We start from the raw sequence: 57671 nt of genomic DNA on the forward strand, positions 1-57671 counted from the left end.
ATTCGCGCGACTGACTTAAAGGTCAAACCTTTCGGAGTCCCCCGGCAAAGCCGGGGGTTTACCGGACTTAATTAATATCCTTATGATGTCAAATTCTGAGCAGACAGCATAGGAATTGTAAATTGTTTGTACTAGCATAACCCGAATTCATCTTTCATTCGTCCGGACTCGGTTCCCGACGGTTCAGGAGTCGGCGGACTAAGCGGTAATGAAGAAACAACACCAGCGAGTTTTGATTACCACTCCATACCCTCTGCTACGTCTCATCAGCCTGGGGCTGCTGTCGTTCATCTTTACCTTATTCTCCCTTGAGCTGACTCGATTCGGAACTGTCCTCGCGCCGCTGTGGTTCCCGACCGCCCTGATGATGGTGGCTTTCTATCGTCATGCAGGACGAATGTGGCCAGGTATTGCCGCCGTATGCTCGGCAGGCAGCCTGATTGCCTGGGGATTTTTGTTCTCCTTTGCCAGCATCAACCTGTGGTATACCCTGATTAATATTGTTGAGGCAGTAACAGGCGCGATACTGCTGCGCAAACTGCTTCCCTGGTATAACCCGCTGCAAAACCTCAATGACTGGGTCAAACTGGCCATAGGGAGTGCGTTAATTCCGCCTCTGCTGGGAGGCGTACTGGTCTGTCTGCTAGTTGGATCAGATAATATTGTGCGCACTTTCCTGGTCTGGGTGCTCTCTGAATCCATCGGTGCGCTGGCGCTGGTCCCAATCGGTCTGCTGTTTAAACCGCACTACCTGTTGCGCCATCGTAAACCGCAGCTGTTATTTGAAACGCTGGTGACGCTGGCGATTACCTTAGCGCTGAGCTGGCTGGCGATGATCTACCTGCCGTGGCCATTTACCGCGGTGATTGTTTTGCTGATGTGGAGCGCTATTCGCCTGCCGCGAATGGAAGCCTTTCTGATTTTCCTGGTGACGGTCATGATGGTATCGCTGGTTATGGCGACAAACCCGTCGGTTAGCGCCATCCCGAAAACCGGCGCCATGCTCAACGCTCCCTGGCTCCCCTTCTTAATGATTTTGCTGCCCGCCAATATCATGACGATGGTGATGTATGCATTTCGTTCTGAGCGCAAACACATCACTGAAAGCGAAGAGCGCTTTCGCAATGCAATGGAATATTCCGCTATCGGTATGGCGCTGGTCGGTACCGAGGGCCAGTGGTTACAGGCCAATAAAGCGCTGTGTAATTTCCTCGGTTACAGCCAGGATGAGCTGCGCTTAATGACCTTCCAGCAGCTCACCTGGCCGGAAGATTTGCACAAAGATCTCGATCAGCTGGAGCAACTGGTTCGCGGCGAGATCAACAGTTACTCCATGGAAAAACGCTATTACACCCGTAATGGCGACCTGGTATGGGCCTTGCTCGCCGTTTCGGTGGTCCGTCATGCCGACGGCACTCCACGCTATTTTATTGCCCAGGTGGAGGACATTAACGACCTCAAACAGACTGAATGGGTCAATAAACGCCTGATGGAACGCATCACCCTGGCAAACGAAGCCGGCGGTATTGGCATCTGGGAGTGGGAACTGGAGCCGGATATCATCAGTTGGGACAAACGCATGTTCGAACTGTACGAAGTCCCCTCGCACATTAAGCCCACCTGGCAGATGTGGTATGACCGCATTCTGCCGGAAGACCGGGCAGAAACAGAGCGTATCATCCGTGATTCCCTGGTCTCACGGATTGCGTTTAAGCTGGAATTTCGTATTAACGTCCAGGACGGCGTGCGCCATATTCGCACCCTGGCCAACCGAGTGTTAAATCGCTATGGGGAAGTTGAGCGCCTGCTCGGCGTCAACATGGACATGACCGAAGTGAAACAGCTGAACGAAGCGCTGTTTCAGGAAAAAGAGCGTCTGCATATTACCCTCGACTCCATCGGGGAAGCGGTACTCTGTACCGACGTCAATATGAACGTCAGTTTTATGAACCCGGTGGCGGAGAAAATGAGCGGCTGGTCGCAGGAGCAGGCCATTGGACAGGCCCTGCTGACGGTGCTGCGCATTACCTTCGGTGATAACGGCCCGGCGATGGAAAACATCCATAGCGGCGATATGTCGCGCTCTGCCATCGAGCAGGATGTGGTCCTGCACTGCCGCACTGGCGGCAGCTACGATATCCATTACAGCATTACCCCGCTGAGCACCCTTGACGGGCAGAATATCGGTTCAGTACTGGTCATTCAGGATGTGACCGAATCGCGGAAAATGCTGCGTCAGCTAAGCTACAGCGCCTCGCACGATGCCCTGACGCATCTGGCCAACCGGGTGAGTTTCGAAACCCATCTCAAGCGCCTGCTGCAAACCGTGCAGGAGCTGCACCAGCGCCATGCCCTGATCTTTATTGACCTTGATCGCTTTAAAGCGGTGAACGATACCGCCGGGCATGCTGCCGGGGACTCGCTGCTAAGGGAAATATCATCCCTGATGCTAAGTATGCTGCGCTCCACCGACATTCTCGCCCGTCTGGGCGGTGACGAATTCGGTCTGTTACTGCCGGACTGTAACGTCGAAAGCGCGCGCTATATTTCCGGACGCATTATCCAGGCCATCAACGATCATCACTTTATGTGGGAAGGCCGTTTGCACCGCATAGGCGCCAGCGCCGGGATCACGATTATAGATGAGACCAACCACCAGGGATCGGAAGTCATGTCCCAGGCGGATATCGCCTGTTATGCCTCCAAGAACAACGGTCGTGGCATGGTCACCGTGTACGAGCCGCAGCAGGGTACGATGCACCATGAACGCAGCATGATGTCGCAGGAAGAGCAGCGGCACATGATTCAAGACAACCACCTGCTGATGATTGCCCGTGGCGTCGCCTCTCCACGCGTACCCGAGGCCTGCAATTTCTGGTTGCTCAACCTGCGTCTGTGGACCAGCGAAGGGGAGGTCATGGAAGAAAACGCGTTTCGTGCCAGCCTCAATGAGCCTGAGCTTATCCGCGCCCTCGATCATCGCGTGTTCCATGAATTCTTCCGGAATCATGCCACCGCGGTCGCTGGTAAAGGACTGGGCATTGCGCTCCCCCTTTCCTCCGCAGGGCTTGCCAGTACGTCGCTGGTGGCTGAAATCCTCGATTTACTTGAACATGGCCCGCTGCCGGGTCGCCTGTTGCATCTTATTATCCAGTCTGACGCGTTGCAGCGCGAAGGCAAAACCATCAGCGATAACCTGAAAAAACTGCGCCATGCCGGCTGCCGCATCATTCTGAGCCATGTCGGTCACGACCTGGATCTCTTTAACCAGCTGACGCCTCACACCGCTGACTATATTTTGCTGGCGCCTGAGCTGGTCACCAATGTCCATGGCAGTCTGATGGATGAAATGATGGTGACCATTATTCAGGGCCATGCCCAGCGTCTGGGGCTTAAGAGTATTGCCGGGCCAACCAACCAGCCATTGATGATGGATACCCTGTCAGGTATTGGCATCGATTTAATCTACGGCGACACCATCTCCCAGCCGCAGCCGCTGGATATGATGCTGAGCACCAGCTATTTCGCCATCAACTAAACGACGTTGCTCTTCAGACGTCATCAGCGGGCTGCCAGCCTTCGGTATACCAGATATGCAGCAATGCATAGGAACGCCAGGGCTGCCAGCGCTCAGCATAGCGCCGGGTCTGCGCGGGGGTCATCCCGGCAAAACGCTGCTTAATCAGATAATCGTCCGGCAGGAAAACATCCTTCGCCTGCCAGCCGCGCAGGGCAAAGTAATTTGCCGTCCAGCGACCAATCCCCGCAAAGGTCATTAATGTCTTCACCCCTGCCGCAATGTCCGCTGGTAATGTGAGCGGAAAACGCCCGTCCAGAACCGAACGCGCAACAAGAATCAGTGATTCAGCCCGTTTAAGCGGCATGCCCAGCGCTTTTAGCGCCATGGGGTCAGCCTGTGCCAGCTGTTCAGGTTGCGGGAACAGTACAAACTGCGCATCCAGCCGTTCGCCGCAGAGTTCCGCCACCCGCGAGGTCAGTTTCGCCGCCATCGCCACGCTCACCAGCTGGCCTAATATCGCCCGGACGGCCTGCTCAAAAGGCGACATACAGCCAGGCAAGCGCAGACCAGGGCGAGCAGCCCCCAAATCGCCCAGCGCCTGACTCAAAACCTGCGGGTTACAGTTCAGATCAAACAGACCACTCAACAGGCGTAAGCAATCGTCAGCCACCGGTTGCAGCCCCTCGCTCAGCGTGACGTTCAGCGTACCCGTGGCTTCCATGGGTTCGGCGCGCAGTATGCCCCGGTGTTCGCCGAGGGCAAACGAGCGGGTATAGCTGGTATCAGTAATGATCTCGACGCCGTCTACCGCACGCGCGCGTAAAAAACCCAGCATCCAGGGCCAGTCATAGGGCGGCTGCCAGCGCAGTGTGTACATATTAACTCCTGTTGTTTTCGCCCCTCAGCATATCGTGGTTTGTGTATTTCCGCTTTGCTTTGATATTCCGGTTGTTCTGTCTGGCGCATTCCGTTAAAGTCGCCCCCCTTCTTCACTGGCATGGGGATTACACGTGTTTGTAGGCTTTGATTATGGTACCGCCAACTGTTCAGTCGCGGTGATGCAGGACGGTAAACCGTCGCTGCTGAAAATGGAAAATAACAGCACTTTGCTGCCATCAATGCTCTGCGCGCCGACGCGCGAAGCGGTCAGTGAATGGCTCTATCGCCACCACGAAGTCCCGGCGACGGGCGCTGAAACCCAGGCTCTGCTGCGCCGGGCGGTCAGTTTTAATCGCGAAGAAGATATCGATGTTCAGGCCAGCAGCATCCAGTTCGGGCTGAACTCACTGCGTCAGTACGTCGAAGATCCTCAGGAGGTCTACTTCGTTAAATCGCCCAAGTCGTTCCTCGGCGCCAGCGGCCTGAAACCCCAGCAAATTGCCCTTTTTGAAGACCTGGTGTGCGCCATGATGCTGCATATCCGTAAGCAGGCAGAGTCACAGTTGCCGGACGTGATTGATCAGGCGGTTATTGGTCGCCCGATTAACTTCCAGGGCCTCGGCGGCAATGATGCTAACGCTCAGGCGCAAGGGATCCTTGAACGTGCGGCCAGACGCGCCGGTTTTCGTGACGTAGTCTTTCAGTATGAGCCGGTTGCCGCAGGTCTCGATTTTGAAGCCACCCTCTCAGAAGAAAAACGCGTGCTGGTGGTGGATATCGGCGGCGGGACTACCGACTGCTCGCTCCTGCTGATGGGGCCAAAATGGCATGACAGGCAGGATCGCGAAAGCAGCCTGCTCGGACACAGTGGTTGCCGCGTGGGCGGTAACGATCTTGATATCGCTCTGGCTTTTAAAAACCTGATGCCGCTGCTGGGCATGGGCGGGCAGACGGAAAAAGGGATTGCCCTGCCGGTGCTGCCATGGTGGAACGCGATCGCCATTAACGACGTGCCCGCGCAGACTGATTTTTACAGTACCGCCAATGGCCGCCAGCTTAACGATATGCTGCGCGACGCCCGCGATGCAGACAAAGTGGCCTTGCTGCTGAAGGTCTGGAAACAGCGTCTTGGCTACCGTCTGGTACGCAGTGCCGAAGAGAGCAAAATCGCCCTCTCCGACCAGTTGCAGACCCAGGCGCAACTGCCGTTTATCAGTGAATCTCTGACAACCGCCATCGATCAGCAAGGCCTCGAAACGGCGCTGGATCAACCGCTGCGCCGTATTCTTGAGCAAGTGCAGCTGGCGCTGGAGAACAGCGAAACAACGCCGGAAGTGATTTACCTTACCGGGGGCAGCGCGCGTTCACCGATCATTAAAAAAGCGCTGGCTCAGGCATTACCGGGCATTCCGATTGCCGGTGGCGATGATTTCGGCTCGGTCACCGCAGGTCTGGCACGCTGGGCGCAGGTAGTATTTCGTTAACAGTTGTAACCTCACTGGCAGAAGAATTTGCGTTAAGTGACATTTAAGGCGATTAATTTTGAAGAAAATATTACTGCGACCCGCGCTCAATGGCGGGATACCGACAATTGACTTCGCCTGTTTTTCGACCTATGTTGAGGGACAAGGGTAAGGGAGGATTTCTCCCCCCTCTGGCGTCTTAGTAAGCCGGTAAGCTAATAACTAAGAGTATCACCAGTATGATGACTAACTTCATCATAACCCTTTCCTTCTACAAAGCCCCATCGTCAGGTGGGGCTTTCCTGTGTTTAACCCCTTGCTAAACGCCCCGACGTTAACACTTCTGATGGTTTTGCCGATGGTCAGTGATTTGCTTTACGAGCCGCCTCGTGAAACCATTTAAACGCCAGACGTTTCCCGACAGTACTTCATATTCTCTCCATTTTTCTGACGCCTGCGCTCACTAAACTAGTATTATTCAGGCAATTGTTTCAGGACGAGATACGAAGAACGATGAAAGGCAGAAAGAGTTCCCGCCTGGTGATAGCGGTAGCAGCAGTCGTAATTGTGGGTATTGCCGCTGTCTGGTACGGATTTCGCCAGAAGACTGACACCACCACATCCACTCATGGACAAAATCAACGCCCAGGCCCCGGCGGCCCGGGTGGCGGTCGTCATGGTATGCGCGGCGCATTGCCCCCCGTGCAGGCAGCAACGGCCACCCAGGAATCGGTTCCTCGCTATCTTTCCGGGTTGGGCACGGTGACGGCCGCCAATACCGTCACCGTCCGTAGCCGCGTCGATGGTCAATTGCTGGCGATTCATTTCAAAGAGGGTCAGCAGGTGAAAGCCGGTGACCTGCTGGCTGAGATTGACCCCAGCCAGTTTAAAGTGACCCTCGCCCAGGCGCAGGGACAACTGGCGAAAGACAAAGCGACGCTGGCCAATGCCCGACGCGATCTGGGCCGTTATCAGCAACTGGTTAAAACCAATCTCGTCTCGCGCCAGGAAATGGATGCCCAGCAGGCGCTGGTCAATGAGACGGAAGGCACAATCAAAGCTGATGAAGCCTCGGTCGCCAGCGCTCAACTCCAGCTGGACTGGAGCCGCATCACCGCCCCTGTTGACGGTCGGGTTGGCTTAAAACAGGTGGATGTGGGTAATCAAATCTCCAGCGGCGACACCACCGGCATTGTCGTGCTGACGCAAACGCATCCGATTGACCTCGTCTTCACCCTGCCGGAAAGCGACATCGCCACCGTGGTGCAGGCACAAAAATCCGGGCAACCGCTGAATGTCGAGGCCTGGGATCGCACCAACAAGCAGAAGCTCAGCACCGGCACATTGTTGAGCCTCGATAACCAGATTGATGCCACCACCAGCACCATCAAGCTTAAAGCGCGGTTTGAAAACCAGGACGACGGTCTGTTCCCGAACCAGTTCGTCAATGCGCGTATGCTGGTCTCCACCCAGCAGGACGCCGTGGTTATCCCTTCTGCTGCGCTGCAAATGGGCAATGAAGGCAACTTCGTCTGGGTGCTGAATGAGAAAAGTCAGGTCAGCAAACATAAGGTGACAACGGGGATCCAGGACAGCCAGAAAGTGGTGATTGCAGCCGGACTCTCCGCCGGTGACCGGGTGATTACAGACGGGATCGATCGTCTGACCGATGGCGCGAAAGTGGAAGTGGTGGACGCGAAAAGCGCAGACCAGATGCCAGCCAAACGTGAACATCCGGCAAAAGGAGCGCAGTCCTGATGCAGTTGCTACCGCCAGGCAGGACCGGCGGGCCATCGCGCCTGTTTATCATGCGTCCGGTCGCCACCACGTTAATGATGGTGGCGATTTTACTTGCCGGGATCATCGGCTACCGCTTCCTGCCGGTATCGGCCCTGCCGGAAGTGGACTATCCGACCATTCAGGTGGTAACACTCCATCCCGGCGCCAGCCCGGATGTCGTGACATCGGCGATCACCGCTCCCCTTGAGCGTCAGTTTGGCCAGATGTCAGGCCTGAAGCAGATGTCTTCCCAAAGCTCCGGCGGCGCATCGGTGGTCACGCTGCAATTCCAGTTGACCCTGCCGCTGGATGTTGCCGAGCAGGAGGTCCAGGCGGCGATCAATGCCGCCAACAGCCTGTTGCCCACCGATCTGCCTAACCCACCGGTTTACAGCAAAGTGAACCCGGCGGATCCGCCTATTATGACCCTCGCCGTCACCTCCACCGCCATGCCGATGACCCAGGTGGAAGATATGGTGGAAACCCGTGTGGCGCAAAAAATCTCCCAGGTGTCAGGGGTCGGTCTGGTGACCCTCGCCGGTGGGCAACGCCCGGCGGTGCGCGTCAAACTCAATGCGCAGGCGATTGCCGCCCTTGGGCTGACCAGCGAAACCATTCGTACTGCCATCAGCAGCGCTAACGTGAACTCTGCCAAAGGCAGCCTTGACGGCCCGACCCGGGCAGTAACGCTCTCAGCCAATGATCAAATGCAGTCGGTCGATGAGTATCGCCAGTTGATTGTGGCCTATCAGAACGGCGCGCCCATCCGTCTGGGGGATGTCGCCACCATTGAGCAAGGCGCTGAAAACAGCTGGCTGGGTGCCTGGGCCAATCAGCAGCAGGCGATTGTGATGAACGTCCAGCGCCAGCCTGGCGCCAATATCATCGACACCGCCGACAGCATCCGTAATATGTTGCCCCAGTTGACCGAGAGCCTGCCAAAATCCGTTGAGGTGAAGGTCCTGTCCGACCGCACCACCAATATTCGCGCTTCCGTCACCGATACCCAGTATGAACTGATGCTGGCTATCGCGCTGGTGGTGATGATCATCTATCTGTTCTTGCGTAATATCCCGGCGACCATCATTCCTGGCGTCGCGGTACCGCTGTCGCTGGTGGGCACCTTCGCGGTGATGGTGTTTCTTGATTTCTCGGTCAATAACCTGACCCTGATGGCGCTGACCATTGCCACCGGTTTTGTGGTGGATGATGCGATTGTGGTTATCGAAAACATCTCCCGTTACATCGAAAAAGGCGAAAAACCCCTCGCTGCGGCGCTGAAAGGGGCCGGGGAAATCGGTTTTACCATTATCTCCCTGACGTTCTCGCTGATTGCCGTGCTGATCCCGCTGCTGTTTATGGGCGATATCGTCGGTCGCCTGTTCCGGGAGTTTGCCGTCACCCTGGCGGTAGCGATTTTGATTTCGGCAGTCGTCTCCCTGACGCTCACGCCAATGATGTGCGCGCGGATGCTCAGCGCCGAGTTCCTGCGTAAGCAGAACCGATTCTCACGCGCCTCTGAACGGTTTATTGAACGGGTGATTGCCGCCTATGGCCGCCTGCTCGCCAGAGTGCTCAATCATCCGTGGCTGACGCTGAGCGTCGCCATCGGTACGCTCCTGCTGTCAGTCATGCTGTGGGTGTTTATTCCCAAAGGCTTCTTCCCGGTGCAGGACAACGGCATCATTCAGGGCACCTTGCAGGCTCCGCAATCGGCCTCGTTTGCCAGCATGGCCCAGCGCCAGCAACAGATAGCCGGCATTATTATGCAGGACCCTGCGGTGCAGAGTCTGACCACCTTTGTCGGTGTGGACGGCACCAATCCGGCGCTGAACAGCGCGCGCCTGCAAATCAATCTCAAGCCCCTTGCCCAGCGTGACGATCGGGTACAGGCCATCGTTGAACGTTTGCAACAGGCGGCCGGGAAAGTCCCAGGCGCGGCGCTCTATTTACAGCCGACTCAGGATCTGACCATTGATACCACCGTCAGCCGCACCCAGTACCAGTTCACGTTGCAGGCCACCTCACTTGATGCTCTCAGCACCTGGGTGCCGCAGTTAATGACGGAGCTCCAGACCCTGCCGCAGCTCTCCGACGTCAGCAGCGACTGGCAGGACAAAGGGCTGACAGCGTACGTGAAGGTTGACCGGGACAGCGCCAGCCGTCTTGGGATCAGCATGTCTGATGTCGACAACGCGCTGTACAACGCATTTGGCCAGCGCCTGATCTCGACCATTTATACCCAGGCGAATCAGTATCGGGTGGTACTGGAGCACGACACCACCAACGCCGCAGGCCTTGACGCATTGAACACCATTCGCCTGACCAGCAGCGACGGCGGCATTGTGCCGTTAAGCGCGATTGCAAGCGTTGAACAGCGCTTCTCGCCGCTGTCGATTAACCACCTGGATCAGTTCCCCTCCACCACCATCTCTTTTAACGTGGCCAGTGGCTACTCCCTCGGTGAAGCGGTGCAGTCCATTCTCGACAGTGAGAAAAACCTCAATCTGCCGACCGATATCACCACCCAGTTCCAGGGGAGCACCCTCGCCTTCCAGGCGGCGCTGGGGAGCACCTTCTGGCTGATCGTGGCCGCCGTGGTGGCGATGTATATCGTGCTCGGCGTGCTGTATGAGAGCTTTATTCACCCGATAACCATTCTGTCCACCCTGCCTACCGCAGGCGTGGGGGCCTTAATGGCGTTACTGCTGGCGGGCAGTGAACTGGATGTTATTGCCATTATCGGCATCATTTTGCTAATCGGGATCGTCAAGAAAAACGCCATCATGATGATCGACTTTGCTCTTGCCGCCGAGCGCGAAGAGGGAATGTCGCCGCGTGATGCCATTTATCAGGCCTGTCTGCTGCGTTTTCGCCCGATTCTGATGACCACCCTCGCCGCCCTGTTAGGCGCGCTGCCGTTAATGCTCAGCACCGGGGTGGGCGCCGAGTTGCGTCGTCCGTTGGGTATAGGGATGGTTGGCGGCTTACTGGTAAGCCAGGTGTTGACCCTGTTTACCACGCCGGTTATCTACCTGCTCTTCGATCGCCTTGGGCTGTACATCCGCAGCCGTTTTCCAAAGCGTGAAGAGGAGGCGTAAGTGAAGTTTTTCGCTCTCTTCATTTACCGCCCGGTGGCAACGATCCTGATCTCCATTGCCATCACCCTCTGCGGTATCCTGGGCTTCCGCTTGCTGCCGGTCGCCCCGCTGCCGCAGGTGGACTTCCCGGTGATTATGATCAGCGCCTCGCTGCCAGGGGCATCGCCGGAAACGATGGCATCATCCGTTGCCACCCCGCTGGAGCGCTCGCTGGGGCGTATTGCCGCGGTCAACGAAATGACCTCCACCAGCTCTCTGGGCAGCACCCGGATTATTCTTGAGTTCAGTTTTGACCGGGACATCAATGGTGCCGCCCGTGACGTGCAGGCCGCACTGAATGCCGCCCAAAGCCTGTTGCCCAGCGGCATGCCAAGCCGACCAACCTATCGCAAGGCCAACCCGTCAGATTCGCCGATAATGATCCTGACGCTCACCTCAGACACCTATTCTCAGGGGCAACTGTACGATTTTGCCTCAACCCAACTGGCGCAGACCATCGCCCAGATTGATGGCGTGGGTGATGTGAGTATTGGCGGGAGTTCACTGCCTGCCGTTCGCGTAGGGCTGAACCCGCAGGCCCTGTTTAACCAGGGCGTTTCGCTCGATGCGGTGCGCACCGCCATCAGCAATGCCAACGTCCGGCGTCCGCAGGGAGCCGTTGAAGATGATGCCCATCGCTGGCAGGTGCAGACCAACGACGAACTGAAAACCGCCGCTGAATATCAGCCGCTGATAGTCCACTATAAGAACGGTGCCGCGGTGCGCCTGAGCGATGTCGCAAGCGTGACCGACTCAGTCCAGGATGTACGTAACGCCGGGATGACCAATGCCAGACCGGCGATTTTGCTGATGATCCGCAAACTGCCGGAAGCCAACATTATTCAGACTGTGGACAGCATTCGCGCCCGCCTGCCCGAGCTGCAAAAGAGCATTCCTGCCGCCATAGATTTGCAAATTGCTCAGGATCGCTCCCCGACCATACGCGCCTCTCTGGAAGAGGTAGAGCAGACGCTGATTATCTCCGTCGCGCTGGTGATTCTGGTGGTGTTCCTGTTTTTACGCTCCGGGCGCGCAACCCTCATCCCGGCGGTGGCCGTCCCGGTTTCGCTGATCGGTACGTTCGCCGCCATGTACCTGTGTGGCTTCAGCCTTAATAATCTGTCGCTGATGGCGCTGACCATCGCCACCGGCTTTGTGGTCGATGACGCCATTGTGGTGCTGGAGAACATTTCCCGCCATCTGGAAGCAGGCATGAAGCCCCTGCAGGCGGCGCTGCAAGGCACGCGCGAAGTCGGTTTCACGGTGCTGTCCATGAGCCTGTCGCTGGTGGCCGTCTTCCTGCCATTGCTGCTGATGGCCGGTCTGCCGGGGCGTCTGCTGCGGGAGTTTGCGGTCACCCTCTCGGTGGCTATTGGCATTTCGCTGGTCATTTCGTTAACCCTGACCCCGATGATGTGCGGCTGGATGCTCAAGCGGCAAAAAGCCCATCAACCAACGCGCAACAGAGGTATTGGACGGCTGCTGGTCGGCTTACAGCAATCCTATGCACGGTCGCTAAAATGGGCGCTGAAACACGCCCGACTGGTGGGACTGGTGCTGATTGCCACTATTGCGCTCAACGTCTGGATGTACATCACCATCCCCAAAACCTTTTTCCCGGAGCAGGATACCGGGGTGCTGATGGGCGGAATTCAGGCCGACCAGAGCATTTCATTCCAGGCGATGCGGGTGAAACTGCAAGATTTTATGAAGATTATCCGCGACGATCCGGCGGTGGATAACGTCACCGGCTTTACCGGCGGTTCACGGGTTAACAGCGGCATGATGTTTATCACCCTCAAACCACGGGATGTGCGCCATGAAACCGCCCAGCAGATTATTGACCGCCTGCGCGGCAAGCTGGCAAAAGAGCCGGGGGCCAACCTGTTCTTAATGGCGGTGCAGGATATTCGCGTCGGCGGCAGACAAGCCAACGCCAGCTACCAGTTTGCGCTGCTGTCAGACTCCCTTAGCGATCTGCGCGAATGGGAGCCGAAAATCCGTAAAGCGCTGGCTTCCCTGCCGGAGCTGGCGGACGTCAACTCCGACAGCCAGGACAATGGCGCAGAAATGAACCTGGTTTACGATCGTGAGACGATGTCGCGGCTGGGGATCAGCGTGCAGGACGCAAACAGTTTACTGAATAACGCCTTTGGCCAACGGCAGATTTCCACCATCTATCAGCCGCTTAATCAGTACAAAGTGGTGATGGAAGTGGATCCACGCTACACCCAGGACATCAGCGCGCTGGACAAGATGTTTGTCATTAACAGCGACGACAAACCCATTCCGCTCTCCGGGTTCGCCCACTGGCTACCGGCTAACGCGCCGCTGTCGGTTAACCATCAGGGGTTGTCTGCGGCATCGACCATCGCCTTTAACCTGCCCACCGGGGTATCGCTCTCCGAGGTCAGTGACGCCATTAACCGTACCATGACCCAGCTTGGCGTCCCGTCGTCGGTCCGCGGCAGCTTTGCCGGTACCGCACAGGTGTTCCAGGAGACCATGAACTCGCAGGTCATCCTGATTCTGGCGGCCATCGCGACGGTCTACATCGTGCTGGGGATCCTCTACGAAAGCTATGTTCACCCGCTGACCATTCTCTCCACACTGCCCTCGGCCGGTGTGGGCGCGTTGCTGGCGCTGGAGATTTTTGGCGCGCCATTTAGTCTGATTGCGCTGATTGGCATTATGCTACTGATAGGCATCGTCAAGAAGAACGCCATAATGATGGTGGATTTCGCCATCGACGCCCAGCGCAAAGGCAATCTGCCCGCAGAAGAAGCCATCTTCCAGGCCTGCCTGTTGCGATTCAGACCGATAATGATGACCACCCTGGCCGCACTGTTTGGCGCGTTGCCGTTGGTGATTTCCGGCGGTGACGGTTCTGAACTGCGCCAGCCGCTTGGTATAACCATCGTCGGTGGACTGGTGATGAGTCAGTTACTGACGCTCTACACCACGCCGGTGGTATATCTGTTCTTCGATCGTCTGCGCAGTCGATTTGCGCGTAACAGCAGAGAGCCTTTAACAGAGTGACAGAACTCCCTGACAAAGTGCGCTGGCAATTGTGGATCGTTGCTTTCGGCTTCTTTATGCAGTCGCTGGACACCACTATCGTCAACACCGCCCTGCCCTCAATGGCAAGGAGCCTCGGCGAAAGCCCATTGCATATGCATATGGTGGTCGTCTCTTACGTGTTGACTGTCGCCGTCATGCTCCCCGCCAGCGGCTGGCTGGCGGACAGAGTGGGCGTGCGCAATATCTTCTTCACCGCGATAGTGCTTTTTACCCTGGGTTCACTGTTTTGCGCCCGGGCGAATACCCTTGATGAACTGATCATGGCGCGCGTGCTGCAGGGCGTTGGCGGCGCCATGATGGTGCCGGTTGGCCGCCTGACGGTGATGAAAATCGTCCCGCGCGCGCAGTATATGGCGGCCATGACCTTCGTGACCCTGCCAGGCCAGGTCGGGCCGCTGCTGGGTCCGGCGCTGGGCGGCATTCTGGTGGAATACGCCTCCTGGCACTGGATTTTCCTGATAAACCTCCCCGTCGGTATCGTCGGCGCTATCACCACGCTGTGGCTGATGCCGAACTACAAGCTGCAAACCCGACGTTTCGATATCCCCGGATTCGTGCTTCTGGCCGTGGGCATGGCAACCCTGACGCTGGCCCTCGATGGACACAAAGGCCTGGGTATTTCGCCCCTGATGTTAAGCGCGCTGGTGGGGATCGGCGTACTGGCGCTTGTCGGTTATCTCCTGCATGCGAAGGGGAACAGCGGCGCGCTGTTTAATCTGCACCTGTTCCGGACATCCTCCTTTTCGCTGGGCCTGTTCGGCAGTTTTGCCGGACGCATTGGCAGCGGTATGCTGCCCTTTATGACGCCGGTGTTCCTGCAAATTGGCATGGGCTTTTCCCCCTTCCACGCCGGGCTGATGATGATACCCATGGTGCTGGGCAGCATGGGCATGAAACGGATTGTGGTGCAGGTGGTCAACCGTTTCGGCTACCGGCGGGCGCTGGTCGGCTCCACGCTAGGCCTGGCGCTGATTTGCCTGTTGTTTATGGCAACAGCGCTGATGGGCTGGTTATATTTACTGCCGCTGGTGCTTTTCTGCCAGGGGATGATCAACGCCATGCGCTTTTCCTCCATGAACACCCTGACGCTAAAAGATCTGCCCGATGAACTGGCAAGCAGCGGCAACAGCTTATTGTCGATGATCATGCAACTGTCGATGAGTATCGGCGTGACCGTCGCCGGGCTGTTGCTGGGAATGTTCGGCCAGTCACATTTAGCCGCAGACAGCGGTGTTGCCCACCATGTCTTTATTTACGCTTACCTCTGCATGGCCGTGATTATCGCGCTGCCTGCCTTTATTTTTGCCCGGGTGCCAAATGATGACAGCCAGAATGTAGTCATCTCCCGGCGCAACAGGAGCCACTCATGAAACTATGGCGTCCAGGTATCACCGCCAAACTCTTTCTCGCGATCTTCGCCACCTGCATCGTGCTACTGGTCACCATGCACTGGGCGGTGCGGATCAGCTTTGAACGCGGGTTTATCGACTACATCAAACGCGGCAATGAGCAGCGCCTGCAATTGCTGAGTGATGCGCTGAGCGAGCAGTATGCCCAACAGGGAAGCTGGCGTTTTTTACGTAATAACGACCGCTTTATTTTCCAGATCCTGCGCTCGTTCGATCGTGAAAATGAACGCAACGAACAGGATGACGACCGTGAACCGCCGCCGGGTCCGCCAGGTCCACCGCCGGAGCCGGGCAACGGCATGCCGCCCCATGGCTGGCGCACCCAGTTCTGGGTGACCGACGCCGCTGGCGATGTGCTGGTTGGCCCACGGGGCCCGGTTCCTCCGGACGGTACCCGCCGGGCCGTGACGGTGAACGGCGTCGATGTCGGCTGGATCATTGCCTCCCCGGTTGAACGCCTGACGCGTAATACCGATATTAATTTTGATCGGCAGCAGCGTCGTACCAGCTGGCTGATCGTTGCCCTTGCCACCCTGCTGGCGGCGCTGGCAACCTTTCCGCTGGCCCGCGGCCTGCTGGCCCCGGTCAAACGTCTGGTTGAAGGCACGCATAAGCTGGCCGCGGGCGATTTCTCTACCCGCGTAAGCACCCGCAGCGCGGATGAACTGGGTAAACTGGCACAGGACTTTAACCAGCTCGCCAGTACCCTTGAGCGTAACCAGCAAATGCGCCGCGATTTTATGGCTGATATCTCCCATGAGCTGCGCACGCCGCTGGCGGTACTGCGCGGCGAGCTGGAGGCCATCCAGGACGGCGTACGCCAGTTTACCCCGGAATCGGTCGCCTCTTTACAGGCGGAAGTCGGTACACTGACCAAGCTTGTCAACGACCTGCACCAGCTGTCGATGTCAGATGAGGGGGCGCTGGCCTACCAGAAATCTCCGGTGGAGGTGGTGTCACTGCTGGAGGTGGCTGCTGGCGCATTCCGCGAGCGCTTTGCCGCGCGCCAGCTGACGATAAGCGTGGCGTTGCCAGAACAGGCGGTGGTTTTTGGCGATCCGGATCGCCTGATGCAGTTATTTAATAACTTACTGGAAAACAGCCTGCGCTACACCGACAGCGGCGGCAGCCTGCATATTTCCGGACATATTGCGGGAGACAACCTGGCGCTGGATTTTGCCGACAGCGCGCCCGGCGTCACCGAACTCCAGCTAAGCCGACTCTTCGAACGCTTCTATCGTACCGAAGGGTCACGCAACCGTGCCAGCGGCGGCTCAGGATTAGGCCTGGCAATTTGTATGAATATAGTCAGCGCCCACGGCGGTAACGTCAGTGCGGCACATTCGCCATTTGGTGGGGTTAGCATTACAGTAAAACTGCCGCTGGAAAGAGAGATAGCGAGAAGCGTATGAACGAATTACCGATTGATGAAAACACGCCACGCATTCTGATTGTGGAAGATGAACCTAAACTCGGGCAGCTGTTAATTGATTATCTGCGGGCGGCAAGCTATGCGCCGACGCTTATCAATCATGGCGATCAGGTGCTCTCTTATGTGCGCCAGACGCCACCGGATATGATCCTGCTGGATCTGATGTTACCCGGTACTGACGGGTTGACCCTGTGCCGGGAGATCCGCCGTTTCTCCAATCTGCCTGTCATTATGGTGACCGCCAAAATCGAAGAGATTGACCGCCTGCTGGGACTGGAAATCGGGGCTGACGACTATATCTGTAAACCCTACAGCCCACGTGAAGTGGTGGCGCGGGTGAAAACCATTTTGCGCCGCTGTAAGCCCCAGCGTGTGCTTCAGGCTCTGGACGATGAAAGCCCGCTGATTGTCGATGAGAACCGCTTCCAGGCTACCTGGCACAATCAGCCTCTGGACCTGACGCCCGCGGAGTTTCGCCTGCTGAAAACCCTCTCCTGCGAACCAGGGAAAGTTTTTTCCCGCGAACAACTACTCAACAACCTGTACGACGATTACCGGGTCGTGACCGATCGTACTATCGACAGCCATATTAAAAATCTGCGGCGCAAATTAGAAACCCTGGATGAAGAACAGTCGTTTATCCGCGCTGTCTATGGCGTCGGCTATCGTTGGGAAGCGGATGCCTGCCGTCTGGCATAATCTGACGCGAGGCTGCAGGGATTTTGTTGGCCGGGTGCGTTATCACCCGGCTGACATCAACAGATAACACACGGACTCCAGTGAAAAATAATACTTTTCTGTCGCGATGGCTGAGCCGGAAGGCGAAACCCGTACCCGACGCCGAAACGCTCACCCACCGGCAAATTCTCACCCTGCTGGACAGCCCCTGGCAGCCTGAACTGAGGCCCGGACCGGATGGAAAATACTCTGTTGAGACCCTGTGTCTGCTAACCCGCCACCATAATGGCTATGTGCGGGAAAAAGCCCTGCACGCGCTGACTGGCGCTGAGGATATCTCTGCGCTGGACGCTTTGCTTGTCGCCGTGAATGACTGGGTCAAACCCGTCCATCATTTGGCCGCTGCGACGGTTATCGCGTGGCTGATGCCCGCCAGCACACCGGCGTTTATTGCCCACTTGCCGCAGATCCGCAAGCTGCTTACCTGCAAGCGTTATGACCACCATGCTTTTGTCAGCCAGATTTTGCGCTATCTGGTGGATGAGGATTTACCCGGCCTGCAACGGGCATTGCACTCTTTGGAACGTTCGCTTCGGGACGCGGCGCTACGTACCCTTATTGAGCAGGATCGGCTCGATGACGAAAACGCCCTGCTCAACGTGCTCGCAAACCGGGACAGTAACCTGCGGGCCATCGCCGTCGAATACTGGTTAGCGAAAAACCGACTGCTTTCGCCGGGGTTAATCCTGCGTCTGCTCCAGGATCCCTGGGCACGCATTCGCCGGGCGGTTCTTCTGTACCTCGATGAGCACGGGCAACGTCCCCCCGTAGAGCTGTACCAGCCACTGCTGCTGGATAAAAATACGCTTATTCAACAACGCACCCGCCGGATGCTGGAAAAGGTAGTGGATGCCAGCGCATTCTGGCAGCAGGTTGTCTGTTCGGATGATTACACCCCGACCCAGCGTCGGAGTGCGCTATACGGACTAAAAGAGATACGCCACCCAGGTCTGCTCGCTCTGGCGCAGTGGGGATACACACTTCAGGCGCCCGCTATCCGCAATGCGGCGCTGCATATTCTGCTGGAGCTGGAAGGCGACGGCGCCAGAGAACGGGTGACAGAGACCCTCGCGCATCCCTCGCTGGCCCTTGCCCTGGCAGCGTTACGTCTTTTAAAACACACAACGCTGAAGCTGACTTCTGCGGATATTCAGCAACTGCTGGACACCCCCGCCACCGCGTCGCACCGTTTTATTTACTGGCGTCTGCTGCATCAGTTGAACAAGTGGGACTGGCTTATTCTGCTGTTGCGCAACCATGCCTTACTTGCAGAAAGCGAACGTGATGAACAGCTACAGCTGTGGATAAGCCGCTTTAACCAGGCGGGTATTGCGCCCTCGGCTCGCCAGCGCGAGAGCCTGACGCTGCTGCTGCCACAGGTACCGGCGTTTCATCAGCGACTCAGAGGATATTTGCCCTGAAGCGGCTCAGCAAGAAGAGTCAATAAACGGTGGTTTACTCCCCCGGCACGCAGCGCTACAATTCCCGCCCTAAATTTAAGGGATCTCCCCTGCCGCCTCACCTGGTGAGGTGGATCTGACCTGTCATCAGAACGAGAACATCATGTTTAAACCGGAACTCCTCTCCCCGGCGGGAACGCTGAAAAATATGCGTTACGCTTTCGCTTATGGCGCGGACGCCGTTTACGCGGGCCAGCCACGTTATTCACTGCGAGTGCGCAATAACGAATTCAACCACGAGAACTTGCAGAAGGGCATCAATGAAGCCCATACACTTGGCAAGAAATTCTATGTGGTTGTTAACATCGCGCCGCACAATGCCAAGCTGAAAACGTTTATTCGCGATTTACAGCCGGTGGTAGATATGGGGCCGGATGCGCTGATCATGTCTGATCCTGGTCTTATCATGCTGGTACGCGAAAACTTCCCGCAAATGGACATTCATCTTTCGGTACAGGCAAACGCCGTAAACTGGGCAACGGTGAAGTTCTGGAAACAGATGGGTCTGACCCGGGTTATCCTCTCACGCGAACTGTCGCTGGATGAAATCGCCGAAATCCGCACTCAGGTGCCGGATATGGAGATCGAGATTTTTGTCCACGGCGCCCTGTGCATGGCCTATTCCGGCCGCTGCCTGCTTTCCGGCTATATCAACAAACGCGATCCTAACCAGGGAACCTGCACCAACGCCTGCCGTTGGGAATACAAGGTGCAGGAAGGTAAGCAGGACGATGTGGGTAACATCGTGCATGTTCACGAGCCTATCCCGGTGCAAACCATTGAACCCACCCTGGGCATCGGCGCGCCAACCGACAAAGTCTTTATGCTTGAAGAGGCCCAGCGTCCGGGCGAGTACATGACCGCATTCGAAGATGAGTATGGTACCTACATCATGAATTCGAAAGATCTACGCGCCATTGCCCACGTTGAGCGTCTGACTCAAATGGGCGTGCACTCGCTGAAAATCGAAGGCCGCACCAAATCCTTCTATTACTGCGCCCGTACCGCTCAGGTCTACCGTAAAGCTATCGACGATGCCGCCGCCGGAAAACCCTTTGACCCGGCGCTACTCGAAACCCTGGAAGGGCTGGCTCACCGTGGTTATACCGAGGGGTTCCTGCGTCGTCACACCCACGATGACTACCAGAACTACGAATACGGCTACTCTGTTTCCGAGCGCCAGCAGTTCGTCGGGGAATTTACCGGTGAGCGTAAAGGCGAACTGGCCGCGGTGAGAGTGAAAAACAAATTCACCCAGGGCGACAGCCTCGAACTGATGACCCCGCAGGGCAATATCAATTTCACCCTTGAGCATATGGAAAACGGGAAAGGTGAAGCCGTTGGCGTGGCGCCGGGCGATGGTCATACCGTCTGGTTCCCGGTTCCGCATGATCTACAGCTGGAATATGCGTTATTAATGCGCAACTTTACTGGACAGACCTCGCGCGATCCGCACGCTAAGTAATTAACTGCCGTTATTTTTTACCAGCAGAAGAATCTTAGAATCGGATCACATACCGCTGCGTTCAATATGGGTATTATCCTTTTCGCTGAAAAACATAACCCATAAATGCTAGCTGTACCAGGAACCACCTCCTTAGCCTGCGTAATCTCCCTTACGCAGGCTGATTTTTTATTTCCCCTCTTTTTTCATCCATCAGGCACACTTCCCTCTCCTGAGATACACTTTCCTTAGGTTGCACTGATAAGGCAGGCAGGATGAGTAATATTCCAGGTAGTTTCTTGATCCTCAACGGGAAAAGCGCAGGTGATGACGAGCTACGTCAGGCCATTATGTTGTTGCGCAGTGAAGGTATGGATATTCAGGTCCGTGTGACCTGGGAGAAGGGTGATGCCGTGCGCTATGTCGCCGAGGCCGTGCAGGCCGGTGTGGATACGGTGATTGCCGCAGGCGGCGACGGCACCATTAATGAAGTTGCCACCGCGCTGGTCCGCAGCCATGGCGGGAACATCCCCGCACTGGGCATTTTGCCACTGGGCACCGCCAATGACTTTGCCACCAGCGCCGGGATCCCCGAAAAGCTGAGTAACGCCCTGCAACTGGCCATTGTCGGCAAAGCCGTGCCCATTGATATCGTCGAGGTTAATAACCAGACCTGCTTTATCAATATGGCGACGGGCGGTTTTGGTACCCGCATCACCAGCGAAACGCCGGAAAAACTGAAGGCCGCGTTGGGGGGCGTCTCCTATCTTCTGCACGGACTGATGCGTATGGACACCATCAAAGCAGACAGCTGTGAAATCCGGGGCGAGAGTTTTCACTGGCAGGGCGATGCGCTGGTCATTGGTATTGGTAACGGACGTCAGGCGGGCGGCGGTCAACAACTCTGCCCGCAGGCGCTGATCAACGACGGACAACTGGAACTGCGCATCTTCACCGGGGATGAACTCCTGCCCGCGCTGTTCACCACCCTCACCCAGCCGGATAACAATCCGCATATTATTGACGGTCAATCAGCCTGGTTTGAAATCAGCGCCCCCCATGACATCACCTTTAATCTTGATGGCGAGCCGCTGAAAGGGCAGAAATTTAATATTCAGATCCTGCCTGATGCGCTGAAATGCCGCCTGCCCCCGGACTGCCCGCTGCTACGCTAATGCGGCCCCTCGACAAATGCCGCGCCGCAGGCGGTCGGTTGTTATCCATCATCTGCCGGGTGACTTAATCCTCCCCGGCAGCCAGAGCGGGTCCACCTTCTTTGCAAGGTAACTGCGCAATATCCGTCTCATCTTTATGCCCCTTAAGCCTTAAGCCTCGCGAGAAGAGGCCAGAAAGCCAGATGGCGCCGACTAAGCCTGATTTTTACAGGTTTTCAGCACTATCAGCTGGCTCGATTCATGTAAACAAAAGTGTGAAGATGTTCATAATCTCACCGCAAAGGTATTTCAAAGGTATTATTGAGTGATACCATTCGAGCGTACCTTACCTGTCATGAAGGATTTAAAGATGAAAACAACAGCCAAGCTGTCGTTCATGATGTTTGTTGAGTGGTTTATCTGGGGAGCCTGGTTTGTCCCACTGTGGTTATGGCTGAGCAAAAGCGGCTTTAGCGCAGGGGAAATCGGCTGGTCTTACGCCTGTACCGCCATCGCGGCGATTCTGTCGCCTATCCTGGTGGGTTCGCTGACAGACCGTTTTTTCCCGGCACAAAAAGTGCTCGCCGTCTTAATGTTTGCCGGTGCGGTTCTGATGTACTTCGCCGCTCAGCAGACGACCTTTGCCGGTTTCTTTCCGTTACTGCTGGCCTACTCTCTGACCTATATGCCTACCATCGCCCTCACCAATAGCATTGCTTTTGCGAACGTGCCGGATGTCGAACGTGATTTCCCGCGCATCCGCGTGATGGGAACCATAGGCTGGATTGCATCCGGTCTGGCCTGCGGTTTCCTGCCGCAAATGCTCGGTTATAACGATATTTCGCCAACCAACGTGCCTTTGCTGATCACCGCAGGCAGTTCAGCGGTACTCGGCATCTTTGCTCTCTTGTTACCGGACACACCGCCGAAAAGTACCGGCAGGATGGATATCAAAGTCATGCTTGGGCTGGATGCACTAATCCTGCTGCGTGACAAAAACTTCCTCGTTTTCTTCTTCTGTTCTTTCCTGTTTGCGATGCCGCTGGCCTTTTACTACATCTTCGCCAACGGTTATCTCACTGAAGTCGGGATGAAAAATGCCACCGGCTGGATGACCCTTGGGCAGTTCTCTGAAATCTTCTTTATGCTGGCCTTACCCTTTTTCACTAAGCGCTTTGGTATTAAAAAGGTATTATTACTTGGTCTTATCACGGCGGCGATCCGTTACGGTTTCTTTGTCTACGGTGGAGCGGAGCAATATTTCACTTACGCCCTGCTGTTCCTCGGCATTTTGCTTCATGGAGTGAGCTACGACTTCTACTACGTAACGGCTTACATCTATGTCGACAAGAAAGCTCCTGTACATATGCGCACTGCCGCACAGGGACTTATCACGCTGTGTTGCCAGGGATTTGGCAGCCTGCTTGGTTACCGCCTGGGCGCCGTCATGATGGAAAAAATGTTTGCCTTAAAAGAACCGGTTAATGGTTTGACGTTCAACTGGGCAGGTATGTGGACTTTCGGGGCAGTGATGATCGCCGTGATTGCCGTGTTTTTTATAATTTTCTTTCGCGAGTCGGATAAAGAAATCACTGCGATTAAGGTCGACGAACGCGATATTGCGCTGACACAAGGGGAAGTAAAATGAAAGCAGAACGTATTCTCGGTGCTCTTTACGGGCAGGCATTAGGGGATGCGATGGGCATGCCGTCAGAACTGTGGCCAAGAACACGCGTCAAAGCGCATTTTGGCTGGATTGACCGCTTTCAGTCTGGCCCAAAAGAGAACAATGCGGCCTGCTATTTTGACCGCGCGGAATTTACCGATGATACCTCAATGGCGCTCTGTCTGGCCGATGCACTTTTAGCGCGCAACGGTCAGATCGATCCGGATCTAATTGGTCGTAACATTCTTGAATGGGCGTTGCAGTTTGACGCCTTCAACAAAAACGTCCTCGGCCCGACCTCAAAAATCGCCCTGAATGCCATCCGGGACGGAAAACCGGTCGCCGAACTTGAAAACAACGGCGTCACCAATGGAGCAGCGATGCGCGCCTCGCCGCTGGGCTGCCTGCTACCGGCGAGAAATCTGGATGCCTTTATCGATGATGTCGCGCTGGCATCCAGCCCTACGCATAAATCGGATCTGGCGATTGCGGGCGCGGTGGTAGTAGCCTGGGCAATCTCCCGGGCTATTGACGGCGACAAATGGGCCAATATTGTGGAGTCTCTCCCCGCCATTGCCCTTTACGCCCAGCAAAAACGCATCACCACCTTTAGCGCCTCCCTCTCGGCACGTATCGAAATGGCGTTGAAAATTGTGCGTGAGGCCAACGGTGTGGAATCCGCCAGCGAGCAGCTCTATCAGATCGTGGGAGCGGGAACCAGCACGCTCGAATCAGTCGCCTGCGCGGTTGCCATGGTTGAACTGGCGCAAACGGATCCAAACCGCTGTGCGATCCTTTGCGCCAACCTCGGCGGCGACACCGATACCATCGGCGCAATGGCCACGGCAATCTGCGGCGCTCTTAACGGCGTCGACGCGATTGACGCCGGGCTGAAAGCAGAACTGGATGCGGTCAACCAACTCGATTTCATGCGCTATGCTACAGCGCTGGCAGGTTATCGTGAACAGCGGGAGGGATTATGAGCAGCGCGCGCTTGCATGAACTGTTGCCGACATTAGCGACCCACTGCCCCGTTACCCTGGTGGGAGCAGCGGTCATCGACGTGATTGCTGATGCCTATGCCCTGCCCTGGCGCGGCTGCGATATTGAGCTTAAACAGCAAGGGGTTAACGTGGGCGGATGTGCCCTGAATATTGCTGTCGCACTCAAACGCCTGGGCATTGAAGCCAGCAATGCCCTTCCGCTCGGTCAGGGCGTCTGGGCCGATATAATCCGCACTCGCATGGCAAAAGAAGGCCTGCACAGCCTTATTGAAAACGCCGATGGCGATAACGGCTGGTGTCTGGCGCTGGTAGAGCCGGATGGCGAACGCACCTTCATGTCCTTCAGTGGCGTAGAAAATCAATGGAATGCCGACTGGCTGGCGCAGTTAAGCGTGCCGCGCGGGAGCTATATCTACTTTTCTGGCTACCAGCTCGCCTCACCCTGCGCAGAACAACTGGTCAGCTGGCTGGAAGGACTGGAGGAGGTCACCCCCTTCGTCGATTTTGGTCCGCGAATTGGCGACATCCCCCCCGCATTGATGACAAGGATCATGGCCTGCCGCCCGCTGGTGTCACTTAATCGCCAGGAAGCCGAAATCGCCGCAGAACGCTTTGAATTTAATCCGGACGTGGAAGCCTTCGGCGCGCAATGGGTTGACCATTTTGCCTCGCCGCTGGTGGTACGCCATGATAAAGACGGCGCGTGGTTTTTTAGCGCGTCAGCCTCAGGGCAGGTGAATGTCTTCTCCACCCATGTGGTGGATACGATCGGTGCAGGAGATAGCCACGCGGGCGGAATGCTGGCAGGACTGGCGTCGGGCTGGTCGCTGGCGGACGCCGTGCTGTTAGGTAATGCGGTGGCCTCCTGGGTGGTAGGACATCGCGGGGGCGATTGTGCCCCCACAATTGAGGCGCTACTCCTCGCACACAAAGACGTATAGGTCGCTTCGGCAATAACTGATGCTGTACTCAATGGGTCGCTGCTGTTGATCGAGGGCAATCTGCTTGATCACCAGCACCGGCACCGAACTGTCCATCCGGATGTGCGACTGAAACTCAGCATCCGGCATGCGGGCACTGACGCGGGAGCGGGTCCGCTGCGGGAAGATGTTCTGGCTACGGAAATAGTCATACAGCGAAATACCAATCGCATCAGCGTCATGAATCAGATGGGCGGGCACCCAGGACTCTTCAATTGAGACAGCATCTTCGTCAACATAGCGAATCCGCTTAAGCAGAAAGACATCGCTGTCAGCGGCAATCGCCAGCTGCTGAGCCACCTCCTGCGGACACTTCACCACCCTCTTGTTAACCCACAACGTATCGGGCTTTTTACCGCGTAGTACGACCTGCTGAGAAAATCCCCGCGCCTCTTTTAACGAGTACTCGAAGATATTGTTGATCTGCGTCCCGTAGCCTCTTGCGCGGGTCACAACGCCCTCTTCCTCAAGCGCCTGCATCGCTTTACGCACCGTAATGCGTGAGACACCGGTCAGCTGACTCAGGTCACGCTCGCCGGGCAAAATGTTGCCATGTTCAAGACCGCCACTGCGCACGGCATTTTTCACCGTTTCGGCAAACTTGATATACAGCGGCGTATTATCTGCCGCTGCGATCCGCTCATTAAGTTGCGCTATAAGCCGGGTATGCGCTTGTTCCATTAGTCTTTTCCTGGCCGGGAGTCAGCGGCCAGTATACTACCATTACCACCACTGATGAAAATGGTGTACCGGGCCAATGCCCTGGCCGACCTCAAGGCTGTCTGCCTGAACGAGCGCCGCGCCAAGCCAGCTTTTTGCCTCCTCAACGGTCGTGTTCCAGTTTTGATGCCGCGGACGCAGTGCCGCCAGGGCTGCCGACAGAGTACAACCGGTACCGTGGGTATTTTTGGTCACGACACGCGGGGCGGTGAAACGGGTCGCGCCCTCACGGGTAAAGAGCCAGTCGGGACTTTCGTTATCATCCAGGTGACCGCCTTTGATAAGCACCGCTTCGCAACCCAGCGCCAGCAGCGCCTGGCCCTGTTCGCGCATCTCGCGCTCATTGCGGGCATGGGGAGCATCCAGCAGTGCGGCGGCTTCCGGCAGGTTTGGGGTTATCAGCGATACCTGCGGCAACAGATGTTCACGCAGCGCCGCCACCGCAGAAGGAGATAACAGCGGGTCACCGCTTTTTGCCAGCATCACGGTATCCAGCACCACATTTTGTACCTGATAACGGCGCAGCCGCTCCGCGACCGCCTCCACGATATCGGTCTGTGCCAGCATGCCGATTTTGGTGGTATCAATACGCACGTCGCTGAAGACGGAATCGAGCTGGGCGGCAACAAAGTCCGGCTCAATCCGATACACCGACTGGACGCCACGGGTGTTTTGCGCCACCAGGGCAGTGATAACCGAGCAGCCATAAGCGCCAAGTGCGGAAAAGGTTTTAAGATCCGCCTGGATCCCCGCCCCGCCGCTGGGGTCCGTGCCGGCAATAGTAAGCGCATTGATACGATTCATACCTGCTCCTCCCCGCCGAGGGTGTACAGGGCATCAAGGAACTCTGGCACAAAGCTGCCCGGTCCCCGGCAACTGGTCATCGCCAGACTTCCCGCCTGGGCCATAAACGCACAGCCGGCGGCGACGTTATAAAGCCTGTCGCCGGGTAGAGCGCAACAGGCCGCCACCACCGCTGAGAGCGCACAGCCTGTCCCCACCACTCTGGTCATTAACGGGTCGCCACCGGTCACCATCAGCGTACGCTGGCCGTCGGTGATGTAATCCACCTCGCCGCTAACCGCCACGATGGCCCCACTTTGCTGCGACAGCGACGCCGCCGCCGGGAGTGCGGCACTGGCGCTATCGGTGGTGTCCACACCTCGTCCACCCGCACTGGTTCCTGCAAGGGCCATAATTTCCGAGGCGTTGCCCCGTATCGCCGCAGGCTGCAGACGAAGCAGATCCCGGCAGAACTGTGTGCGGAAGGTGAGCGCCCCAACGGCGACGGGATCCAAGGTCCAGGGCGTACCGGCGTCATGCGCGCTATGTACTGCCGCCGTCATTGCCAGCGCGCGTTCACGGGTCAGTGTGCCGACGTTAATCAGCAGGGCATCCGCAAAGGTGGAGAATTGCTGCGCTTCCTCAGCGTCAATAACCATTGCCGGCGAGGCTCCGAGCGCCAGCAGCACATTGGCGGTGAAGGTCTGCACCACATCATTGGTCATACAGTGAACAAGCGGGGAACGGCGGCGAAACTGGTGAAGGACTGGCGCGACGTGCGCGCGATGAAGCAGGTCAGGTTGCATAAATTTGCTCCTGCCAGGCTGCGAAGAAGGGATGCCTAGCAGGCATCTGACTTCCCTACGCTGGCATTATCCAGATCAGGTAATACGGGTATTTCTCAGCCTTCACGAAGAAGGGCACCCCGAGTCAAATAAAATCAATAATTTGCGACAGGCATATTGTCATCGCAGTGCAAAATAGTAATGCCGGCAGGCTATCTTGTAAACGGTTAAAACAGTGGGCCAGGGGTTATCAGCAGCCGTTCGAACACTATTTTGTTATCTCATCCGATCAGTGCTTAACAAAACACGCAATTGTCATTAATATGTGCGCAACATTTTCTAACATTGGTTATTTCTCGTCAGCAAAGTCATCGTGAAAAGACACTTTTCTGTTACTTATTGCAAGACAAAGGCAAATGATAATCTTTCTGTAGTGTTTTAAAAATGAGACTTCTATCAAATATCTTGCCTTAGTCTTCCGGGGTGGATATTATTTGTGTCTATTATAGATACAAGATTTTCGACAATTACATGAATGTGAGCCTGGCGTCTGTTTCTCGCGAATTAACCCGACAAGGGCAATTAATCGCAGATCAGAACGGATCCCGGGTACAGGCACTGAATATGACTAACGAATCATTAGCTTTTTGTTTATTAGGATTTACCAAAGAAGAGGCGCTGCCCGCGCTCTATGAATGTGGCTTTTCGCTAAGAGACGCCCCGACAAGCGACGAAAAGGGAGAGAATATTGAAGCCTTTGTCAGAGGTGAAGAAGGCGTGGTGATTTACTACACCCGTCGGGTCATTTCAGAGGTGTATTTCTTTCTGACCGGCGAGTGGTATTCCTTTAATGATGTAACATATCACTGAGTTCAAATACGTTTTCGCGTGCCCGTCCAACAAGCATCATCACATTGTTAACGCTGTAAATCCTGAACGCTTCGCATCTGAAACTGCCCCGGCGTCACGCCAAAACGAGACCGAAAAACCTCAATATAAGCACTGATGTTGCTGTAACCGCTCCGTGCGGCTATTTCACTGACCGGCAACCCTGCCAGCACCCATTGTAATGAGGCGACAACCTTCGCCTGCTGTCGCCACTGGCTAAAACTCAGGCCGGTTTGCTGGCGGAACAATCGACTGAGGGTACGAACACTGACCCCCCAGCGCTGCCCGAGCGCCGTCTGATCCAGCAAACAGTCGGGATGCGCCAGCAGTTCATCAGCAATGTTGCGCGCCCGGCGATCCACGGGCAACGGCATCTGGAGTGGCAGCGGCGGCATAGACGCCATTTCAGCACTCAGCACCCTGAGCAGACTCTGCTGGTATTCGGCTGGGAAAGTGGACTGCGGGCGGGAGCACAGACGTTCGAGCAATGACTGAGTGAAGAGACTGGCGCTGTAAATAGCAGGCCGGGAGGGAAAAAGAGCAGCAGACTCGCTGCCTGGATAAACACTTTTTCCCTGAAGCCTGGCGGGAACATGCGCCCGATGGTGGCAGCCGCCAGGAAACCAGCCCAGCGTGCCGGGCATGACTGTCCACTGAACCTCCGTCATTTCCACCAGCAACACGCCACGCGTGAGCCAGTAAAGCTGGCCCGTCTGATGCTGGTGCCAGGGCGTTTGATGCCCCCGCTCATAGGTAAAGGATTCAATGTGCATCTTACTGGCGGATTATCCGTAAATATTGTCCATCTACGGATAATATACCCTCCGCGCAGTGCCGTAAGCTTGCTTCTCACAAAACACTTTTGATGGAGCTATGATGAAACAGCAGAGCCAGCAGGTTATTAATGCCTTACAGGACATTGTCGCCGACCCCCAACACGATGAAACCCGGATTGCCCGCTACTTCACCCCCGATTATCAGCAGTGCGCTGACGGTAACCTTCTGGATTACCGTGGATTCGTCAAACATATGGCGCTGCTAAAATCACTGACTAAAAGTATAACGGTAACCATACTGGCCATTGCCGAAGAGGCGAATACCGTCTTCACCCATCACCATGTCTACGTAATAAAACACGATGGGCAACAAAGCGAAATCGAAGTAATGGCCCGTTTTACCCTTTGCGCACAACGCATCGCTCGCTGCGACGAGCTGACACGACTTATCCGTGGCGCAAAAGAGGACCATGATTTGGGCAGCCGCAACTAACCAACCCTACAGAGGTTGCGTCACGCTACAGAGTAGAAAGCGTCCTTAACACTTTCTTTGCTACTGATAAGAGAAGGTCAAACTGGCCAGCGCATTGGCAGAACCTGGCGTAATTTCGCCGGTTCGGATATAGCGCACCTGGAAAGGCAATGTTAGCGATTCCGCCGAAGAGGTGGTGGCGGTGATATAGAACTGGTTGATGGTTCCACTAAGTGAACTGTCCGGCCCCAAGGATAACGGTCCGCTTCCGGCATAGAAAAACTGGACGCCAACGCCGCTGGCGGTGGAAGTCGGTGTCAGAGAAACAATATCGCTGGTATTACTCTGGTCCGTCTGATCGGTTAATACTGCGTTTAGTGAAATATTGGCATCACACTGCAAATTGACATAGAACGTTTCCAGTGGTGAGGTGCTATTAACACTGGCCAGAGTATGCATATCCACCGTACCCAGATTAATATCCATCACCGGCATACTGATAGTACAACCGGTGGCGATCACCTCTATGGTCGTGGGGTTGATGATTACGCTGGCCGTTGCTGTTGCCGTTGGTGCGTCATCGCTGCCAGTCATAGCATGCAGTGTGGCGATATTGAGCAGGGGCGTAGTATAGGTACCCGCTTGCATAGGCACGCCGGTTTTGACGAAGGTCACCTTCGCTGACCATCCCAGACTGTTAGCAATGCCGGAGCCACTGGCCGGAAAGGTCTGGGTGAGCTGTGTCTGCAACGGAAGCCAGGTGCTGGCGCCAGTATCTTTTAATCCCAGAATATAGCCAATGCCCGGCACTCCGCTTTCAAAAACATAGTAAGTTACGCCATCCATTACCACCGTTTGCCCGCTCGGCACCGCTGCGCTGCTGGGTTCCATCGTTCCTTTACTACAGGCGGCAAGTAACCAACCGCACCAGAACACCTCATTAACTGTTTCTGTGGTACTCCAGTTGGTGCCGATAAGGTTGCCACCAGTCACCGAATCTGCCGGGCCGGAATAAGCGATCGGGGCAGGCGACAGCACAATATCAGCTTTCCACTCAAGCGCCAGAGCAGGCCTGACCGACACTGTAGCCACACATAACAGCAGAAAAAGGATGCAGGATTTCATCGCGCTTTTACCTTATGAATAGTCGCTAAAAATACTGAGCCAGACGATGGTTATATATATTCAACGGTGTAGGTTGCCAGGGCATTCACGTCACCCGAGGTAACCGGTGTCGAAGTGGCAACTAAGCGCGCATAGAACAGAATATCGACGTTTTCCTGACCAGCAGCGCCAAAGGCCGAAGAGGCCCTGTTCAGTGGGATCGACTGGCTTTCGCTATCCAGAATTTCCACCGCCACGCCGGTAGCGCCACCATCGTCAATTTTCAGAAACTGAGGAGAACTGGAGTCTTCCACTCCACTGAAGGTAATTTTTGCCCCTTCAAACGTTGGGCCACAGTTTTCCAGACGAATAATAAACGGCGTTTTTGCCGGGCTGGCCTCGCCCACCATAAGAAACTGACGATTGCCAACATTCCCCAGCGAAACGCTGATATTCTGTGAGGCCATGGCAACCGTGCAGGTGTTTCCACTGATAAACCCCGTCACGTTGAGCAGCACGTCATAACTGCTTGCCGTCGGCACCCGGCAACCGACAAAAGCCAATATCATTAACAAAACGGTTTTTGTCTTGCTTACTCGCATCTCAGCTCCTGATTATAGAGATTGATATCAGGGTTATAGCTCTCTTTTTGCAAACTGAACTGCGCCACGCAACGTTGATCCGGCCCGCTGCCCCAACTGGCAAGTAAAGTACCGCTCGACGGCAAACCTGAAATCCAGGTCATTCCACTTTCCCCCACGATACCACCAGCCGTTTTATTCCCGCTCAGGGTGACCGGGGTACCAAAGGGCAGTGCAACTCCGGCTCGCTTGAGCGTAAAGATGGCCTTGTAACCAATCTGCGTTTCAAGGGTCGCCCGAACCATCGCACCCTCCGACGGAACTTTGCTGACAATTGACGTTGGTAGTTCCACGTTCTCTCCCAGCGTTGTCACATCAAGGTTCACACGGTTTTCCCGGTAAGGCGAGGCATAAGGAATAACCGCATAGCCACGGGAATCAGTATAAATGCCGGTCTGGTTAGTGATTTTTACGTTGGCAGCGTTTGGTGCCTTAACCAGAATGTTGGTGTCGCCCAAAGACTGACTGAAGGTAATACCATCACGGTGCAATACCACACCGCCATTGACTCCGACATTGTAATAGCGGGAATTATTAGTGTAGCTGTAACCGGCGTTGTAGTTTCCCCTGCGACCCAGATATTGCGCAGACACATCGGCGCCGCGCTGGCTACTATTGCTGGAGCTCTCGCGGGCGTTGAACGCATAAGTAAAATTATCAAAACCAGGCACATAACCATTAACGCCCGCAACGTGCGAGGTGCCGCTTTCCCGGCTGTTAGTCATGCTATAGCGTACTCTCGATCCTGCTAACAGCTTGTCCAGCGGCATCGATAATGACAGGGAAAACACATTGTCATTGTACGTTGACCACATATTTCTGTTGTGCTGCCATGCAAGATTCCAGGCGATATTTTGCCAGCTGGCGCTGTACGAGAGCTGTAAATTGTTATTGGTTTTTGGAGTATCCCAATAGCGCTGTTGATTGTAGGAAATCGACATTGAGCCATAGCTACCCAGGCGTTGTGACAGCGTCAATTGGTTTTGCTCTTTGCGTGCATATCTCAGATTGTAATAGCTGCTGAAGTCATTCTGAATCTGACCGTTTTCATCCAGTGATATGTTGTTCTCCCCACCTTGCATATAGCGATAAGAGGTATCTGCAAGGGTATAAAAACCACGTGATGTATAACGTGAGGAGTAAAAATTAAGCGTAGTGCCTGACGTATTAAGCGTTTTGGCATAGCGGAAACGAATAGAATTACCGCTATAAGTTTTATCGTCGACAAGCGTGCTGTTGGCATAAATGGAATCCAGCGAATAGGCGCCAATTAAACCAAGGTTCTGACCAATGCCAGCGGCAAAAGAGCGGTAATTATCGGCGTACTGCACACCGCTATAAAAGGTAAGGCCATAGCGCCAGCCGTAAAAAAGGCTCCCCTGCAGGAAAAATGGCGAAGATTGATTGTATCCACCACGAAACTTACCCGCACTAAGCGAATATTTAGCCTGCCCTTCCCTGACCAGGTTCGGTACGCTGGCGAAAGGCACGATATAGCGCGTAATCTGGCCATCATTCTCTTCAATCGTCACCTCCAGATCCCCACCAGATGAAGTGGGATAGAGATCGTTGATAACAAAGGCCCCTGGGGTCACGCTGGTCTGATAAATGACGTTGCCATTTTGGCGCAAACGTACCGTCGCGTTAGTGCGCGCAATACCCCGCACCTCCGGTGCATAGCCGCGAAGGCTGTTCGGGAGCATATTTTCGCTGGAATCCAGTTGAACGCCCCGCACGCCGGCCGAGTCGAAAATCGCCGATGAACTCCAGGTTTCCCCGAGCGTTAACTGGGCCCGAAGCGGGACAATATCACGCTGCAGCGCGGAACTCACATGTGACCACTCTCCACCCTGACTGTTCGTCCAGCTCCAGGTAGAATGATCGCGAAAGCGCCATGAAGCAAGGTTGATCCCGCTGTTCAGTCCGATGAACGAATTGCTATTTTTGATGGTATTCTCACTACGGTATTCACCGCGAGAACCGGTCATACTGTAGCTAAGAAACGCGGCATTAATCCCGCTTTCCCAGAGAGAGGGGCTAATATAGCCACGCGGGCGGTTGAGCATCAGCATCTGCGGCAGAGTATATTTCAGCACCATTTTTCCGGCATCAAAATCTCTTTTAACACCATGCTCTTGATACAATTCCTCCAGCACCAGGCAATCTTTTTGCAGCGCAACTTTCGGAGCCTTAGTCAGGTCAATACCCAGGCTATCTAATTCTTCAGCACTAAAGCAGGGCAACAATTGCTGATTACCTTCTATTACCCCGATAACAAAATTTACATTCGAATTGCCAATATAGCTATCGTTAATAAAAATCGTCGTATTGTACTTTCCTGGAGGAATTTCCGCCCCTTTGTCTAACCACGACAAATCGGCCACATTGCCATTTTTTCCGGAAAGAAACATTGGATTAAACGCAAATGGCTCCTCCGCAAATCCAGGACCTGCAACGAAGAAAAGCATCAACGCTAATGTTTTTTTTGAAAAAAAGAATATGCGCCCATAGAATAATTACGGCCGTTAGTTGAGTAACGCATTATTATTTGATATTGACTACCATGGCTGATGTCCATGCGCCAAAATCATTAACGGTTTGATACTCAAAACTTCTGGCTGCTGAAAACGTTCCCGTCAGCGTGACATTACTCTTTGGTGATATCATCATTGGCGTGATTTTTTTGCCATCAACTTTCAATGATGAAAGGGTAATATAATAAGGAGTGGGATTATTCAGCGTAACTTTACCAGCCTGGAACGTGCCTGTAAGGCGTTTCCATGCATCTGCGGGTGAAACCGGCAGGTTGGCAGGACGATAAAAAACTTTAATCCGACTGGCTGCCGCCATCTGTAACGTATTTTTCTCAGCGGGTGCCGACTGGGGAATCGCTTTTACCGTCATCCAGTAAAGCGTTTCCCGATCCTGAGGCAGTCCCCGTCCAACGAACATAATACGCAGCGTGTTCTCTCCTTTCGGGCGTAACACCGAAAGCGGTGGTACCACAACAAAATCAGCCGTTTTCACATTGTTGGCATTATCCAGCCAGGACTGGATTAGAAACGGTGCCGTCTCATGGGTGTTACGAACGTCCAGCGAGACCTGCTTTCCCCCTGCCGGATAAACCAGCCGGGTAGCCCCCAGACCAACACCTCCTGCGTTTGCCATAAATGGCAAAAGCAGCGCCGTGACTACAATCAGCACACGTGAAACAGACATGATTTATTACCTCTAATTAGAGAAGGACGGGAACTGAATGCTCCCGGCCCTTCACATCAATCAGGAATAGGTTAGTGTATAAGTAGCGACTGCGTTGACATCACCAGCGCTGACACCGCCTAAAGGAGTATGGAATTTGGCGTTAAATTTCAGAGTATTGTTACCGCTGTTCAGGGTTGTTGCACTGCTGGGTTCTCCCAGATTTACCTGAGTTCCCTGGGAATCAAAAATACGGATTGCCAGGTTGTTCAGGCTTGTTGCAAGCGATGTCGGATCGGTAATATCGCCTTCCCCGCTAAAGGTAACTTTCACTTGATCATAGACCTCAGGGTCGCAGTCTGTTAGCTCGATGGTAAAGTCTTTACCAGTCGAAAGCGTGGTGCCTGCTTCGGCCAGGTTGAGTGAACCTACCTCCCCCATATCTATAGACTGGGTGGTAGAACTGCTTGAAAGGGCGCAAGCGGTGGTAATGACTTTGCCCGTAAAGGTGATCGTACCCCCATCAACAGTTGCATCAGCATAAGAAAGTGCGGGAAGCAGCGCTAAAGCACCACCGAAAAACGCCGCGACAGCTGATTTTTTATTGATACGCATAAGGTTTTCCTCCATGAGGTTATTATGATATTTCAATTAAAGCCGCACCAGACAGATATAATCAGTTTTGTCGGTGAACTTTTTAAAGCTATCCCTGTTTGCATGTCGTCAAAACAAGAATCGTTTATTTTAAGTTAGGCATATTACTATCATATATTTTCAGCAAGTATATTCGCTGACACTTCAATAAAAGTTAAACCAATTGATATGTGAAATGGTTTAGATGAAAGGCTAACTTGTCGGTATGATTACGTAGCATTAATAAGAATTCAATTCATTTCTTTTGGCTATACTACCAAATAAAGTTATATCTTTCGGGTATAATTCCCGACACCCTCAATTAATACATTGATATTAAAAGATATTTTTCAAATGAAATTTAATTTGCCCATTAAATCTCCTGCCATAATTCAGAATTTATTCCCCTCTACGAAAGTAGTAGCCATAAGAAATAAAAAAGAAGAAATTACCCTAATCAAATTCATCCAATAAATATCAACACAAAAAACATACACATTTTTAATTAATCAACTAATTGTTTCTTATGTGATTTTATTTTGATGAACACCCGTAATTATAAGTCACAGGCCAGGCATGCCCGACCGTATTGCCATGTGAGTACAGCAATGAGGATGATTATTTTATTACAGCATCCGGATAATGTAACCAATCGCCAGGATATTGCTAACATTCTGGCGACATTAACCCGCCCGCTTGCCGGGGGGATATACCTGTCATATTTCAGGTTGCATGTGCGTTAGCTATATTTGCTTACCCCAGCCACTTACTGCAGTCAGCTCCAGGATGATTTATGAGGGACATCCATGTCCCTCACCAGAGGCAGCCTCAGGCTGTTCAAAAACATCCGCGCATTTTGTCCTGCAACTCGAACTATTCAGGCTATATGCTCATGGGGATGTCTTCGTTTGCCGCCGCGATGCGGCCTGAATTATTCAGGGTATAAAATCCCCTCTGCGTGGCTACTTCATCATCTGATGCGCAATGGCCTGTAGCTGCTCGGCCAGAGCCTGCAGGTTGGTCTCTTTATCCTGCAATGGCCCGGTGGAGTGACGCACAATCAATCGTGCAGGCAGTACTGAGGAGGTGCGAGCTGTATCGCTATGGCCGCTGTCGAGCAGTCGGCGTACCGCCTCCTTGCCCTGTAAATCCAGATCCAGCGATACGGTCGTCAGTGCCGGATGGAAAAACGAACTCTCGTAGGTGTCATCATAGCCAATCACCGATTTCTCCCCAGGAATAGCGATGTGATGCTGGTGAAATGCGCTTAATGCCCCCAACGCCATCTGATCGTTCCCCACCAGTACGGCGGTAAAATTAGGGGTTTCACGCAGCATCTTCAGCGCCCCGGCATAACCACTTTGCGCATCCCAGTTACCGTGAAACACCATTGCCGGTTTCAGGCTGTAGCCGTTGAGGGTTTCAATCCAGCTTTTCAGACGCAGATTTGCAGAAACGGAGTGCTCTGGCCCTGCCAGCAAGGTGATTTCCCGATGCCCCAGGTCATAGAGATGCTTGACGCTGGCACGGGTGCCATCTGCCGGGTTAAACGAAACGTTAAACACCGAGCTGTATGGATCGACATCGAGAAACAGACAGACGATATCATCGTTATCGGTGGCGATTTTCTGCGCCCTGTCAGTCTCCAGGGGCACGTTAATGATCATCTTATCCACCAGTTGAGACTTCAGCTCATTGATAGCGGACTGGATATCATGATTGACGTTCTCATCGATCATCGAGATCAACACCTGATAGCCATCCAGGTTCGCATAACGTTTTACCGCCGCCGCCACCTGAGATGGCGCATGTAACGCCAGTGATGTGGTCACTAACCCGATAGTCTGACTTTGCTTACCCACCAGCTGCTGAGCGAGGCGGTTAGGCACATAGCGTAGTAACTCAATTGACTTCTCAACCTTGAGACGTGTGGCTTTAGATACATTGGCAGATTTATTGAGTACCCTGGACACGGTTTGATAGGAGACACCCGCATGGCGGGCAACGTCTTCTAAAGTCGCGCTTTTAGGCTTCATGGTCCGGTTCCTTATGTTGTTATGCACCAATTGTAACAGGGGCCATGTAAAAAAACGCTCACTCCGCCTCCTTCACCCTAAAAATCGATATTTAAGTATCACGCTCACATTACATGACATCGTGAACACATTCTCTTTTCGTAACAAAAAAGACTGATTTATTTGCAGTTAATCACACAATCGCAATCGTTAGTTTGCCTGTTTTTACATTTAGGCATTTTATGACATCGTTTATGTGAACGTAATACAAAACTATAAGAGGAATGATATGAACACTACGCTACGCACACTTACCATTGCGTTAGCCGCTGCGCTGACTTCACCGTCTTTACTGGCTGCTTCATCCGTCCCTATCGACTTCCATGGCTACCTGCGCTCAGGCGTCGGCGTCTCCGGAGATGGCGGGATGCAGGAGTGGCAAAAAAATAAACTGGGTCGTCTGGGTAACGAATCGGATACCTATGGTGAGCTGGAACTGGGTTCTGAAGTCTACAAAAAAGACGAAGTCAGTTTCTATCTCGATACGATGGTCAGCATGGTCTCAGATGGCTCTAACGACAGCGAGACGACCTTTGGCGATGACGCCGAATTTGGCCTGCGCCAGTTAAATCTGCAAATCAAAGGCCTGATCCCTGGCGACCCGAATGCGGTTATCTGGGGCGGTAAACGTTACTACCAGCGCCATGACCTGCACATCATTGACACCAAATACTGGAACATCTCAGGTTCTGGTGCGGGTATCGAAAACTTCAGCGTAGGACCGGGTGCGGTCTCTGTCGCCTGGATCCGTGGTGATGCCAACGATGTCGACTACCGCGTGGATGGCGACAACGATGTCAACATCAACTACATTGACCTGCGCTACGCAGGCTGGAAACCCTGGACAGGCGCATGGACCGAGTTTGGCGTCGATTACGCCATGCCTAACCCGACAGACAAGCAAAAAGAGTACGGCGGCCTGTACGAAGCGGATAACGGCGTGATGGTGACCGGCGAAATCAGCCAGGATATGCTCGGCGGCTACAACAAGCTGGTCCTCCAGTACGCTAACAAGGGCCTGGCGCAGAATATGGTCTCGCAGGGCGGCGGTTGGTACGACATGTGGCATAACGTCAATGACGCGACCGGCTACCGTGTGATCAACACTGGCCTTATCCCTATTACCGATAAGTTCTCCTTTAACCACGTGCTGACTTACGGTTCAGCCGACGACACCACCGATTACACCGACAAATCACGCATGGTCTCTCTGGTGGGCCGCGCTCAGTACCAGTTTACTGATTACGTGCGTCTGATTGGCGAAGTGGGTGGTTTCTACCAGAAAGATACCTACACCGATGGCTCGCATTACAAACAGGCCGGTGAGAAATATACCATTGCGCTGGGTCTGGCGGATGGTCGCGACTTTATGTCCCGTCCTGAACTGCGCGTATTTGCTTCTTATCTGAATGATTCAGAAAATGGCAAATCTTTTGATGATAATACCGCCAATAATACCTGGAACTTTGGTGTTCAGGTCGAAGCCTGGTGGTAAAGAAGAGATCTGAAGGGTTTATTTATCGCGTATTAACATCGTTATTTATCTCCGCAACCTGGCAGGTTATTAGCAGGTAGTAAAATTTATTGCCATTGCTTTTCTGAGTGACGATTTGGGATACCCTCGCAGGTATCCCTTTTTTTTATTTAACGACGGGCAGTAAAGTGTTCGTCGAGTAATTTCCTGAGGGTATCGGCCTGCTTACCAAAAATAGCATGAACCTGCTGCCCCAGAATAATCACTCCCAGCGCCCCTTCATTTTGCAGCGCCTGGGAATCGACGGTCGCCAGATTATTTACCGTAACCCGCAGGCGGGTAATGCAGGCATCGACATGACTGATATTCTGCTCGCCGCCAAAGGCCGTAATCAGCCGCTGAACGGTGGCTAATTCCTCATTGCTGAGTGGCGCCGTGGACTGGGGCTGCGAGAAATAGTGCAGAAAGGATTTAAGGCTGACCATAATTATCGTCTCCGGATAGTGAGCGGATAAAAGAACGCCTGCTCGGGTGAGCAGGCGTGGAAGGAACGCTTAGGCTTTACGACGAAGAATACGGCAATCAAACGCACTGAGCGTCAGCGGTGCAGTGACCGGCGCCGAGGAGATACAGTCGGTATATCCCTGATCCAGAGTGACCGTCTGCGCCTGGCGGGAAAAGTTCTGGATAAAGACAAAGGTGCTTTCACCATCGGTACGCGCGGTTGCCACCACGCCCGGCGGGAAATCAGCTTCCACGGCGCGCGGCAGCGCCAGCTCATCAATGATCGCGCCAAAGAAATCACGCTGGAAGGCGAGATCGTTGCGGGAAGCCACATGCCAGGCTTTGCCTTTACCGAACGTATTGACCGTCACGGCCGGACGCCCGGCGTAAAAATCATCACGGTAGGTCGCCAGAGACGTCGCGCTTTCAGTGTGGATCAATTCACACAGATGGCGCACCTGATAAGGCCCCTGTAATCCGCCCGCATTGCCCGCCAGCCCCTGTATCAGATTGCTCTCGCCATCGGCCAGGCAATCGATCTCCTCAGCCCAGATCCCCAGAAGCTTGCGCAGCGGCCCAGGGAAACCGGTGGTGTAGCAAAGATCGGTGGCATCGACGATCCCCGTCCAGTAGGTGGTCACCAGATGGCCGCCATTGGCCACAAAGGCTTCTGCTCTGGCGGCAAAACCGTCACGCACCATATACAGCATGGGGGCAATCACCAGCTGATAGCGGCTTAAGTCACCATCGGCATCAATGACATCCACGGCAATGCCTTTCTCCCAGAATGCCCGGTAGTGCTCATTGACCGTTTTTTCATACTCCATGCCGATATTACGCGGCCCCTGAGCATCATCCAGCGCCCAGCGGTTTTGCTGATCGAAGATAATGGCCACCCGGGCATCAGTACGGCAACCCATAACCGGAGACAGACGACTGAGGATATCGCCAAGGGCGGTGACTTCCCGACCCACGCGGCTATCAAGATGCCCGACATGATCGATAATCGCCCCGTGGAATTTCTCCACTGAGCCACGGCTTTTACGCCACTGGAAGTACTGCACGGAATCGGCCCCATGCGCCACCGCCTGAAGCGAAGAGAGGATATGCATCCCCGGTTTTTTCAGCTTGCTGGTCGGCTGCCAGTTGGTCGCGCTCGGCGAAGACTCCATCAGGACAAAAGGCTTACCCCCTTTCAGGGTACGCATCATGTCATGGTACATCGCCGTGTAGCAGGCAAGCGCCGAGTCGTCTTTATCACGATGCCACATCGGGTAGCTGTCCCAGGAGATAAAATCCAGGGGTTCAGCCAGTTGCCAGTAGTCGTAATCGTAGAAATACTCCATAAAGTTGGTCGTGACCGGCAACGCGGCATTGGCCGCTTTCAACGGCGCAATCTCATGGCGACAAAAGTCTGTCACCTGCGCGGTATTGAAACGCCGCCAGTCCAGATTAAGGCCATGAATGGAGACTTCGCCCTGCGGGGCCGGTGACTGAATTTGCGACCAGTCGCTATAGGTATGGCTCCAGAAATCACTCCACCATGCGTGGTTCAGCGCCTCCAGCGTCTTGTAACGCGCTTTTACCCAGCTACGGAATTTTTCCTGGCACAGGTCGCAATGGCATTCGCCACCGTATTCGTTGGACAGATGCCAGCCGAGCACCGCCGGGTGCTGACCGTAGCGCTCAGCGAGCAGGCTGTTGATCTTAAGCGTCTTTTCCCGATAGACCGGCGAGGTCATGCAGTGATTATGACGCCCACCATGCAAGGCAGGCACCCGATCACGTCCGACTCTCAGCACCTGCGGATATTTTTGCGACATCCAGGCCGGACGCGCGCCGCTTGGCGTCGCCAGAAAAACGTGGATCCCCGCCGCATATAATTTATCCAGAATGGCGTCCAGCCAGGCAAAATTAAAGACCCCTTCCTGGGGCTCCAGTTTTGACCAGCTGAATATACCGACAGACATCACATTGCATTTTGCCTGCTGCATCATGGCAATATCTTTGTCGATAATATCGGGATAGTTCTCCCACTGCTCCGGATTATAGTCAGCGCCATGCAATAGCGTAGCGACCTTCGGACTTAAAGGCGGAAATTTATTCATATTAAGCATCCTGAAATTCACATCATTATACCCAAAATAATTTGAGCTGCAGGAACGCCAACACACCTGCAGCTTGAAGTATGAAGGGTAAATTAATTAAATACTTTTACCGATGGCAGCACTTTTCCCTTGCAATCAAATAACGCCTGGTTTTCACGGGCATTACCTTCTTTCCATTGGTCATTGATATATTTCATCCCGGCAGGCGTCGCCCAGGTATTTCCCCCCACCGCAATCCAGGTTGGCTCCCAATAGAAAATACCTTTACCGCGATTGCCCTGAACATTAATAACCGACTGCATTAAATCGTGAATATAGTCGTATTGCCCCTGAACGGTTCCCGGATAACCACCGTCTTTTTCTTCTTTCGCCTGGAAGCTGTTTTCAGCATTATCACAGTTTTCCAGGGTGTAAGCATATGCGGCCTCAACAACAATGACGTCTTTGTTATAGCGCTTGCTGATGTCGTCCATATTGCTTTTCAGCGCGCTGATGGGGCCGTTCCAGTAGGTGTACATAGAGAGACCAATCACGTCATAAGGCACATTACGTTTGCTGATTTCATCAAACCACCAGCGGAAGGTATCGTTCTTGGTGCCTTCGGCCAGATGGAGCATGATTTTAACCTGCTCGCCACCCTTCAGATTCTCTTTCAGCCCGTCAATTGCGGCATTCAGCAGGCCAGCAAGACGGTCAAATTCGCCGCCGCCCTGCCCCCAACTTTTACCTTCCGGCCAGAGAATACCGCCGTTAATTTCGTTGCCTATCTGCACCATGTCCGGCAACACCCCTTGCTGCTTAAACTGCGCAATGGTGTCGCGGGTGTAATCATGGATCGCCGTTTTCAACTGCGGATAATCCATTTTTTCCCAGGCTTTCGGCTTGTACTGTTTGCCCGGATCGGTCCAGAAGTCACTGTAGTGAAAGTCCAGCAGCAACTTCATGCCCTGGGCTTTGGCACGTTTTGCCAGGGCAAGCGTACTGGCGAGATCGTTATCCCCGCCGCCATAGGCTTTGCCCTGCGCATCTTTCGGATCCACCCATAAGCGCAGGCGTACATAGTTCACGCCATTGGCTTTCAGAATGGCGATGGCATCCTGCTGCTGGTTCTTATCGTTATAAAACTTCGCGCCATGCTTTTCCGCATCCAGCAGCGTGGAGATATCCGCACCTTTAATAAAATCCGCTGGCATTGCGGTAAACGGCCGCGTAGTGACAGCTTCAGCGGCATAAACACTGGTACTAAAACTACAGGCCAGGCAAACAGCGAGCAAAGCGGGTGCAAACCTTTTCATGTGATTATCCTTTGGTACTGCCGGAGGTAAGACCGGAGACGAAGTACTTTTGTAATGCCAGGTAGAGAATTGCCACCGGTACGGCGATCAATACCGCCCCCGCCGCATAGGTGGTGTAACTGGCGCCCATTTTTTGCGCCACCAGGTTGTAAAGCCCGATTGGCAGCGTGAATTTATCCGGGGTACGCAGAATGGTGCTGGAGAGAATGAAATCCCCGAGCGGCCCGGTGAAGGAGAACAGTGCCACCACCGCCACAATCGGCTTGGAGAGCGGCATAATTATCTCGATAAAGATGCGAAAATTACTCGCCCCGTCCATGCGCGCGGATTCATCCAGATCTTTCGGAATGGCGTCGAGATAGCCCTTCATCAGATAAGTGTTCATCGGGATCATCCCGGCGACGTAAATCAGCACCAGCGCCAGATGGCTGTTGATAAGCCCCAGCAGCTGCGACAGCACGAAAATGGCAATCAGCGCGGAAAACTGTGGGATCATCTGCAACAGCAGAAACAGCATCAGCCCGTTCTGCCGCCCTTTAAAGCGAAAACGGGAGAAAGCATAGGCGGTAAAGCTGACGCTGATTAAGGTCAGTACCATGGTCAGAAAACTGATTTTCATTGAGTTCCAGTACCAGGTCAGGTAGTTCACCTGGCCGTTAAACAGATCGGCGTAGTGCTGGAATGAGAGGTTTTCCGGGATGATCGAGGTACTGAGCAGACTATTGCCGGCATTCAGCGATGCCCCAACCGTCCACACCAGCGGATAGATAATGATCAATGAAACCAGCCCGATGATCAGCCAGGAGAGAGAAAGGCGAACCCACTTCTCACGACGGATGCTTTGTGATGTAGCCATTTTTCTTCCTTATGCCATGTCGTCGTTTTTGAATGATTTGGTGGCACGGAACTGCCACAACGCCAGGCCGACAACAAAAATCGACAGCAGAATGGTAATGGTCGCCGCTATCGCATATTGCGAAGAGGACATCGTCAGCTTGTAGATCCACGACACCAGAATATCTGTCCCACCGGCATTAGATCCGGCCACCGCCGGGCCGCCGTTGTTGAACAGATAGATGATGTTGAAGTTGTTAAAGTTGAAGGTGTACTGGGTGATGATGATAGGTGCGATGGAGTACAGCACCAGCGGCAGCGTAATGGTGCGCAGCCGGGTCCAGGTGCCCGCCCCATCCATCTTCGCCGCTTCATAGAGATCGTCAGGAATGGCCTGCAACACGCCCGTGGTCATGGCAAAGACAAACGGAAAACCGAGCCACGTTTGCATCATGATCAGCGCTGTTTTCGTCCAGAACGGATCCGTCAGCCAGGCTTTCGGCCCGATGCCAAAGAAGGCCAGAATGGCGTTGTTTATCACCCCAAAGGTGTCGTTAAACATGCCAGCGAAAACCAGAATGGTGACAAAACCCGGCACCGCCCACGGCAAAATGAAAATGGTGCGCACCAGCGGTTTAAAGCGCAGATCTTTCTGGTTAACCAGAATCGCCAGCAGCACGCCGACGGTACATTGCAGGGTAGTCGCCAGCAACGTCCAGACCACCGTCCATTGCAGAACATCAAAGAAGGTCGAGCGCCAGATGGAGAGCGTAAAAATATTGACGAAGTTTTTCAGCCCAACCCAGTCCACCAGCTTCGCCGGCGGCGTGTGATACAGGTTGTAGTTGGTAAAGGCAATAGCAAAACCGAACAGGATCGGGAAGATAACCACAAACACCAGCAGGATAAAACCTGGGGTTATCATCAGATAGGGGAAACCGTCGCTTAACAGTAACTGATACTGTTTACGCACGCTGTTGAGCGGCAGACCAGCATCACGTTTTTTGCCGTTGAGCCAGGCATCACGCAGCGAGAAGTAATACACCGCCACGCCAAAGCCGATAATCAGTACGCTGATTATCCCCTCTGCCAGCAAGAAGATGGAGTTATCACGGGGAACCTCTTCACCCAGGGTATATAACCCCCACAGTCCTTCGCGCAAGAAATCATAGAAAATGCCCATAAAGCTGCTGAGCAACACCAGGAAGATAAGGCCCTTAAGCCACTGGCGATGATAGAACTGGCCAAAACCCGGCACAATGGCCAGCAGCAGCCCGCTCCACGCATGGCGTCCGGCGCCTGGCGCTTTGGCAAAATTTTCGCTGGGACTGATAATCACGTACGACTCCTTCTGAAAACGGGGGAACGTCCCCCCCGTTTATTACCTGTATGCCCGAAATCATTCGCGTTGCAGGCGCGAAACCCACGTGGTCAGCGCGCCTGCAACGTGAAGAAGCGTGGGCATTTACTGATTACTGGCCTGCATGGCCTCAACCTGCATATGGATCTGCTTCACTGCGCTATCCAGTGCCGCCTGCGGCTCCTGTTTACCGGTCAGACTCAGCTCCAGAGCCGAGTTTGCCGGCCCCCAGACTTCACCCATTTCCGGAATACCCGGCATGGCGGTGGCGCGTGCGGCCTGCACCGCAACCGCACTGGCTTTCTCGTCATTTTTAATCATCGGATCGTCAATCATCGCCTTCTGCGCCGGGATCTCACGGGTGGAGATATAGCGGATCTTCACGTACTTAGGCTGGTTGATAAATTCGATAAATTTCTGCGCCATGGCTTTGTCTTTGCTCCATGTGGAGACCACATAGCCTTTCACGCCGAGGAAGGAACTCATGGGTTTACCGTCCGGCAGCGCAGGCAGTGGCGCTACGCCATAGTTCACTCCGGCCGCTTCATAAGGCTGGAATGCCCATGGGCCATTGATCACCGCAGCGGCTTTCTTCTCGGTAAAGAGTGAATCGATAGCATTCAGACCGTTGTCACCCAGGATCCCTGACGGGAAAACGCCTTCAGAATAGAATTTCTTGAGGAAAGTGACGGCTTCCACCGCCCCTGGCTTGTTGAGGCCGATATCCGTCGGGTTATAACCGCCTTTGTCGTTTTTACCGAACAGGTAGCCGCCCATCGGGCCAATCGCCCCCCAGCTGTAATAAATCTGATCAAACTTCGCCAGCAGGCCGTATTTATTCTCTGCGCGCTGTTTTTTCGAGTAGTCGAGCCAGTCAGTCAGGCCGTTAAGCGGTTTTGCGACCAGGTCTTTGTTGTAAATCAGCACCAGGGTTTCAACGGCTTTCGGCACGCCGTACAGGGTGTTGTCCATACGGAACGCGTTGATGGAAGCCGGAGTGAAAGCGTCAACCTTTTCTTTGTCCAGATTCAGGGGGGTCAGCAGCCCTTGCACAACCGCACCGCCCAGCTGATCATTAGGTATCACCAGCACATCCGGGCCAATGCCTGCCGGGCCATCAAGGCGCAATTTTTCCAGTTGCTGGGCGAAAGGCATCTCCTGCACGTTGACCTTCACGTCGTTTTCTTTTTCGAAATCCTTGATGGCATCCCGGATACCAACCGATTTCTTGATGTCTTCCCAGACATTAAGCTGAGTAGTGGCATGTGCCTGAACGGTCAGACATTGCCCCACCGCCAGAGTAGAGAGGATCAGTGCAGTAAGCGTGTTCTTTTTCATTATCAACCTCATGTCAAGGTATAACAATTTCATGGTTTTTATTGCGCACTACCCGATACCGTTACCGACAAAGCACCTGATATTGCGTGAGTTAAAGCGGGTTAACCCGCCTTATTGAATTTGTTATACGCTACCCTTGGGGTCGCAATAAAACTAGAATTAACTGCCAGTTGTGTGACCAATATTGCAAAAACGAAAATTCGAGATAGGGCGCGTAAATGCTGGAAGTTATAGTCTGACCATGAATTATCGCTGTTGTACGGCATTATCGATGGCTTGTTATACGTAAAACAAAACCACATAAAACAGCCAGAGTGACAGCAGCAAACCACGGCTACCAACTTCGGGGAAACTTGATGTCCAATATACGACTGAGGAATGTCACCAAGCGGTTTGGCGACACTGTCACGCTACACAATGTGAATCTGGATATTGAAGACGGCGAGTTTGCCGTGTTTGTCGGGCCCTCCGGCTGCGGGAAATCGACCCTGCTGCGCATGATTGCAGGCCTGGAAGAGGTCAGCGATGGCGAGGTGTTGATCGGTGATGAGGTGATGAACGATGTCGCCCCGGCACATCGCGGCGTGTCGATGGTGTTTCAGTCCTATGCGCTCTACCCGCATATGACGGTCGCTGAGAACATGGGTTACGGCCTGAAGGTGAACAAGGTGCCGAAAGAGGAGATCCGCCGTCAGGTTGAAATGGTGGCGAAAACCCTTCAGCTCGTACACCTGCTGGATCGTAAACCTAAGCAACTCTCCGGCGGTCAGCGCCAGCGCGTGGCGATTGGCCGCGCCATTGTGCGCAACCCCCGCGTATTTATGTTCGATGAACCGCTCTCGAACCTCGATGCTGAACTGCGCGTGGAAATGCGTCTGCATATCGCCCGTTTGCACCATGAGCTGAAAACCACCATGGTTTATGTGACCCACGATCAGGTCGAAGCGATGACCCTCGCCGATAAAATTGTGGTAATGAACTACGGCAATGTCGAGCAGATGGGCTCCCCGATGGAGCTGTACTACAACCCGGTGAATAAGTTTGTTGCCGGGTTTATTGGCTCCCCAAAAATGAACTTCCTCCCCGCCACGGTCAGACAGTGGCAGCCGGACGAGCTGACGGTTACGCTGGCGCAGGGCAACAGCCTGACGCTGAGCATCACCACCACGCCTCTTGAAGCCGGTGAAAGCATCACCCTGGGTATCCGTCCTGAGCATCTCTCGACAGACATCACGCGCGGCACCACGCTTGAGTTCCAGTGTGAAGTCGTGGAACGATTAGGTAATAACACTTACCTGTTCGGCCAGAGCTACGGTCACGACAATATTAAAATTCTGTTGCCCGGCGATGTGCACTTCCGTCCATGGCAGAAAATCCCCCTCTCCTTTGAGAACAAGCACTGCATGGTCTTTGATGCCGAAGACAAACGCATCAGCGCCGATATCGACGCGCCCAACGCACACTGAGGATCAGAATCGCCCCTTAACCGGGGCATTTTCACTTTTAGAGGATAAGTGCTCCTCTTATTCCCTGGTTTTTCTTACTCACTCCCTCGACTAGCCTTAATGCATCCCTTGTTACACATGGAGTCTGTATGAAAGCTATCGCTATCACCGGTGCCGCTAAAGGCGCCAGCAATATTGATTTGTTAACTGATATTGAACTGCCGCGGCCCGTTGCCCACGGCCATGACCTGCTGGTGGAAGTTAAAGCCATTTCGGTTAACCCGGTTGATACCAAAGTACGCGCCGGTTTTGCTGGCGAAACCCCACGCATACTGGGCTGGGACGCCGTTGGCGTGGTCGTCGCCACCGGTGAAGACGTCACGCTGTTTACGCCCGGCGATAAGATCTGGTACGCCGGCGCCCTGACCCGCCCTGGCAGCAACAGCGAGTTCCAGTTAGTGGATGAGCGCATTGCCGCGCTGAAACCGAAAACCCTGGATAATGCCTCAGCCGCGGCGCTTCCGCTCACCGCGATCACCGCCTGGGAGATGTTGTTCGACAGGCTGGGCGTGCAGGAAAATGGCAACGAAGGCGACGTACTGTTAATTGTGGGGGCGGCGGGCGGCGTGGGATCGATTCTGACCCAACTGGCGCGGCGACTGACAAAGCTGACGGTGATTGGTACCGCATCACGACCTGAAAGCCAGCAGTGGGTGAAAGAGCGCGGCGCGCATCATGTTATCGACCATACCAAACCGCTTGCCGAAGAGCTGGCCCGGATTGGCATTAAAGAGGTCAGCCATGTTGCCAGTCTGACCAATACTGAAGATCACTATCAGCAGCTGATTGCGGCGCTTAAACCGCAGGGCAAACTGGCGCTGATTGATGATCCGGATACGCTTGATGCCCGCCCGCTGAAAGTAAAATGCATCTCGCTGCACTGGGAGTTTATGTTTACGCGTTCGATGTTTGAGATTGAGGATATGCTCGAGCAGCATCGCCTGCTGACCCGCGTCGCCTCGCTGATCGATCAGGGCGAGCTGAAGACCACCCTTGGGGAGCACTTTGGCGAGATTAATGCACAGAATTTGCGCCGGGCTCACGAACGCCTCGAAACCCAGCGCGCCGTCGGCAAAATTGTGCTGGAAGGGTTTTCTGCACGCTGATTATTGCCAGGATTGCTCTTAAAAACGTGTTTCCCTCAAGCGGATAGCAAAAAAGGCTCTCCGCTTTTCCTGCTGTGCCGCGCTTTTGTTTACACTTTTTACCATTCGCGTCCTTTTATAACATTTTTGCCATTGCGGGCCGGTTGTGCTCCGGCAATCATGACGGGCTATAAAACGAAAAAACCTCAGGAATCTGGAGCGATCATGAGCAAGACAAAAGTTGTACTTCTGGGAATACTGCTGGCCGCCGCGAGCAGCGCCTTTGCGGCAACGCAATCCGCTGGCTCATCCGGGATCTCGTCTTATGAAATCCAGGCATTCGTTGCCGATTTTACCAAATTCAATATTGGTGACACCGTGCCGGAAATGTACCGCACTGAGGAATACAACATTAAGCAGTGGCAGTTGCGTAACCTTCCGGCTCCGGATGGGGATACCCACTGGACCTATATGGGCGGCTGCTATGTGCTGATCACCAATACTGACGGTAAGATCGTCAAAGCCTATGATGGGGATATTTTCTACCACCGCTAAGGACTGAAAATTGCTGAAAATTCGCCCCTGGCAGGAGAGTGACCGTCCGTTTCTGCGCACCTTATTTCTGCATTCCCGGCGCGCTAACTGGACCTGGCTTGATGGCAGCGACTGGAAACTGGAAGATTTTGACGCCACCACCCTCGGCGAGGTGATTTGGGTGGCCGAAGAGAACGGGCAGCGTAAGGGTTTTGCCGCCGTTCATGTCCGCGAAAATTTCCTCCACAGCCTGTTTGTCGACCCGCAGTATCAGGGCCAGGGCGTCGGCAGCGCGTTACTGCAAAAAGTGCATGCTGAATTTACCGGCACCGGCGCGCTGAAATGTCTGACGCGCAATGAAAACGCGCTGGCGTTTTACCGTCATCACAACTGGCATGTCGAAGCCGAAGGGATATCGCCGCAAGGGGACTATCTGCTGATGCATTACCGGCTGCCCTGACGGGCAGCCAGCCTGTTACTTACACGGCGCGAAAAGAGATCTCGCTGGGGATAATGTCTCCCTGCCAGTACAATTGCGCCGCCACACGACCCGCAAGCTTGCGATAGAGTCCGGTGAATTCACTGTCCGGGCGACTGGCCACGGTCGGCGTGCCATTATCCAGATCTTCACGCAGGCTGATATGCAGCGGCATTTTGCCCAGCAGCTGCGTGTGGTACTGCTCAACCAGTTTCTCTGCCCCGCCGGTACCAAAAATCGGTTCATGGTGCCCGCAGTTGCTGCACACGTGCATGCTCATGTTTTCCACCACGCCGAGTACCGGCACCTCCACCTTCTCAAACATCACAATGCCTTTTTTGGCATCAATCAGCGCAATGTCCTGCGGTGTGGTGACCACCAGCGCCCCGGTAACCGGGATGTTCTGCGCCAGGGTTAACTGAATATCACCGGTGCCTGGCGGCATATCCAGCACCAGGTAGTCAAGATCCGGCCACAAAGACTCCTGCAACAGTTGCAGCAACGCTTTGCTGGCCATCGGGCCGCGCCAGACCATGGCGTTATCATCGGTGACCAGATAACCAATGGAATTGGTCGCCATGCCATGGGCCATGATCGGCGCCATATGGGTGCCGTCCGGCGAGGTAGGGCGCTCGCCTTCTGCGCCCAACATCATCGGGATAGAGGGGCCATAGATATCGGCATCGAGAATACCGACCTTCGCCCCTTCCGCCGCCAGCGCCAGCGCCAGATTCACCGCGGTGGAGGATTTACCGACCCCGCCTTTGCCAGAGCTGACGGCGATAATGTTTTTCACACCGTTGACGCCGGGCTGATTTTTCACCCGTTTCATGGTGGCGATATTATGGGATAGCTTCCAGTCGATAGCCCCTGCCCCGGTTACCCGCAGCAATTCCGCGCTGCACTGCTCTTTAAGCTCGTCAAAAGCGCTGCGCCAGACGAAGGGCATCACCAGTTCGATATGCACAGTGTCGTCAAGCCAGGCAACGTGGTGTACCGCTTTCAGGGCGGTGAGATTATGTTTGAGGGTTGGGTGCTGAAAATTGGCCAGCGTTCCGGCGACCAGCGCGCGCAACGTTTCCGGGGATTTGGCCTGGGATTGAGAGTTCATCCCGACTCCTTGTTATGTTGTACAAAAAAGACATTGTTAAGGTGCAAGTTTACTCCACTGTCACCAATTATTCATTTCTCAATAGTGCCCAATCGAGCTCGCGCTTTTATGGCACAACATTTCCCTTTCAGGTAACATCGAAACCCCTTTTTACTAAAGAAGAAGTAATACCCACTATGACTCAAGTCGCGAAGAAAATTCTGGTAACGTGCGCACTGCCGTACGCCAACGGCTCAATCCACCTCGGCCATATGCTGGAGCACATCCAGGCTGATGTCTGGGTCCGTTACCAGCGAATGCGCGGCCACACTGTCAACTTCATCTGCGCCGACGATGCTCACGGCACGCCGATCATGCTCAAAGCGCAACAACTGGGGATCACCCCGGAGAAGATGATTGAGGACATGAGTCAGGAACATCAGACTGATTTCGCAGGCTTTAACATTAGCTACGACAACTACCACTCTACGCACAGCGAAGAGAACCGTGAGCTGTCGGAGCTTATCTACACGCGCCTGAAAGAGAACGGTTTTATTAAAAACCGCACCATTTCTCAGCTCTACGATCCGGAAAAAGGCATGTTCCTGCCGGACCGTTTTGTCAAAGGCACCTGCCCGAAATGTAAAACCCCGGACCAGTACGGCGATAACTGCGAAGTGTGCGGCGCGACCTACAGCCCGACCGAGCTTATCGATCCGAAATCCGTGGTTTCAGGCGCAACGCCGGAAATGCGTGACTCCGAACATTTCTTCTTTGATCTGCCGTCATTTAGCGCAATGTTGCAGGCATGGACCCGCAGCGGCGCGTTGCAGGAACAGGTTGCCAACAAAATGCAGGAGTGGTTTGAGTCCGGCCTTCAGCAGTGGGATATCTCCCGCGATGCGCCGTACTTCGGCTTCGAAATTCCTGATGCGCCAGGCAAATATTTCTACGTCTGGCTCGACGCGCCAATCGGCTACATGGGGTCCTTCAAGAACCTGTGCGACAAGCGCGGCGATACGGTCAGCTTCGACGAGTACTGGAAAAAAGACTCGGATGCCGAGCTGTACCACTTTATCGGTAAAGATATCGTCTACTTCCACAGCCTGTTCTGGCCGGCCATGCTGGAAGGCAGCAACTTCCGCAAACCGACCAACCTGTTTGTCCACGGCTATGTGACGGTAAACGGCGCGAAGATGTCCAAATCTCGCGGCACCTTTATCAAAGCCAGCACCTGGCTGAACCATTTCGATGCCGACAGCCTGCGCTACTACTATGCCGCAAAACTGTCGTCGCGCATTGATGACATCGACCTGAACCTCGAAGACTTCATCCAGCGCGTCAACGCCGATATCGTCAACAAAGTGGTTAACCTGGCGTCCCGTTGCGCTGGTTTTATCAATAAGCGTTTCGATGGCGTACTGGCGGCAGAGCTGGCGGATCCGGCGTTGTATCAGACCTTTACCGATGCTGCCGCATCCATTGGCGAAGCCTGGGAAAGCCGTGAATTTGGTAAAGCCATCCGTGAAGTCATGGCCCTGGCCGATGTGGCAAACCGCTACGTTGATGAGCAGGCCCCCTGGGTTGTGGCGAAACAGGAAGGCCGTGATGCCGACCTGCAGGCCATCTGCTCGATGGGTATCAACCTGTTCCGTGTGCTGATGACCTGGTTAAAACCGGTACTGCCAACCTTAAGCGAGCGCGTTGAGGCCTTCCTCAATACGACCCTTGAGTGGGATGCTATCCAGCAGCCGCTGCTCAGCCACAAAGTGAACACCTTCAAAGCGCTGTATAACCGCATTGAGACCAAACAGGTCGAGGCGCTGGTTGACGCATCGAAAGAAGAGGTGAAAGCTGCAGCAGCACCGGTGAGCGGCCCGCTGGCAGACGATCCTATTGCCGAAACCATCAGCTTTGATGATTTCGCAAAAGTCGATCTGCGCGTGGCATTAATTGAAAATGCCGAATTCGTTGACGGCTCGGACAAGCTGCTGCGCCTGACCCTGGATCTGGGCGGCGAGAAACGTAATGTCTTCTCAGGCATTCGTTCTGCTTACCCGGACCCACAGGTGCTCATTGGCCGCCTGACCGTGATGGTGGCAAACCTGGCGCCGCGTAAAATGCGTTTTGGTATCTCAGAAGGCATGGTGATGGCCGCAGGGCCTGGCGGGAAAGATATTTTCCTGTTAAGCCCGGATGATGGGGCCAGGGCAGGCCAGCAGGTTAAGTAAGCTTCCCAGCAAGCGCCGCGAAAGCGGCGTTTTTTTTGCATTGTACGTCCGTCAGGCTGAGGACAACGCCACTTTCGGATTATACGAATACCATAATCTCCCCATTTTCATCACTCTTCTGCTATACATTCTGTGCAGTATTTTTTGAGCAGCACATTTTTCATAAAATGGAGTTTTACATGAAAGCGTTAAATAAATTTCTATCGGTAGTCCTCGCATCCATTCTCGTTTTCGCTCTCGCAGGATGTGGCGATAAAGAAGAGACCAAAACATTCAAAGCGGATATCAACGGTACCGAGATCTCAATGACCTACACCTATCAGGGCGATAAAGTTCTCAGGCAGGATTCTCAGAGCAAAATCAACTATGCGTCGATAGGGGTAAAAACAAAAGAAGACGCCGCGAAGATCCTTGATCCACTCAGTGCCAAGTTCCAGAACGTCGCCGGAGTGGAAGAGAAATTGACCTACCAGGATACCTATGCTGAGGAAACCGTCTCCGTCGATATGGAGAAAGTTGACTTTAAAGCACTGCAAGGCCTGATGGGAACCATGGTGTCAGGCGATACCAGTAAAGGCATCAGCATGAAGCAGAGCCAGACAATGCTGGAATCCGCGGGCTTTAAAGAAGTGAAATAAAGTCGTAACAGATTTTAAAGCCAGCGCGGCACAAGCCACGCTGGCTTTTTTTATTTGGCGGGTTTTGCGTGCTCACGTACCGTCAGCCCGCGCAGGAAATAACGCAGGAACTGATCGCCACATTCACGGAAATTTTTGTGCTCGCTGGCACGCATCATTGCGGTAATTTCCGGCATTGATACGCGGAATTTTTGTTCTGTAAGAATGGCCAGAATATCGTCGGTCTTTAAGGTAAAGGCGATACGCAACTTCTTCAGAATAAGATTGTTAGTTATCTTACGTTCGGTCACCAGCGCAGGCTGAGACTCATCTTTGCCCCGACGCTCATAAATAAGACCATTAAGAAAAAGGGACATCATAATGTCCGGGCAGCGCTGAAAACCCGCCTCTTCTTCCTTGCGTAACCAGCCGACCAGTTGCTCGTCGCTGACCGTTGCTTCAGCAAGGGCAAACAGACGTTTAAGGTCGTTATTATTCATTTTCAGCGCGTAGCGCAGGCTACGTAAAATATCGTTATTGAGCATAAAGCCTTCGGGACAAATCGTGACAAACGCGCAGTGTAACACTGAAGTTCACAACCCCAGTGCTTCTTTTAATTCTGTCGCACGGATTCAGGTAATGATGAGTTGAATGCGCTTACCAATAATCGTGGCCATACTGATCAACGCATCCAGGGTGAACTTTTCCGTTTTCTGATTAACCACATCAGAGACACGTGGCCGGGAAACATGGAGAATTTTTGCTGCATCAAGCTGTTTATGCCCGCAACGCTGCATCCAGTCAGCAATTTCCTGCATCAGCTGACGCTTCAGCTCATCCGCTCTCGCCATCTCTTCCCTGGACTGGGCAAGCATACGTTCCGCCTCTTCGGGTTCGAATCCCAGATCGGAAAAAATATTGTCGCCGGCCCTTGTGACATAACGTGTTTTATTATCAGTATCCTGCGTCATTTCTGATTTTCCCTTCGTCAACTGCTGCTTTATATCGTGCTTTAATGATGGCGATATCTTTCATGGGGATTTTCTGTGTTTTCTTGTGAAAGCAGTGCAATACGTGAATGGCATCGGCGAATTTAGCAACATACGCCACCCGAAACTCGCCATTATCACCATGCAGCCTGATTTCAATCGTGCCGACTCCGCAGCCGTTAATGTATTTCCAGTCCGCCGGCTCCCGTCCATGCTGGATTTTATCTAACTGGAAACCAGCATCACGCCTGACATCCTTTGGGAAAGCCGTTAAATCATTCAGTGACGAGCCGTGCCAGTTAATATCTTTCGCAATCATCACTCGCGTCCTTGCTGTGTGTTGATTGCGTATAAAATTATATACCAAAATAAAACACAAGCGCACGACGGATTTTTTGCGAACAGTCCCGACGTTTTATTTGCTGGTCTTACAACCCCAGTGCTTCTTTTAAATTCTTCAGATAGCGACGGCTGACGGGCACGGTCTGACCATCGCGCAGCAGCAGTTCCGCCTGGCCGTTATCTTCCAGTTTGATCTCTTTAAGATGGGCCATATTCACCAGATACTGGCGATGGCAGCGCAATAGCGGAGTCCGGCTTTCCAGGGTACGTAGCGTCAGCTCGGTAAAGCCCTCTTTACCGTCGCTGCTGGTCACATACACCCCGCTCATCCGGCTGCTGACAAACGCCACTTCACTCATTTGCAGCAGATAAATACGGCTATGGCCGGTGCAGGGGATAAACTTAAGCACTTCCTGATTTTCCGGCAGCACCGATACGTCCTGCACGGTGCGCTCATGGCGCAAACGGGCGAGGGTTTTATCCAGACGCTGCGCCTCGATAGGTTTAAGCAGGTAGTCGAAGGCATGCTCCTCAAAAGCCCGCACCGCATATTCGTCAAACGCGGTCAGAAACACGATATAGGGGCGATGTTCCGGATCCAGCATACCAACCATCTCCAGGCCGCTGATACGCGGCATCTGGATATCGAGGAACAGCACATCCGGGCGCAATTTATGCACCGCACCGATGGCCTCCACGGCATTGGCGCATTCGCCGACAATCTCAATATCGCTCTCTTCCTGCAATAAAATCCGCAGGTTCTCCCGCGCCAGGGGCTCATCATCGACAATCAGCACTTTTAACATGCGCTTTCCTCCAGCGGGAGTCGTAGGGTAATTCGGGTAAAGATATCCGGCTCGCAGGCGACGGTAATCCCGCAGCCGTCGCCGAAACGGGCGCGTAAACGCTTATCGACCAGGCTCATCCCTAAACCGCTGGCGTCGGTTTTCGGCTGATACAGCCCGGCGTTGTCTTCGATATCCAGCACCAGATGGTTTCCGTCCTGGGTGGCATTGATGGAGATTTCGCCTACCCCAAGCAGCTGCGAAGTACCATGTTTAATGGCATTCTCGACAATAGGTTGCAGGGTAAACGCCGGTAGATGCTGGTAAGACAGCACATCCGGCACATTCAGACGAACCTGCAGACGCGTCTGGAAGCGCGCCTGTTCAATCTGTAGATAGGCATTAACGTGCTCAATCTCATCGGCGAGCGTCACTATCTCCGAAGGCCGCTTCAGATTCTTACGAAAGAAAGTGGAGAGGTATTGCACCAACAGCCCCGCCTGATCGCTGTCGCGACGGATCACCGCTTTGAGCGTATTGAGGGCATTAAACAGAAAATGCGGGTTAACCTGGGCATGCAGCAACTTAATTTCGGATTGCGTTAGCAGCGCCTTTTGCCGCTCATACTGCCCGGCGAGGATCTGCGCCGACAGAAGCTGTGCAATCCCCTCCCCCAGCGTTCGGTTGATCGAACTGAATAACCGGTTTTTGGGCTCATAGAGTTTGATGGTACCCACCACACTCTGGTTCTCGCCACGCAGGGGAATAACCAGCGTAGAGCCCAGCTTGCACTGGGGATGTAATGAGCAGCGATAGGGCACTTCGTTGCCATCGGCATACACCACCTCGCCGCTGTCGATGGCCTTCTGGGTCCAGCCGGATGAGATAGGCCGCCCCGGCAGATGATGATCGTCACCGGCGCCGGTGAAGGCCAGCAGTTTCTCGCAATCGGTGATTGCCACCGCGCCAATGCCCAGCTCTTTGTACAGCACCTGGGCCACCTTCATACTGTTCTCTTCATTAAAGCCCTGGCGCAGGATCCCCTCCGTCGAAGCGGCAACTTTCAGGGCCGTGGCTGAAAATGCTGAAGTGTATTTTTCAAACATCGCGCGTTTATCGAGCAGAATACGCATAAACAGCGCCGCGCCAATGGTATTGGTGACCATCATCGGCGTGACAATATTTTGTACCAGGTGCAGCGCGCTGTCATAGGGTCTGGCAAGCAGCAGAATAATCAACATCTGGATAAGCTCCGCCACGCAGGTAATGGCCCCGGCGGTAAAGGGGCTGAAGACCTTATCAGGGCGACCGCGCTTGATCAGGACGCTATGCACCAGGCCGCCCAGCAACCCTTCGACAATGGTTGAGATCATGCAGCTCAGTGCCGTCATACCGCCCATTGAGTAGCGATGCAGACCGCCGGTCAGTCCGACCAGTCCGCCGACCACGGGGCCGCCCAGTAACCCGCCCATCACCGCGCCGATAGCACGCGTATTGGCAATCGAATCTTCAATATGCAGCCCAAACCAGGTGCCCATAATGCAGAAAATGGAAAACACGATGTAGCACAGAAACTTGTGTGGCAGACGTACCGTGACTTGCATTAAGGGGATAAACAGGCGGGTTTTACTCATCAGCCAGGCGATAACTAAAAACACACACATCTGCTGAAGCAGCAGCAACACCAGATTCGATTCGTACATATTTACATCACCGCTTTGACTGAAAGCGCGTACCATACAGGGAGTCGCACGCAGATTCTTTGAAGGTTTGCAAAAAAATTATAAATCGTGCTCATTATCACAAACCTGGTGACATGATGATACGTAAACACCCTCTCCGGAACAAAAAACAAACAACTTCACCGCATTTCCAGCA

47 protein-coding genes and 1 riboswitch are annotated in these 57671 nt (G+C 54.0%); of the genes, 23 read left to right on the forward strand and 24 right to left on the reverse strand.

The features are described 5' to 3' along the window. Positions 1-208: 208 nt before the first annotated feature. Positions 209-3538, forward strand: coding sequence for a diguanylate cyclase (locus tag ACSZO4_RS03645; RefSeq protein WP_437887493.1), 3330 nt, complete (start codon positions 209-211; stop codon positions 3536-3538). 13 nt (positions 3539-3551) lie between these two features. On the opposite strand, the gene alkA is transcribed toward ACSZO4_RS03645, so the two are convergent. Then, on the reverse strand, positions 3552-4397 hold the full coding sequence (alkA, locus tag ACSZO4_RS03650) for a DNA-3-methyladenine glycosylase 2 (protein ID WP_437887494.1): 846 nt from the start codon (positions 4395-4397) through the stop codon (positions 3552-3554). 133 nt (positions 4398-4530) lie between these two features. On the opposite strand from alkA, the gene yegD reads away from it, so the two are divergent. Continuing rightward, on the forward strand, positions 4531-5883 hold the full coding sequence (yegD, locus tag ACSZO4_RS03655; protein ID WP_437887495.1) for a molecular chaperone: 1353 nt from the start codon (positions 4531-4533) through the stop codon (positions 5881-5883). A gap of 178 nt (positions 5884-6061) precedes the next feature. Here yegD and ACSZO4_RS03660 read toward each other — a convergent pair whose 3' ends face one another. Then, entirely contained in the window at positions 6062-6121 is a 60-nt protein-coding gene (locus tag ACSZO4_RS03660; RefSeq protein ID WP_108418456.1) for a type I toxin-antitoxin system Ibs family toxin, read from the reverse strand. A gap of 254 nt (positions 6122-6375) precedes the next feature. On the opposite strand from ACSZO4_RS03660, the gene ACSZO4_RS03665 reads away from it, so the two are divergent. The 12 genes from ACSZO4_RS03665 to ACSZO4_RS03720 all read left to right on the forward strand — a co-directional run bounded on the left by ACSZO4_RS03665 (position 6376) and on the right by ACSZO4_RS03720 (position 25110). Further along, entirely contained in the window at positions 6376-7620 is a 1245-nt protein-coding gene (locus ACSZO4_RS03665) for an MdtA/MuxA family multidrug efflux RND transporter periplasmic adaptor subunit (protein ID WP_437887496.1), read from the forward strand. After that, complete coding sequence (locus tag ACSZO4_RS03670; protein ID WP_437887497.1) at positions 7620-10742, forward strand: MdtB/MuxB family multidrug efflux RND transporter permease subunit; 3123 nt, start codon at positions 7620-7622, stop codon at positions 10740-10742. The genes ACSZO4_RS03665 and ACSZO4_RS03670 overlap by 1 nt, the downstream gene beginning before the upstream one ends. Next, on the forward strand, positions 10743-13820 hold the full coding sequence (mdtC, locus tag ACSZO4_RS03675; protein ID WP_437887498.1) for a multidrug efflux RND transporter permease subunit MdtC: 3078 nt from the start codon (positions 10743-10745) through the stop codon (positions 13818-13820). Then, complete coding sequence (locus ACSZO4_RS03680) at positions 13817-15232, forward strand: MFS transporter (RefSeq protein ID WP_437887499.1); 1416 nt, start codon at positions 13817-13819, stop codon at positions 15230-15232. Before mdtC ends, ACSZO4_RS03680 begins: the two co-directional genes overlap by 4 nt. Further along, positions 15229-16683 (forward strand): two-component system sensor histidine kinase BaeS, encoded by a 1455-nt coding sequence (gene baeS / locus ACSZO4_RS03685; protein ID WP_437887500.1) that lies wholly within the window; start codon positions 15229-15231, stop codon positions 16681-16683. Before ACSZO4_RS03680 ends, baeS begins: the two co-directional genes overlap by 4 nt. Then, positions 16680-17402, forward strand: coding sequence for a two-component system response regulator BaeR (baeR, locus tag ACSZO4_RS03690; RefSeq protein WP_437887501.1), 723 nt, complete (start codon positions 16680-16682; stop codon positions 17400-17402). The genes baeS and baeR overlap by 4 nt, the downstream gene beginning before the upstream one ends. Positions 17403-17482: 80 nt before the next feature. Next, positions 17483-18862 (forward strand): HEAT repeat domain-containing protein, encoded by a 1380-nt coding sequence (locus tag ACSZO4_RS03695; protein ID WP_437887502.1) that lies wholly within the window; start codon positions 17483-17485, stop codon positions 18860-18862. A 142-nt stretch (positions 18863-19004) separates the two neighbouring features. Beyond that, positions 19005-20366, forward strand: coding sequence for a prephenate-dependent tRNA uridine(34) hydroxylase TrhP (gene trhP, locus ACSZO4_RS03700; protein WP_437887503.1), 1362 nt, complete (start codon positions 19005-19007; stop codon positions 20364-20366). A gap of 254 nt (positions 20367-20620) precedes the next feature. Then, positions 20621-21520 (forward strand): lipid kinase YegS, encoded by a 900-nt coding sequence (gene yegS / locus ACSZO4_RS03705; protein WP_437887504.1) that lies wholly within the window; start codon positions 20621-20623, stop codon positions 21518-21520. 349 nt (positions 21521-21869) lie between these two features. Further along, the gene (locus ACSZO4_RS03710; RefSeq protein ID WP_437887505.1) at positions 21870-23147 is read left to right on the forward strand and encodes a nucleoside permease; all 1278 of its coding nucleotides are present in this window, start codon (positions 21870-21872) and stop codon (positions 23145-23147) included. Continuing rightward, a complete protein-coding gene (locus ACSZO4_RS03715; RefSeq protein WP_437887506.1) occupies positions 23144-24148 on the forward strand; it encodes an ADP-ribosylglycohydrolase family protein in 1005 nt (334 codons plus the stop codon). The genes ACSZO4_RS03710 and ACSZO4_RS03715 overlap by 4 nt, the downstream gene beginning before the upstream one ends. Then, positions 24145-25110 (forward strand): PfkB family carbohydrate kinase, encoded by a 966-nt coding sequence (locus ACSZO4_RS03720; protein ID WP_437887507.1) that lies wholly within the window; start codon positions 24145-24147, stop codon positions 25108-25110. Before ACSZO4_RS03715 ends, ACSZO4_RS03720 begins: the two co-directional genes overlap by 4 nt. On the opposite strand, the gene ACSZO4_RS03725 is transcribed toward ACSZO4_RS03720, so the two are convergent. From ACSZO4_RS03725 to thiM, 3 genes are read right to left on the reverse strand one after another with little or no spacing between them, the layout of a single operon-like run. Then, positions 25084-25830 (reverse strand): GntR family transcriptional regulator, encoded by a 747-nt coding sequence (locus tag ACSZO4_RS03725; protein WP_437887508.1) that lies wholly within the window; start codon positions 25828-25830, stop codon positions 25084-25086. The genes ACSZO4_RS03720 and ACSZO4_RS03725 overlap by 27 nt on opposite strands. A gap of 42 nt (positions 25831-25872) precedes the next feature. Then, complete coding sequence (thiD, locus tag ACSZO4_RS03730) at positions 25873-26673, reverse strand: bifunctional hydroxymethylpyrimidine kinase/phosphomethylpyrimidine kinase (RefSeq protein ID WP_437887509.1); 801 nt, start codon at positions 26671-26673, stop codon at positions 25873-25875. Next, positions 26670-27458: a hydroxyethylthiazole kinase gene (gene thiM, locus ACSZO4_RS03735; RefSeq protein ID WP_437887510.1), complete on the reverse strand. Its 789-nt coding sequence runs from the start codon at positions 27456-27458 to the stop codon at positions 26670-26672. Before thiM ends, thiD begins: the two co-directional genes overlap by 4 nt. A 35-nt stretch (positions 27459-27493) precedes the next feature. Next, positions 27494-27590: riboswitch (TPP riboswitch) on the reverse strand. Positions 27591-28061: 471 nt separating this feature from the next. On the opposite strand from thiM, the gene ACSZO4_RS03740 reads away from it, so the two are divergent. Further along, positions 28062-28307, forward strand: a complete 246-nt coding sequence (locus tag ACSZO4_RS03740) for a hypothetical protein (protein ID WP_437887511.1) — start codon at positions 28062-28064, stop codon at positions 28305-28307. A gap of 47 nt (positions 28308-28354) precedes the next feature. Here ACSZO4_RS03740 and ACSZO4_RS03745 read toward each other — a convergent pair whose 3' ends face one another. After that, positions 28355-29098, reverse strand: a complete 744-nt coding sequence (locus ACSZO4_RS03745) for an AraC family transcriptional regulator (protein WP_437887512.1) — start codon at positions 29096-29098, stop codon at positions 28355-28357. 100 nt (positions 29099-29198) lie between these two features. Here ACSZO4_RS03745 and ACSZO4_RS03750 point away from each other — a divergent pair, with 100 nt between their 5' ends. Next, positions 29199-29594 (forward strand): nuclear transport factor 2 family protein, encoded by a 396-nt coding sequence (locus ACSZO4_RS03750; RefSeq protein WP_437887513.1) that lies wholly within the window; start codon positions 29199-29201, stop codon positions 29592-29594. A 60-nt stretch (positions 29595-29654) separates the two neighbouring features. Here ACSZO4_RS03750 and ACSZO4_RS03755 read toward each other — a convergent pair whose 3' ends face one another. From ACSZO4_RS03755 to ACSZO4_RS03780, 6 genes are all read right to left on the reverse strand, one after another. Beyond that, positions 29655-30698 carry a fimbrial protein gene (locus tag ACSZO4_RS03755; protein WP_437887514.1) on the reverse strand — a complete coding sequence of 348 codons (1044 nt, stop codon included), beginning with the start codon at positions 30696-30698 and terminating at the stop codon, positions 29655-29657. A gap of 50 nt (positions 30699-30748) precedes the next feature. Next, a complete protein-coding gene (locus ACSZO4_RS03760; RefSeq protein WP_437887515.1) occupies positions 30749-31279 on the reverse strand; it encodes a fimbrial protein in 531 nt (176 codons plus the stop codon). Beyond that, complete coding sequence (locus ACSZO4_RS03765; RefSeq protein ID WP_437887516.1) at positions 31270-33786, reverse strand: fimbria/pilus outer membrane usher protein; 2517 nt, start codon at positions 33784-33786, stop codon at positions 31270-31272. The genes ACSZO4_RS03760 and ACSZO4_RS03765 overlap by 10 nt, the downstream gene beginning before the upstream one ends. 76 nt (positions 33787-33862) lie before the next feature. Then, positions 33863-34537 (reverse strand): fimbria/pilus periplasmic chaperone, encoded by a 675-nt coding sequence (locus tag ACSZO4_RS03770; protein WP_437887517.1) that lies wholly within the window; start codon positions 34535-34537, stop codon positions 33863-33865. A 60-nt stretch (positions 34538-34597) separates the two neighbouring features. After that, a complete protein-coding gene (locus ACSZO4_RS03775; RefSeq protein WP_437887518.1) occupies positions 34598-35131 on the reverse strand; it encodes a fimbrial protein in 534 nt (177 codons plus the stop codon). A 980-nt stretch (positions 35132-36111) separates the two neighbouring features. Beyond that, entirely contained in the window at positions 36112-37185 is a 1074-nt protein-coding gene (locus ACSZO4_RS03780; RefSeq protein ID WP_437887519.1) for a LacI family DNA-binding transcriptional regulator, read from the reverse strand. A 268-nt stretch (positions 37186-37453) separates the two neighbouring features. Here ACSZO4_RS03780 and ACSZO4_RS03785 point away from each other — a divergent pair, with 268 nt between their 5' ends. Then, positions 37454-38719 carry a maltoporin gene (locus ACSZO4_RS03785; protein WP_437887520.1) on the forward strand — a complete coding sequence of 422 codons (1266 nt, stop codon included), beginning with the start codon at positions 37454-37456 and terminating at the stop codon, positions 38717-38719. 149 nt (positions 38720-38868) lie between these two features. Here the strand turns inward: ACSZO4_RS03785 and ACSZO4_RS03790 are convergent, their stop codons facing one another. The 6 genes from ACSZO4_RS03790 to ACSZO4_RS03815 all read right to left on the reverse strand — a co-directional run bounded on the left by ACSZO4_RS03790 (position 38869) and on the right by ACSZO4_RS03815 (position 46137). Beyond that, a complete protein-coding gene (locus ACSZO4_RS03790) occupies positions 38869-39183 on the reverse strand; it encodes a glucose PTS transporter subunit EIIB (RefSeq protein WP_437887521.1) in 315 nt (104 codons plus the stop codon). A 69-nt stretch (positions 39184-39252) separates the two neighbouring features. Beyond that, positions 39253-41310, reverse strand: a complete 2058-nt coding sequence (locus ACSZO4_RS03795) for a beta-galactosidase (RefSeq protein ID WP_437887522.1) — start codon at positions 41308-41310, stop codon at positions 39253-39255. 92 nt (positions 41311-41402) lie between these two features. Then, positions 41403-42605 carry a glycoside hydrolase family 53 protein gene (locus ACSZO4_RS03800; protein WP_437887523.1) on the reverse strand — a complete coding sequence of 401 codons (1203 nt, stop codon included), beginning with the start codon at positions 42603-42605 and terminating at the stop codon, positions 41403-41405. A 4-nt stretch (positions 42606-42609) separates the two neighbouring features. Further along, positions 42610-43461 (reverse strand): sugar ABC transporter permease, encoded by an 852-nt coding sequence (locus ACSZO4_RS03805; protein WP_437887524.1) that lies wholly within the window; start codon positions 43459-43461, stop codon positions 42610-42612. Between the two features lie 9 nt (positions 43462-43470). After that, positions 43471-44778 (reverse strand): carbohydrate ABC transporter permease, encoded by a 1308-nt coding sequence (locus ACSZO4_RS03810; RefSeq protein ID WP_437887525.1) that lies wholly within the window; start codon positions 44776-44778, stop codon positions 43471-43473. A 126-nt stretch (positions 44779-44904) separates the two neighbouring features. Then, on the reverse strand, positions 44905-46137 hold the full coding sequence (locus ACSZO4_RS03815; protein ID WP_437887526.1) for an extracellular solute-binding protein: 1233 nt from the start codon (positions 46135-46137) through the stop codon (positions 44905-44907). Positions 46138-46493: 356 nt separating this feature from the next. Between ACSZO4_RS03815 and ACSZO4_RS03820 the strand changes: the two genes are divergently transcribed. The 4 genes from ACSZO4_RS03820 to ACSZO4_RS03835 all read left to right on the forward strand — a co-directional run bounded on the left by ACSZO4_RS03820 (position 46494) and on the right by ACSZO4_RS03835 (position 49721). Then, the gene (locus tag ACSZO4_RS03820) at positions 46494-47603 is read left to right on the forward strand and encodes an ABC transporter ATP-binding protein (protein ID WP_437887527.1); all 1110 of its coding nucleotides are present in this window, start codon (positions 46494-46496) and stop codon (positions 47601-47603) included. Positions 47604-47731: 128 nt separating this feature from the next. Next, the gene (locus tag ACSZO4_RS03825) at positions 47732-48748 is read left to right on the forward strand and encodes a zinc-binding alcohol dehydrogenase family protein (protein WP_437887528.1); all 1017 of its coding nucleotides are present in this window, start codon (positions 47732-47734) and stop codon (positions 48746-48748) included. 204 nt (positions 48749-48952) lie between these two features. Beyond that, positions 48953-49282, forward strand: a complete 330-nt coding sequence (locus tag ACSZO4_RS03830) for an RcnB family protein (protein WP_437887529.1) — start codon at positions 48953-48955, stop codon at positions 49280-49282. Positions 49283-49295: 13 nt separating this feature from the next. After that, positions 49296-49721, forward strand: a complete 426-nt coding sequence (locus ACSZO4_RS03835; RefSeq protein ID WP_437887541.1) for a GNAT family N-acetyltransferase — start codon at positions 49296-49298, stop codon at positions 49719-49721. Between the two features lie 19 nt (positions 49722-49740). Here ACSZO4_RS03835 and apbC read toward each other — a convergent pair whose 3' ends face one another. After that, on the reverse strand, positions 49741-50850 hold the full coding sequence (apbC, locus tag ACSZO4_RS03840) for an iron-sulfur cluster carrier protein ApbC (RefSeq protein WP_437887530.1): 1110 nt from the start codon (positions 50848-50850) through the stop codon (positions 49741-49743). Positions 50851-51026: 176 nt separating this feature from the next. Here apbC and metG point away from each other — a divergent pair, with 176 nt between their 5' ends. Both metG and ACSZO4_RS03850 read left to right on the forward strand, forming a co-directional pair. After that, positions 51027-53060, forward strand: coding sequence for a methionine--tRNA ligase (gene metG, locus ACSZO4_RS03845; protein ID WP_437887531.1), 2034 nt, complete (start codon positions 51027-51029; stop codon positions 53058-53060). 179 nt (positions 53061-53239) lie between these two features. Beyond that, positions 53240-53698 (forward strand): YehR family lipoprotein, encoded by a 459-nt coding sequence (locus ACSZO4_RS03850; protein WP_437887532.1) that lies wholly within the window; start codon positions 53240-53242, stop codon positions 53696-53698. A gap of 50 nt (positions 53699-53748) precedes the next feature. On the opposite strand, the gene ACSZO4_RS03855 is transcribed toward ACSZO4_RS03850, so the two are convergent. From ACSZO4_RS03855 to ACSZO4_RS03875, 5 genes are all read right to left on the reverse strand, one after another. Beyond that, the gene (locus ACSZO4_RS03855) at positions 53749-54222 is read right to left on the reverse strand and encodes a DUF1456 family protein (protein WP_437887533.1); all 474 of its coding nucleotides are present in this window, start codon (positions 54220-54222) and stop codon (positions 53749-53751) included. A gap of 87 nt (positions 54223-54309) precedes the next feature. Then, on the reverse strand, positions 54310-54648 hold the full coding sequence (locus ACSZO4_RS03860; RefSeq protein WP_437887534.1) for a helix-turn-helix domain-containing protein: 339 nt from the start codon (positions 54646-54648) through the stop codon (positions 54310-54312). Next, complete coding sequence (locus ACSZO4_RS03865) at positions 54632-54985, reverse strand: type II toxin-antitoxin system RelE/ParE family toxin (RefSeq protein ID WP_437887535.1); 354 nt, start codon at positions 54983-54985, stop codon at positions 54632-54634. Before ACSZO4_RS03865 ends, ACSZO4_RS03860 begins: the two co-directional genes overlap by 17 nt. Positions 54986-55094: 109 nt before the next feature. Beyond that, a complete protein-coding gene (gene btsR / locus ACSZO4_RS03870; protein WP_437887536.1) occupies positions 55095-55814 on the reverse strand; it encodes a two-component system response regulator BtsR in 720 nt (239 codons plus the stop codon). After that, positions 55808-57496, reverse strand: coding sequence for a LytS/YhcK type 5TM receptor domain-containing protein (locus ACSZO4_RS03875; RefSeq protein ID WP_437887537.1), 1689 nt, complete (start codon positions 57494-57496; stop codon positions 55808-55810). The genes btsR and ACSZO4_RS03875 overlap by 7 nt, the downstream gene beginning before the upstream one ends. Positions 57497-57671 lie beyond the last annotated feature (175 nt).

The sequence above is a fragment of the Phytobacter sp. V91 genome (genome assembly GCF_965644225.1).
Lineage (GTDB): Bacteria > Pseudomonadota > Gammaproteobacteria > Enterobacterales > Enterobacteriaceae > CBFFRJ01.

Coding starts and splice junctions, on each gene's coding strand:
- ACSZO4_RS03645 (WP_437887493.1), top strand. CDS start 209: ATGAAGAAACAACACCAGCGAGTTTTGATTACCACTCCATACCCTCTG.
- alkA (WP_437887494.1), bottom strand. CDS start 4,397: ATGTACACACTGCGCTGGCAGCCGCCCTATGACTGGCCCTGGATGCTG.
- ACSZO4_RS03665 (WP_437887496.1), top strand. CDS start 6,376: ATGAAAGGCAGAAAGAGTTCCCGCCTGGTGATAGCGGTAGCAGCAGTC.
- ACSZO4_RS03670 (WP_437887497.1), top strand. CDS start 7,620: ATGCAGTTGCTACCGCCAGGCAGGACCGGCGGGCCATCGCGCCTGTTT.
- baeS (WP_437887500.1), top strand. CDS start 15,229: ATGAAACTATGGCGTCCAGGTATCACCGCCAAACTCTTTCTCGCGATC.
- baeR (WP_437887501.1), top strand. CDS start 16,680: ATGAACGAATTACCGATTGATGAAAACACGCCACGCATTCTGATTGTG.
- trhP (WP_437887503.1), top strand. CDS start 19,005: ATGTTTAAACCGGAACTCCTCTCCCCGGCGGGAACGCTGAAAAATATG.
- yegS (WP_437887504.1), top strand. CDS start 20,621: ATGAGTAATATTCCAGGTAGTTTCTTGATCCTCAACGGGAAAAGCGCA.
- ACSZO4_RS03710 (WP_437887505.1), top strand. CDS start 21,870: ATGAAAACAACAGCCAAGCTGTCGTTCATGATGTTTGTTGAGTGGTTT.
- ACSZO4_RS03715 (WP_437887506.1), top strand. CDS start 23,144: ATGAAAGCAGAACGTATTCTCGGTGCTCTTTACGGGCAGGCATTAGGG.
- ACSZO4_RS03720 (WP_437887507.1), top strand. CDS start 24,145: ATGAGCAGCGCGCGCTTGCATGAACTGTTGCCGACATTAGCGACCCAC.
- ACSZO4_RS03725 (WP_437887508.1), bottom strand. CDS start 25,830: ATGGAACAAGCGCATACCCGGCTTATAGCGCAACTTAATGAGCGGATC.
- thiD (WP_437887509.1), bottom strand. CDS start 26,673: ATGAATCGTATCAATGCGCTTACTATTGCCGGCACGGACCCCAGCGGC.
- thiM (WP_437887510.1), bottom strand. CDS start 27,458: ATGCAACCTGACCTGCTTCATCGCGCGCACGTCGCGCCAGTCCTTCAC.
- ACSZO4_RS03740 (WP_437887511.1), top strand. CDS start 28,062: ATGACTAACGAATCATTAGCTTTTTGTTTATTAGGATTTACCAAAGAA.
- ACSZO4_RS03745 (WP_437887512.1), bottom strand. CDS start 29,098: ATGCACATTGAATCCTTTACCTATGAGCGGGGGCATCAAACGCCCTGG.
- ACSZO4_RS03750 (WP_437887513.1), top strand. CDS start 29,199: ATGATGAAACAGCAGAGCCAGCAGGTTATTAATGCCTTACAGGACATT.
- ACSZO4_RS03755 (WP_437887514.1), bottom strand. CDS start 30,698: ATGAAATCCTGCATCCTTTTTCTGCTGTTATGTGTGGCTACAGTGTCG.
- ACSZO4_RS03760 (WP_437887515.1), bottom strand. CDS start 31,279: ATGCGAGTAAGCAAGACAAAAACCGTTTTGTTAATGATATTGGCTTTT.
- ACSZO4_RS03765 (WP_437887516.1), bottom strand. CDS start 33,786: ATGCTTTTCTTCGTTGCAGGTCCTGGATTTGCGGAGGAGCCATTTGCG.
- ACSZO4_RS03770 (WP_437887517.1), bottom strand. CDS start 34,537: ATGTCTGTTTCACGTGTGCTGATTGTAGTCACGGCGCTGCTTTTGCCA.
- ACSZO4_RS03775 (WP_437887518.1), bottom strand. CDS start 35,131: ATGCGTATCAATAAAAAATCAGCTGTCGCGGCGTTTTTCGGTGGTGCT.
- ACSZO4_RS03780 (WP_437887519.1), bottom strand. CDS start 37,185: ATGAAGCCTAAAAGCGCGACTTTAGAAGACGTTGCCCGCCATGCGGGT.
- ACSZO4_RS03785 (WP_437887520.1), top strand. CDS start 37,454: ATGAACACTACGCTACGCACACTTACCATTGCGTTAGCCGCTGCGCTG.
- ACSZO4_RS03790 (WP_437887521.1), bottom strand. CDS start 39,183: ATGGTCAGCCTTAAATCCTTTCTGCACTATTTCTCGCAGCCCCAGTCC.
- ACSZO4_RS03795 (WP_437887522.1), bottom strand. CDS start 41,310: ATGAATAAATTTCCGCCTTTAAGTCCGAAGGTCGCTACGCTATTGCAT.
- ACSZO4_RS03800 (WP_437887523.1), bottom strand. CDS start 42,605: ATGAAAAGGTTTGCACCCGCTTTGCTCGCTGTTTGCCTGGCCTGTAGT.
- ACSZO4_RS03805 (WP_437887524.1), bottom strand. CDS start 43,461: ATGGCTACATCACAAAGCATCCGTCGTGAGAAGTGGGTTCGCCTTTCT.
- ACSZO4_RS03815 (WP_437887526.1), bottom strand. CDS start 46,137: ATGAAAAAGAACACGCTTACTGCACTGATCCTCTCTACTCTGGCGGTG.
- ACSZO4_RS03820 (WP_437887527.1), top strand. CDS start 46,494: ATGTCCAATATACGACTGAGGAATGTCACCAAGCGGTTTGGCGACACT.
- ACSZO4_RS03825 (WP_437887528.1), top strand. CDS start 47,732: ATGAAAGCTATCGCTATCACCGGTGCCGCTAAAGGCGCCAGCAATATT.
- ACSZO4_RS03830 (WP_437887529.1), top strand. CDS start 48,953: ATGAGCAAGACAAAAGTTGTACTTCTGGGAATACTGCTGGCCGCCGCG.
- apbC (WP_437887530.1), bottom strand. CDS start 50,850: ATGAACTCTCAATCCCAGGCCAAATCCCCGGAAACGTTGCGCGCGCTG.
- metG (WP_437887531.1), top strand. CDS start 51,027: ATGACTCAAGTCGCGAAGAAAATTCTGGTAACGTGCGCACTGCCGTAC.
- ACSZO4_RS03850 (WP_437887532.1), top strand. CDS start 53,240: ATGAAAGCGTTAAATAAATTTCTATCGGTAGTCCTCGCATCCATTCTC.
- ACSZO4_RS03855 (WP_437887533.1), bottom strand. CDS start 54,222: ATGCTCAATAACGATATTTTACGTAGCCTGCGCTACGCGCTGAAAATG.
- ACSZO4_RS03860 (WP_437887534.1), bottom strand. CDS start 54,648: ATGACGCAGGATACTGATAATAAAACACGTTATGTCACAAGGGCCGGC.
- ACSZO4_RS03865 (WP_437887535.1), bottom strand. CDS start 54,985: ATGATTGCGAAAGATATTAACTGGCACGGCTCGTCACTGAATGATTTA.
- btsR (WP_437887536.1), bottom strand. CDS start 55,814: ATGTTAAAAGTGCTGATTGTCGATGATGAGCCCCTGGCGCGGGAGAAC.
- ACSZO4_RS03875 (WP_437887537.1), bottom strand. CDS start 57,496: ATGTACGAATCGAATCTGGTGTTGCTGCTGCTTCAGCAGATGTGTGTG.